The 57,472-nt window shown below is 58.8% G+C and carries 52 protein-coding genes, 1 pseudogene and 1 CRISPR repeat array (1 of these 54 cut by a window edge); of the genes and pseudogenes, 29 read left to right on the top strand and 24 right to left on the bottom strand.

The annotated features are described in order from the left end of the window. Positions 1-460, bottom strand: the beginning of a protein-coding gene (locus E4191_RS16720; protein WP_139615625.1) for a glycosyltransferase family 4 protein. It extends 659 nt beyond the left edge of the window; only the first 460 of its 1,119 coding nucleotides appear in the window; its start codon is at positions 458-460; the stop codon falls past the left edge of the window. Further along, complete coding sequence (locus E4191_RS16715) at positions 457-1,599, bottom strand: glycosyltransferase family 4 protein (RefSeq protein WP_139615641.1); 1,143 nt, start codon at positions 1,597-1,599, stop codon at positions 457-459. The genes E4191_RS16720 and E4191_RS16715 overlap by 4 nt, the downstream gene beginning before the upstream one ends. Positions 1,600-2,335: 736 nt before the next feature. On the opposite strand from E4191_RS16715, the gene E4191_RS16710 reads away from it, so the two are divergent. The 8 genes from E4191_RS16710 to E4191_RS16680 all read left to right on the top strand — a co-directional run bounded on the left by E4191_RS16710 (position 2,336) and on the right by E4191_RS16680 (position 11,064). Then, the gene (locus tag E4191_RS16710) at positions 2,336-3,430 is read left to right on the top strand and encodes an O-antigen ligase family protein (protein WP_228461797.1); all 1,095 of its coding nucleotides are present in this window, start codon (positions 2,336-2,338) and stop codon (positions 3,428-3,430) included. Positions 3,431-3,657: 227 nt separating this feature from the next. Further along, entirely contained in the window at positions 3,658-4,383 is a 726-nt protein-coding gene (locus tag E4191_RS16705; RefSeq protein ID WP_228461796.1) for a WecB/TagA/CpsF family glycosyltransferase, read from the top strand. Positions 4,384-4,397: 14 nt separating this feature from the next. Further along, positions 4,398-5,456 (top strand): NAD-dependent epimerase/dehydratase family protein, encoded by a 1,059-nt coding sequence (locus tag E4191_RS16700; RefSeq protein WP_139615622.1) that lies wholly within the window; start codon positions 4,398-4,400, stop codon positions 5,454-5,456. A gap of 646 nt (positions 5,457-6,102) precedes the next feature. Further along, complete coding sequence (locus E4191_RS24245) at positions 6,103-6,675, top strand: glycosyltransferase (protein ID WP_331459648.1); 573 nt, start codon at positions 6,103-6,105, stop codon at positions 6,673-6,675. After that, positions 6,672-7,010 carry an acyltransferase family protein gene (locus E4191_RS16690; protein ID WP_139615621.1) on the top strand — a complete coding sequence of 113 codons (339 nt, stop codon included), beginning with the start codon at positions 6,672-6,674 and terminating at the stop codon, positions 7,008-7,010. Before E4191_RS24245 ends, E4191_RS16690 begins: the two co-directional genes overlap by 4 nt. 33 nt (positions 7,011-7,043) lie before the next feature. After that, positions 7,044-8,219 (top strand): nucleotide sugar dehydrogenase, encoded by a 1,176-nt coding sequence (locus E4191_RS16685; protein WP_228461795.1) that lies wholly within the window; start codon positions 7,044-7,046, stop codon positions 8,217-8,219. Positions 8,220-8,332: 113 nt separating this feature from the next. Beyond that, positions 8,333-8,977 carry a DUF6946 family protein gene (locus tag E4191_RS24875; protein WP_407947083.1) on the top strand — a complete coding sequence of 215 codons (645 nt, stop codon included), beginning with the start codon at positions 8,333-8,335 and terminating at the stop codon, positions 8,975-8,977. Further along, complete coding sequence (locus E4191_RS16680) at positions 8,950-11,064, top strand: UPF0149 family protein (RefSeq protein ID WP_139615620.1); 2,115 nt, start codon at positions 8,950-8,952, stop codon at positions 11,062-11,064. The genes E4191_RS24875 and E4191_RS16680 overlap by 28 nt, the downstream gene beginning before the upstream one ends. Positions 11,065-11,251: 187 nt before the next feature. On the opposite strand, the gene E4191_RS16675 is transcribed toward E4191_RS16680, so the two are convergent. From E4191_RS16675 to E4191_RS16665, 3 genes are all read right to left on the bottom strand, one after another. Next, positions 11,252-11,569 carry a hypothetical protein gene (locus E4191_RS16675; protein ID WP_139615619.1) on the bottom strand — a complete coding sequence of 106 codons (318 nt, stop codon included), beginning with the start codon at positions 11,567-11,569 and terminating at the stop codon, positions 11,252-11,254. 332 nt (positions 11,570-11,901) lie between these two features. After that, the gene (locus E4191_RS16670; RefSeq protein WP_139615618.1) at positions 11,902-12,108 is read right to left on the bottom strand and encodes a hypothetical protein; all 207 of its coding nucleotides are present in this window, start codon (positions 12,106-12,108) and stop codon (positions 11,902-11,904) included. Between the two features lie 156 nt (positions 12,109-12,264). Continuing rightward, the gene (locus E4191_RS16665; RefSeq protein ID WP_139615617.1) at positions 12,265-12,984 is read right to left on the bottom strand and encodes a gamma-glutamylcyclotransferase; all 720 of its coding nucleotides are present in this window, start codon (positions 12,982-12,984) and stop codon (positions 12,265-12,267) included. Positions 12,985-13,385: 401 nt separating this feature from the next. Here E4191_RS16665 and E4191_RS16660 point away from each other — a divergent pair, with 401 nt between their 5' ends. Beyond that, the gene (locus tag E4191_RS16660) at positions 13,386-13,886 is read left to right on the top strand and encodes a bifunctional DNA primase/polymerase (RefSeq protein WP_176562775.1); all 501 of its coding nucleotides are present in this window, start codon (positions 13,386-13,388) and stop codon (positions 13,884-13,886) included. A 25-nt stretch (positions 13,887-13,911) separates the two neighbouring features. Here E4191_RS16660 and tnpC (E4191_RS16655) read toward each other — a convergent pair whose 3' ends face one another. The 3 genes from tnpC (E4191_RS16655) to tnpA form a co-directional block, all read right to left on the bottom strand. Further along, complete coding sequence (tnpC, locus tag E4191_RS16655; protein ID WP_139615504.1) at positions 13,912-15,564, bottom strand: IS66 family transposase; 1,653 nt, start codon at positions 15,562-15,564, stop codon at positions 13,912-13,914. A 63-nt stretch (positions 15,565-15,627) separates the two neighbouring features. Further along, positions 15,628-15,981, bottom strand: coding sequence for an IS66 family insertion sequence element accessory protein TnpB (tnpB, locus tag E4191_RS16650; RefSeq protein ID WP_139615503.1), 354 nt, complete (start codon positions 15,979-15,981; stop codon positions 15,628-15,630). Then, the gene (gene tnpA / locus E4191_RS16645; protein ID WP_139615515.1) at positions 15,978-16,406 is read right to left on the bottom strand and encodes an IS66-like element accessory protein TnpA; all 429 of its coding nucleotides are present in this window, start codon (positions 16,404-16,406) and stop codon (positions 15,978-15,980) included. Before tnpA ends, tnpB (E4191_RS16650) begins: the two co-directional genes overlap by 4 nt. Before the next feature lie 143 nt (positions 16,407-16,549). Here tnpA and E4191_RS16640 point away from each other — a divergent pair, with 143 nt between their 5' ends. Beyond that, the gene (locus tag E4191_RS16640) at positions 16,550-17,125 is read left to right on the top strand and encodes a primase C-terminal domain-containing protein (RefSeq protein WP_176562774.1); all 576 of its coding nucleotides are present in this window, start codon (positions 16,550-16,552) and stop codon (positions 17,123-17,125) included. Between the two features lie 535 nt (positions 17,126-17,660). Here E4191_RS16640 and E4191_RS16635 read toward each other — a convergent pair. After that, positions 17,661-18,266, bottom strand: coding sequence for an IS630 family transposase (locus E4191_RS16635; protein ID WP_139615614.1), 606 nt, complete (start codon positions 18,264-18,266; stop codon positions 17,661-17,663). Between the two features lie 2,778 nt (positions 18,267-21,044). Here E4191_RS16635 and E4191_RS16630 point away from each other — a divergent pair. After that, positions 21,045-21,308: a hypothetical protein gene (locus tag E4191_RS16630; protein ID WP_176562773.1), complete on the top strand. Its 264-nt coding sequence runs from the start codon at positions 21,045-21,047 to the stop codon at positions 21,306-21,308. After that, positions 21,245-21,838: a plasmid pRiA4b ORF-3 family protein gene (locus tag E4191_RS24595; protein WP_139615612.1), complete on the top strand. Its 594-nt coding sequence runs from the start codon at positions 21,245-21,247 to the stop codon at positions 21,836-21,838. Before E4191_RS16630 ends, E4191_RS24595 begins: the two co-directional genes overlap by 64 nt. A 120-nt stretch (positions 21,839-21,958) precedes the next feature. Here the strand turns inward: E4191_RS24595 and E4191_RS16620 are convergent, their stop codons facing one another. Then, complete coding sequence (locus E4191_RS16620) at positions 21,959-23,311, bottom strand: IS5 family transposase (RefSeq protein ID WP_139615611.1); 1,353 nt, start codon at positions 23,309-23,311, stop codon at positions 21,959-21,961. Positions 23,312-23,726: 415 nt separating this feature from the next. After that, positions 23,727-24,686, bottom strand: a complete 960-nt coding sequence (locus E4191_RS16615) for a WYL domain-containing protein (protein WP_139615610.1) — start codon at positions 24,684-24,686, stop codon at positions 23,727-23,729. An 80-nt stretch (positions 24,687-24,766) separates the two neighbouring features. On the opposite strand from E4191_RS16615, the gene E4191_RS16610 reads away from it, so the two are divergent. The 10 genes and pseudogenes from E4191_RS16610 to tnpC (E4191_RS16565) all read left to right on the top strand — a co-directional run bounded on the left by E4191_RS16610 (position 24,767) and on the right by tnpC (E4191_RS16565) (position 38,384). Beyond that, positions 24,767-25,471 carry a CRISPR-associated endoribonuclease Cas6 gene (locus E4191_RS16610; protein WP_139615609.1) on the top strand — a complete coding sequence of 235 codons (705 nt, stop codon included), beginning with the start codon at positions 24,767-24,769 and terminating at the stop codon, positions 25,469-25,471. 11 nt (positions 25,472-25,482) lie between these two features. Further along, on the top strand, positions 25,483-28,395 hold the full coding sequence (locus E4191_RS16605; RefSeq protein WP_139615608.1) for a hypothetical protein: 2,913 nt from the start codon (positions 25,483-25,485) through the stop codon (positions 28,393-28,395). 8 nt (positions 28,396-28,403) lie between these two features. Next, positions 28,404-29,405 (top strand): type I-D CRISPR-associated protein Cas7/Csc2, encoded by a 1,002-nt coding sequence (gene cas7d / locus E4191_RS16600; RefSeq protein ID WP_139615607.1) that lies wholly within the window; start codon positions 28,404-28,406, stop codon positions 29,403-29,405. Beyond that, the gene (locus E4191_RS16595) at positions 29,405-30,091 is read left to right on the top strand and encodes a hypothetical protein (RefSeq protein ID WP_139615606.1); all 687 of its coding nucleotides are present in this window, start codon (positions 29,405-29,407) and stop codon (positions 30,089-30,091) included. Before cas7d ends, E4191_RS16595 begins: the two co-directional genes overlap by 1 nt. 79 nt (positions 30,092-30,170) lie before the next feature. Next, positions 30,171-32,117 (top strand): DEAD/DEAH box helicase, encoded by a 1,947-nt coding sequence (locus E4191_RS16590; protein ID WP_228461801.1) that lies wholly within the window; start codon positions 30,171-30,173, stop codon positions 32,115-32,117. A gap of 862 nt (positions 32,118-32,979) precedes the next feature. Continuing rightward, positions 32,980-34,117: direct repeats of the CRISPR family, unit length 28 nt; unit sequence GTCCTCGTTCCCCATGAGGGGTTAGGAG. Positions 34,118-34,708: 591 nt separating this feature from the next. Continuing rightward, a complete protein-coding gene (locus tag E4191_RS16585; protein WP_231714332.1) occupies positions 34,709-35,014 on the top strand; it encodes a transposase in 306 nt (101 codons plus the stop codon). Further along, a pseudogene (gene tnpB / locus E4191_RS16580) lies at positions 35,011-35,193 on the top strand (IS66 family insertion sequence element accessory protein TnpB); the annotation flags it as partial. The gene E4191_RS16585 and the pseudogene tnpB (E4191_RS16580), both read left to right, overlap by 4 nt. 68 nt (positions 35,194-35,261) lie before the next feature. Continuing rightward, on the top strand, positions 35,262-36,533 hold the full coding sequence (locus E4191_RS16575; protein WP_135312179.1) for an IS256 family transposase: 1,272 nt from the start codon (positions 35,262-35,264) through the stop codon (positions 36,531-36,533). Between the two features lie 45 nt (positions 36,534-36,578). Continuing rightward, on the top strand, positions 36,579-36,773 hold the full coding sequence (tnpB, locus tag E4191_RS16570) for an IS66 family insertion sequence element accessory protein TnpB (RefSeq protein WP_139615602.1): 195 nt from the start codon (positions 36,579-36,581) through the stop codon (positions 36,771-36,773). A 54-nt stretch (positions 36,774-36,827) separates the two neighbouring features. Then, complete coding sequence (gene tnpC, locus E4191_RS16565; RefSeq protein WP_139615601.1) at positions 36,828-38,384, top strand: IS66 family transposase; 1,557 nt, start codon at positions 36,828-36,830, stop codon at positions 38,382-38,384. A 280-nt stretch (positions 38,385-38,664) separates the two neighbouring features. Here the strand turns inward: tnpC (E4191_RS16565) and E4191_RS16560 are convergent, their stop codons facing one another. The 3 genes from E4191_RS16560 to E4191_RS16550 are packed head-to-tail and all read right to left on the bottom strand — an operon-like array spanning position 38,665 to position 39,753. After that, positions 38,665-39,207, bottom strand: coding sequence for a recombinase family protein (locus E4191_RS16560; protein WP_139615600.1), 543 nt, complete (start codon positions 39,205-39,207; stop codon positions 38,665-38,667). After that, positions 39,204-39,521, bottom strand: coding sequence for a type II toxin-antitoxin system RelE/ParE family toxin (locus E4191_RS16555; RefSeq protein WP_139615599.1), 318 nt, complete (start codon positions 39,519-39,521; stop codon positions 39,204-39,206). The genes E4191_RS16560 and E4191_RS16555 overlap by 4 nt, the downstream gene beginning before the upstream one ends. After that, a complete protein-coding gene (locus tag E4191_RS16550; protein ID WP_139615639.1) occupies positions 39,511-39,753 on the bottom strand; it encodes a type II toxin-antitoxin system ParD family antitoxin in 243 nt (80 codons plus the stop codon). The genes E4191_RS16555 and E4191_RS16550 overlap by 11 nt, the downstream gene beginning before the upstream one ends. Positions 39,754-40,305: 552 nt before the next feature. Between E4191_RS16550 and E4191_RS16545 the strand changes: the two genes are divergently transcribed. From E4191_RS16545 to E4191_RS16530, 4 genes are read left to right on the top strand one after another with little or no spacing between them, the layout of a single operon-like run. Next, the gene (locus tag E4191_RS16545) at positions 40,306-41,964 is read left to right on the top strand and encodes a chemotaxis protein CheB (protein WP_139615598.1); all 1,659 of its coding nucleotides are present in this window, start codon (positions 40,306-40,308) and stop codon (positions 41,962-41,964) included. 44 nt (positions 41,965-42,008) lie between these two features. Beyond that, positions 42,009-43,817: a PAS domain S-box protein gene (locus E4191_RS16540; protein WP_139615597.1), complete on the top strand. Its 1,809-nt coding sequence runs from the start codon at positions 42,009-42,011 to the stop codon at positions 43,815-43,817. Then, the gene (locus E4191_RS16535; RefSeq protein WP_135818698.1) at positions 43,818-44,198 is read left to right on the top strand and encodes a response regulator; all 381 of its coding nucleotides are present in this window, start codon (positions 43,818-43,820) and stop codon (positions 44,196-44,198) included. A gap of 43 nt (positions 44,199-44,241) precedes the next feature. Then, positions 44,242-45,216: a chemotaxis protein CheB gene (locus E4191_RS16530; protein ID WP_139615596.1), complete on the top strand. Its 975-nt coding sequence runs from the start codon at positions 44,242-44,244 to the stop codon at positions 45,214-45,216. 435 nt (positions 45,217-45,651) lie between these two features. Here the strand turns inward: E4191_RS16530 and E4191_RS16525 are convergent, their stop codons facing one another. From E4191_RS16525 to E4191_RS16515, 3 genes are all read right to left on the bottom strand, one after another. After that, the gene (locus E4191_RS16525; RefSeq protein WP_139615595.1) at positions 45,652-46,146 is read right to left on the bottom strand and encodes a hypothetical protein; all 495 of its coding nucleotides are present in this window, start codon (positions 46,144-46,146) and stop codon (positions 45,652-45,654) included. A 575-nt stretch (positions 46,147-46,721) separates the two neighbouring features. Further along, positions 46,722-46,928, bottom strand: coding sequence for a hypothetical protein (locus tag E4191_RS16520; protein WP_139615594.1), 207 nt, complete (start codon positions 46,926-46,928; stop codon positions 46,722-46,724). Between the two features lie 814 nt (positions 46,929-47,742). Then, the gene (locus E4191_RS16515) at positions 47,743-47,964 is read right to left on the bottom strand and encodes a hypothetical protein (RefSeq protein WP_139615593.1); all 222 of its coding nucleotides are present in this window, start codon (positions 47,962-47,964) and stop codon (positions 47,743-47,745) included. Positions 47,965-48,428: 464 nt separating this feature from the next. Between E4191_RS16515 and E4191_RS16510 the strand changes: the two genes are divergently transcribed. Both E4191_RS16510 and E4191_RS16505 read left to right on the top strand, forming a co-directional pair. Further along, entirely contained in the window at positions 48,429-48,710 is a 282-nt protein-coding gene (locus E4191_RS16510) for a hypothetical protein (RefSeq protein WP_139615592.1), read from the top strand. Positions 48,711-49,752: 1,042 nt separating this feature from the next. Next, on the top strand, positions 49,753-50,070 hold the full coding sequence (locus E4191_RS16505) for a hypothetical protein (RefSeq protein ID WP_139615591.1): 318 nt from the start codon (positions 49,753-49,755) through the stop codon (positions 50,068-50,070). Between the two features lie 126 nt (positions 50,071-50,196). Here the strand turns inward: E4191_RS16505 and E4191_RS16500 are convergent, their stop codons facing one another. After that, positions 50,197-50,856, bottom strand: coding sequence for a DUF6946 family protein (locus tag E4191_RS16500; RefSeq protein ID WP_228461800.1), 660 nt, complete (start codon positions 50,854-50,856; stop codon positions 50,197-50,199). Between the two features lie 208 nt (positions 50,857-51,064). Then, on the bottom strand, positions 51,065-51,472 hold the full coding sequence (locus E4191_RS16495; RefSeq protein WP_135819359.1) for a BLUF domain-containing protein: 408 nt from the start codon (positions 51,470-51,472) through the stop codon (positions 51,065-51,067). Between the two features lie 826 nt (positions 51,473-52,298). Between E4191_RS16495 and E4191_RS16490 the strand changes: the two genes are divergently transcribed. After that, complete coding sequence (locus tag E4191_RS16490; protein ID WP_139615589.1) at positions 52,299-52,859, top strand: T4SS efffector SepA family protein; 561 nt, start codon at positions 52,299-52,301, stop codon at positions 52,857-52,859. Positions 52,860-53,271: 412 nt separating this feature from the next. On the opposite strand, the gene E4191_RS16485 is transcribed toward E4191_RS16490, so the two are convergent. The 5 genes from E4191_RS16485 to E4191_RS16465 form a co-directional block, all read right to left on the bottom strand. Further along, positions 53,272-53,757 carry a hypothetical protein gene (locus E4191_RS16485; protein ID WP_139615588.1) on the bottom strand — a complete coding sequence of 162 codons (486 nt, stop codon included), beginning with the start codon at positions 53,755-53,757 and terminating at the stop codon, positions 53,272-53,274. 184 nt (positions 53,758-53,941) lie between these two features. After that, positions 53,942-54,706, bottom strand: a complete 765-nt coding sequence (locus tag E4191_RS16480) for a hypothetical protein (RefSeq protein ID WP_139615587.1) — start codon at positions 54,704-54,706, stop codon at positions 53,942-53,944. Between the two features lie 223 nt (positions 54,707-54,929). Further along, entirely contained in the window at positions 54,930-55,157 is a 228-nt protein-coding gene (locus E4191_RS16475; RefSeq protein ID WP_139615586.1) for a hypothetical protein, read from the bottom strand. 465 nt (positions 55,158-55,622) lie between these two features. Beyond that, the gene (locus E4191_RS16470; RefSeq protein WP_139615585.1) at positions 55,623-56,237 is read right to left on the bottom strand and encodes a ParA family protein; all 615 of its coding nucleotides are present in this window, start codon (positions 56,235-56,237) and stop codon (positions 55,623-55,625) included. Positions 56,238-56,516: 279 nt separating this feature from the next. Then, positions 56,517-57,332: a replication initiation protein gene (locus E4191_RS16465; RefSeq protein ID WP_139615584.1), complete on the bottom strand. Its 816-nt coding sequence runs from the start codon at positions 57,330-57,332 to the stop codon at positions 56,517-56,519. Positions 57,333-57,472: the final 140 nt, after the last annotated feature.

Here is a 57,472-nt window from a genome sequence, read left to right as displayed (position 1 = left end):
GGACCCCCAGCACCTTTGTCATCAGCCGGCAGTCGTGCTGCCCCAAGACGATGACTGCATCGGCTCCTTGGAACATGCGTTTCACGACAACCCGCCCAATGGTTGAACGGCTGGCATAATCATGGGCATAGTCATAATCGTGCAGGTGCAGGACATGCTGGCAGCCCAATACTCGCGCCGCAGCAGCTAGCATTAGCTTGCGGATGGTGCTGCCCCGACCCGCAACGTGGATGTGGTGGATGCAGAATGGGCTAGACAGCCGGTCGCCTGCCATCACCATCATCGCTGCAAGAAGACGCAGCGGGCTGGCTAGGGACAGCCACGGACCTCGAGTGTCCACAACGCTGTGCCGAGCGGAACCCTCTGCCGCTGCGACGTAGCCGATGAACCGGCCGATCCCGCCACCATGCTCTTTGCCGCCGGGTGCATAGTGCCGCACGAGTACCGGTCCAGAGTTCATGATGCCATCCCGCCGTCAATGATGGAGCGATAGAGGCATGCTGATTTCGCTCCGATTGCCCGGGGTGAATTGTCGCCTTGGGCCCATTCCTGCGCCCGTTGGCCTAACTTGCCGCGCAGAGCGGCGTCGCCTGCCAGGCGCCGGATTGCCGACGCGAGCGCCTGCGCGTCCGCGACGGGCACCACCAAGCCCAGATCATGATCGCGAACGGCAGGCCCCACCTCACCGACTTCCGTCGCGACGACTGGACGACTGAAGGTTCCGGCAAGATGCAAAACACCGCTTTGCGAGGCTTCGGAATAGGGCAAAACCACGATATCAGCATCCAGGAACAGCTGTGCGACCTCTCGATCCAGGATGAAGCGGTGCCTGATGTCGTACTTGGTCGGATCCCCCATCCTGTTCCGCATTGTCATGGGGTCATCGCCGCGACCCGCCACGACGATCCGCAGGTCCGGCATGTCCCGCAAGAGGTTTTCGGCGCGCATCAGGAGATCCAACCCCTTGTAGGCAAAGATGCGGCCGAACATCAGGACCCTGAATGTACCGTCCGACCGGCGACGCAGTCCCTCTCTCTCCGCTAGCAGCGCGTATCTGGGCATCGCCGGGTGAGGCAGGACGTGGACGGCGCGCCCGTCCTTGCGGAATACCTCGACAGCGTGGGCCTTGAGCCCGTCTCCGTGTACGACGATGTGTGCCGACTGCCGCGCCATCAGTCGCGGCGCCCAAGCAGGTAGCGTTGCCGTTTCCCGATCGCCGGGATGCAGGGTCACGTCGTGGATGGTCGTGACGACGGGAATGCCGCGCCAGAAAGGGACGACGAGATTGAGCCAAAGCGTATTGTTGCTGAGAATGTGGATCACATCCGGGTGTTCCCGGCGAACAAGCCGCCACAGTGCGGCTATAAGGCCGATATTGGCCGGGCTGCGGTGCCGGGGCCAGTCGAGCAATCGCAGGTCAACACTTGGATCTATCCAGTCGGCCAAAGCCGTATATTGACGCCTAGGCACGGCCAGAATGACATCGACATGGTGGGCAAGTCCGTTGGTGAAAGCAATGGTGTAGTCTTCTAGGTCCGACACGAGGAGCAGAACCTTGAGCCCGGACCGCTCGCGGCCCCGCGCTGTGGCGGGCGACATCACGTGGTCGCCGGTGGCCTGAACTGGATGTGTTGCAAGCCCGCTCATCCTGTCCTGCGCCGTATGTGGGGCAGCGGGGCCGCAACGTTAGTATCATTACACCTGGCCACAGAGTCGCAGAAAAGAAACTCGCCTTCCGTGACTAGGCATTGGTAGTTGTACTGTCCGTCTGTAGGCCATTGATCAGAGCGGTTGACGAAGTTCATAAGTTGCCAGCCGATCCCGTGTGCCGAGGCCGCTGGCCTGATTGTCCAAGATTCCGTATTCACAGGTGGATGTGTCACGGGATGTCCTTGCTCCAAGTGAGTCCCCCAAAGACTAGCCGATCGTGCATCACCGGCTTGCACGCATTCGGATCTGCGGCCATCGCCAGAAGTTTTATTTTGCTAACACACTATCAAAAGGCGGTAAGGCCCGCAGCGCCTTTCGGCTGATGGGGCACCGGTTTGCCCAATTCACAAAGGAGAAGGCATGATTGACACTAGACCCGTCTAGTCAACCCAGTGTCAATCATGCCGCACCACCCCAGTATGTCGCAAAGAGATTACGCCGTTCGCAGGTCAGCTCGATGACAATTGCCGTGGGTTACCGCCCTCATCGGGTGCAGGTCAGTGGGAGGGCCGTAGAATGCTGCGTCGTTAGCGTCCTGCTACTGTTCCACACGGGGGCTGTCACGGTCCTGTCCTTCACAGATGCCTCGGGCAACCTAACGGCAGCCGGACAACGAACGCTGCAGATGCTGCTGCTACCGGTCTATCTTGTTACGATCTCGGTCGCTGCGCGCCATCCGCGGCAACTGTTGTCAACGTTGCGAGGAAACCTGCCTTTTGCTTTGCTCGTGGCGTTACCATTTTTGTCAACGTTGTGGTCGGTGAGTCCGTCAATCACCCTAAGGCGGTCGATCGGGCTCGCACTGTCAATTCTTCTTGCCTATGTCGTCGCCACAAGGTTCACGCCGCGGCAGTTCCTTCTGATCGTGGTAGCGGTACTTGGCACAAGCATGGTCTGCAGTCTTTTGTTTGCCGTTCTTGCTCCCCAGATGGCCTATATGCCTGTCGGCCATGAGTTACGCGGCGTTTTCAACCACAAGAATGTCCTAGGCTGGAATGCTGCGATCTGCATTCTGGCAACGGCCAATCTTCTCGTCGACAGGACGGCCAATTTGCGAGGTTTGGCGACTGTTCTGCTGATCGCCAGCTTTTGCTGTCTTCTCCTGTCGGGATCAAGCACGGCGCTAGTGGTATCGGCCGCGTCTGGATTTTTCACACTGGTTTATACCCTGCTCCGCCGGAGCCGAGGCGCCACCCGGATCGTGCTAATCCTGATTGCGGCGCAGGTGGCTCTTGTGGGGTTGATGTCGATCAAGGTGCTGGTGGAGTTGTTGGCCGAGGGCGTCGGCAAGGACCCGTCGCTGACTGGGCGGGTGCCGCTCTGGGCGCTCGTGGATCAAAATATCCTGCAACGGCCGCTGCTGGGCCATGGCTACCAAGCGTTTTGGACCCAGGGAAATGGAGAAGCTTGGGAGATCTGGACCAAGCTCGCCTGGATCGCGCCGCATGCGCATAACGGCTTCCGCGACTGGATGCTCAGCTGCGGCATCATCGGCACGATCCCACTGCTAACAGTGCTCTGGCGCGTGCTTGCCCGAGGCGCTTGGCTGCACTGGCACAGGCCCCAAGAAGGGTGGCTCTGGCTGAACGTCTTGATATGCGTGTTCATCGTCATGAACCTTACCGAGAGCCTTCTGCTGGTACAGAACAGCTTTCTCTTCATCATCTTTGCGGCAGCCGTGCTGATGGTGTCGGCCGGGCAGGGGCGCCCCCGGGCTTAAGGGCTGGCTAAGCCTTTTGGACAGGTTTTGGCTCTCCGAAAGGTGGCAAGGCGTGCCGACCTGTCCGATCAGGCCTTGGCAGCAGCCCGAATGGGCATCGCGGATATTGCTAGGATCCTTGGCAATCTCGGTTTCGACAACCAGCTAACCTGCCGATGTGAAAGACAACCATGACAACAGCGCAAGCAGCCTCAGCCACGCCCCCGCCGCGCCGGAAGGTTGTCGGGGTGCCCATCTCGGTAGTCGACTATGACCGCGCCGCAGATTGCGTAATCGCCGCGGCACGGCAATCGCAACCATATCTTGTTACGGCCCTAGCGGTTCATGGCGTGGTCGAGGCACGGACTAAGGCAGAAATGGGGCAAGTGATCGAGCGGTTCGACATCGTCACACCGGATGGCCAACCGGTTCGCATGGCACTGAACTTGCTTTATCGTGCAGGTTTAACGGACCGCGTCTATGGCCCCACGCTGATGCTAAGGATCTGCGAGGCTGCGGCTACGCAGGACATCCCGGTCTTCCTCTATGGTTCGACCGGGGAGGTCGTCACTGCGCTTAGCCAAGCATTGGTCGCCAAGATTCCTAAGCTGCGGGTGGCAGGGGCGGAGCCGTCCCTATTTCGCCCGCTCCAAGCTGATGAAAGCGCGACCCTTGCGCAGCGGGTGCGCGACAGTGGCGCAGGTATCGTCTTCATCGGCTTGGGGTGCCCACGGCAGGAACTCTTCGCCTTTGATCACCGCGACATCATCGGCTTGCCCCAGGTTTGCGTGGGTGCGGCCTTCGATTTTCATGCTGGCCATAAGCGGCAGGCACCTCAATGGATGCAGGATCACGCGCTAGAGTGGCTGTTCCGCCTGAGCCAGGAGCCGAGGCGGCTGTTTGGCCGGTACGCCGTGACCAATTCGATCTTTCTCTTTGCACTGGCCCGGCAATGGGCAGCGCGCACTTCTTGAACAGAGGACAAACCATGAAACGCATGATCGTGACCGGCAGCGCGGGCCTGATCGGCTCGGAAGCGGTGCGGCACTACGACCGCCAAGGCTGGAATGTCATCGGCGTCGACAACAACATGCGCCGAGTGTTTTTCGGCAGCGATGGCGACACGGCTTGGCAGCGCGACCGACTGCAGCGGGACTGCTCTGCCTATCGCCACGCGTCTATCGACATCCGCGACCGCCGCGCAGTTCTCGATCTCTTCGCAGAGGTTCGACCCGATACAGTAATCCACTGTGCAGCTCAACCCAGCCATGATCTTGCGGCGACAATTCCCTTCGACGATTTCGAAGTCAATGCGGTGGGCACGCTAAACCTCCTAGAGGCCACGCGACGCTACGCCACTGAAGCGCCCTTCCTCTTCACCAGCACCAATAAGGTCTACGGCGATGGCCCGAATTTTATCTCGCTGGTCGAGCACGACACTAGGTTCGACTTCAACGACCCGCATCATGCCAAAGGAATTGCGGAGACTTTCCCGATTGACCAAACCAAGCACAGCCTCTTCGGAGCCAGCAAGGTGGCAGCCGATGTCATGGTGCAGGAGTATGGGCGCTATTTCGGGATGAACACCGTCTGCTTCCGCGGCGGGTGCTTGACTGGCGCAGGGCACTCCGGCGCCCAGCTGCACGGTTATCTGTCCTACATCTTCAAGGCAGCTGCCGAAGATCGCCCTTACACCATCTTCGGATACAAGGGCAAGCAGGTCCGCGACCAGATTCACAGCCGGGATGTCATCGCCGCCTTTGACGCTTTCATCGCCGCGCCGCGGGCAGGGGCTGTCTACAACCTAGGCGGCGGCAAGGCGAACAGCGTGTCTATTCTAGAGTCGATCGACAGGATTGGTCAGCTTTCCGGACGCACTCTGACCTGGACCCTCAGTGACCAGAACCGGATCGGCGATCATGTCGTTTATTACACCGACCTGACCCGGTTCCGGACGGACTATCCCGATTGGCGTCTAACCATGTCGATCGATGATATCTTTGACGAGTTTGCACGCGTCAGCTTCTCGTCGAGGTCTGCGGCATGACTGTGCAAGGCACGCAGATGCCCGTGCTGATTCCGCCACCTCAGGACCAGCCTCCTGGTCTGCGGCCGCAGCCGGACATGGGTGCGCCACAGCCGTTGGCAGCGCCAATCCGGATTCGCACGGGCCACAGCTATCATGTCTATTTCACCATTGCCTTGGGCCAGAGCAACGCCCGCTTCGTCGAGCGGGCGATGACGCCGCTCAACCGGTATCTGTCTTGGGCGGACTCGATCTCCTTCCTGCCTGAGCCGGGGTTCGAAGCGATCCACGCCTGGAATGCCATCCCCCGGCTAACGCGCAGACCCTACGTCGTCACCTTCGAGGATTACCTGCCGAGGATGCCGGACGACCGCCGGATCGGCTGGCTTGAACGGCGGCTGCGCAACGACCTGCTGTCGGCACGCTGCCGCGGCATCATCGCGATTTCAGAATATGCCCTGCGTCAGTTCAGGCAGCAGCACCGCGATTTCCCGGACCTGCCGCGGCTTCTTGAAAAAACCGAATTGGTTTATCCCGCAGTCGCGCCCCGCACGAACCGGCCGAAATCGCGCAAGGGCCCCCTGAAGCTGCTCTTCGTCGGGCGGGATTTCATGCGAAAGGGGGGCCGGTCCTGCTGCGGGCACATCGCAAGCTGCGCCGGGCGGGCGTGCCAGTGCAGACGACGGTCGTCTCCTCCCTCGCCTGGACACCTCACGACTATGTCGGGCCGCCAGACCACGCCTATGTTGACGCCGCGCTGCATGATCTGGATCAGGAGGGGGTCACGCATTATGTCAGTCTGCCACCGAAAGCAGTGTATGACCTCATGGATGCGGCGGATTACCTCATCTTCCCGACCTTCCACGACACGTTCGGTTTTGTCTCGATCGAGGCGCTTGCATCCGGTACGCCGGTTATCGCCACGAATACCTGCGTCCTGCCCGAAATTATCCAGACGGGCCGAAATGGCCACCTGCTGCCGTTCGACAATGACCGGATTGTCGGCAAATGGTCTTGGCTTTACCGGCAGCAGGATCCGGGATACCTCGAAGCCTATGAGGCTGCGACCGCCTCTCTGTCAGCGGCGCTATTCGAGCGCTTGGCAGGCAGCTGGGACGATCGAGCGCTTTACGAGGAACTGAGTGCTGGCGCAGTCGCCTCGGCGTACGATCAGTTCCACCCGCAGACTGCGCGTCGCCGTCTGGAAGCGCTCTACGAGCGGTTCAGGCCAGCGCCGTGAAAGTGTCTCGGCCGGCACCGGAACGGCTGGAGGTTCTGCAGGCCGGGCGTGCGGCTGCCACTGTTTTGGTTGTCCTTTATCACGCCAACAATTTCATGCTGCCGCTGCGTCTGTACGACGGGGATACTGCGTGGCAAGGCTTCGGATGGGGCTACGGCGCCGTTGAATTCTTCTTTGTCCTGTCTGGGTTCATCATCGCCCGTGCCCACCACAGCGATGTCGGACAACCGGTCCGGATCCTGCGGTTCCTGTACAGGAGATGCATCCGCATTCTGCTGATGTATTGGCTGGTACTGACGGCCCTGCTTTCACAGGGATACTGCAAGGAATCATAAATTCCACAAAATATAATAGTAAGGGAAAAGAAATTGGCATTTTGTAATATTGCCATTGCCGGGATCGGCTATGTGGGCCTGTCGAACGCGGTCCTTCTGGCCGGGCGCAACACGGTCCGGGCGCTGGACGTGGACGCGGACCGCGTCGCCATGCTGAACGACCGCCTCTGCCCGATCATCGACGCGGACATCGCTCATCATCTGGCGACCCGCGATCTGGACCTGACCGCCACGACCGACCCCGCCACCGCCTATGCGGGCGCCGACCATGTCATCGTGGCCACGCCCACCAACTACGATCCTGTCACTAACCGCTTCGACACCTCCAGCGTCGAGGCGGTGATCGCGGATGTCATGCGGCTGGCCCCGCAGGCGGTGATCGTGGTGAAATCGACCGTGCCCGTGGGCTTCACGCTGGACGTGCGGGCGCGGCTCGGCACCGATCAGGTGATCTTCAGCCCCGAATTCCTGCGCGAGGGCCGTGCGCTGCACGACAACCTGCACCCCTCGCGCATCGTGGTGGGCGAGGACAGCCCGCGCGGCCGCGTCTTTGCCGACCTGCTGGCCGAGGCCGCGTTGGACGACGATGTCCCGATCCTGCTGACCGGCCCCACCGAGGCCGAGGCGATCAAGCTGTTCGCCAATACCTATCTTGCCCTGCGCGTCGCCTATTTCAACGAGCTGGACAGCTATGCCCTGACCAGCGGGCTGGACAGCCGCCAGATCATCGAGGGCGTGGGCCTGGATCCCCGTATCGGCGGGCATTACAACAACCCCTCCTTCGGCTATGGCGGCTATTGCCTGCCCAAGGACAGCAAGCAGCTCTTGGCCAACTATGCCGACGTGCCCCAGAACCTGATTGCCGCCGTGGTCGAGGCGAACCGCACCCGCAAGGACGTGATCGCCGACCATATTCTGGCGCGGCGCCCGCAGGTGGTGGGGATCTATCGGCTGGTGATGAAGGCCGGGTCGGACAATTTCCGCCAGTCCGCCGTGCAGGGCATCATGAAGCGGCTGAAGGCCAAGGGCGTCGAGGTCATCGTCTACGAGCCCGCCATGGACGAAACCCAGTTCTACGGCTCCGAGGTGATCACCGACCTAGAGGCCTTCAAGGCGCGTGCCGGGCTGATCGTGGCGAACCGGCTGACCGACGACCTCAAGGGTGTCGAGGACAAGGTCTATACCCGCGACCTCTTCGGCGGCGACTGACAGCTGTTGAACCGTCCTGTACCGGAGCACGGTAATGAGTCGGCTCTGAACAACCGCGTCAGACGGCCAATACTTTTTTATAACGGTAAGCAGGGCAAACTACAGCGTTGCTTATGATCCTGCAGGGGGTCCCTGTGGACCGCCAGCATCAAAGCGGCCTGCGGCTCGACTTGGCTGGAACGGTTGTCTCCGCTGCGTCGCTCTCATCTTGTGCTCTCTCGATGACCCTTGGCGACAGGTTCGAAGTTCTCAACTGGCTTCTGCTGGCCACGACTGCCGCAGGAATGATCCAGTTTTTGCGCGTCGAGGCCCGATCCATTGTACCCCTCGTAGAGCCGCCTCGGAATCTTCGCTACCAACTCTTTCACCGAACTGCAGCTGCGATCATCGAGGCGGATCGGATGAACACGGGCGCTGCTGCCATGATCGTCCAGTCGTTCTCCCAAGAACACAGGTGGTTCGAAGATTTCGCCGCCTTCTGCGCTTTTCTAGGCCTTCGCTCTGAACGTTCGGTGCCTCTGGTGCGCCAATTGCCGGATGGACAAGACCTGATCATTGGTTGGGCCACGAGAAATCCGCAATATTTTGCACGGAGGGTTTGGACTGCCCGACCTGTGTGGGATCTGGTGCATTGGTGGCGTCCCAACTCAAGCGAACTCCCTTTGCTTGCACTGCAGCCTGTGTCGATGCAGGATCGACGTGGGTTACCTTTGGTTTTTCCGGGACCTCCATGCTGCCCAGCTCCGTCACGACCATGATCACCGCTCTTGCGCAGAACACTAATCCGAAGGTGCAGGCGGAGAAGCTGACGGCATTCGGGCGGGCGCTTCTGAGGGTACCTGCGGATGCGGCGGACTTGCTGGGAGCACTGGCCAGCATCTCCACGGTCGAGGATGTAGAGGAGCGTATGAGTCACCTGCTGGGTGCCGCCTTGGACGAAGCCAGAATGGCGCGCGAGAACGGGCGGCAGCAGGGTAAGCTCTTTATTGATAGCCTTGAAACCCATCTGAGCATGCTAGTCGTAACAGGCATTTTGACGTTCAGAGGCCGTCTGGCAGTATCGAGAGCATGGGTGCTCGCCGGCCTGACCCCGCCGGAAAGTCTCGCCTTGCAGGAGGTTGCTTTCAACGAGGTCGTTAGGGAGAGCCAAGATCCAGCTGATTTCGGCTCCCTTCTCGACAGCCTGGTTGGCCCGCTGATCCAAGAGGACGGCGGCAGTTCGGCCCTCTACTCGATGTTTGCCGAGATGTTCCCCACCATGGCACCCGGGGCACGCGAGGCATTGGTCCGGGTCGTCGTGGGGCGTCCGCCGGAAATCTACGCCGAACTTGGTTGTGGCTGGCTGCTCGACGCCAGTGCAGAGATCCGCTCCGGCGCGGTGGAAGGCCTATTCAACCGACTAGCGTCTGGGCAACTTTCTGCAGAGGTGCTGGCGCGGCTCACGATCCTGCGAAGCTGGCTGACAGATGCTGTGGTGCGCGACCGCTTGGATGGGCTTGTTCGTGATGCCATGCGCAAGGGGATAGCAAGCGCCATCAGCAAGCCCAAGCGGAAGTTGCATCGGGTCGTCGCCAGTCTTGTTGATGGTTCCGGGACACAAAGCATGGCGGCGACAGTTCAGACGGGAAGTTCGCGCAGCGTTGCCCTGGTTCTGCTGAAACAAGGGTTCGGGGTAAAGGATGCCTACGTCCTGCCCTGCGCCAGCGCTACTGAGCAGCGCGCTATCATGGCCCGGATTACCGATGAGATCGAGGCCTTTGACGTTTCTCCAAAGTACATGGCGCAGGCAATCGGCCTCGCAGTGGCCGAGGGGCTGGAGGCGGGCTTGGCACCCGTACCGGGGCTAGTGGATGTGGTACAGTCCTGCAGCCTTGTTGGGTTACGCCCTCTCTCCGCTTCGGTTGAGGCGATCCTTGGGTTGGCCGATCCCGATGGTCGTATTGCCGGCCTGCCAGTACAGGCCCGTGGGCGGCTGATCACCGCCAGCCAGTATTGGGTGGACCAGTATCCAATGCTAGCGATCTGGTTCGAGGACAGTGACGAGACGGTGGCCGGACTGGAGAGCGCAAAATCCCACACTGCTCTGACCCGAAGCATGTGGAGTGTGCTGGAAGCCCGCCGCGCGCATTGGGCCGCCGTCATCGCCCGCAACGCGCTGCTGCTCAGTGCAATCGGAGCGGACGACGCAGACACGTTCATCGCCGTTGCTAGTGCGCTGATGCATGGGCGGGATCTGAAGAAGATCCCGGTCATGAAATTCATCTGCGACCAATCCATCATTGTCTGGATCGACCGGGGGAATGGCCAGGGCGGACTGTTTGGCCCGGACCTGGAGGGGCCTTTCGTATCATCGTCCGTGGCGCCAGCCTTCGCGGCCGAGAAGAAAGGCGAGTTGGCAAGACTACTGCGTCCGGCCGGGCTGACCGAGCCCTGGCTTGATGGCTATCTCATGGGGGTCTGTACCGCACCGCTCTCCGTAGCGCCCCCCGACTGGCTCAGCCCTCTCCTCGATCTTGTTGCGGCCAACCTGAAGACTGACAAGAAGCTGTCCCGCTTTGTCGAACTCCTTATGCTGCATTACAACGGCACCGTCTCAAAGATGCAGGCGGGGGGCGATGCGGCTCTGATCCCCACCGAGATCCCGCTCATCCCCATCTGGGCAGACGGCTATCTGACTGCTTGGGAGGCCACGAAACCCAATTGGCCGACCAAGGCACTTGGTTCGCAGGGCAAGTCAATCCGGAAGGTACTCGAAAGGGCGACAGATGGTCGGTTCGACCACCTCGAGTTGTCGGTTTCACTGCCGGCATGGCTGAGGCAGCGCTTCGCCAATAAGCAGATGTGAGGTGGGAACCCGGTCACGACTGTTGGAAGCAATCCTTGCAAGAATGCTTCGTGAACTTTCAGAACCTCAAAAGGGTGCAGGGCGAGACCAAAATTCGGCTTTGTTTTCGGTCCCGCGTGTGGGACATGCTAAAATTATTTCTATTTGATGCGATTGTTAATAAAAAGTTAACGCCACGGCGGATTTTTTATATGGAAAGTCCCGATGATTGGGGTTGGTCTTCAAAAGACCCGGAGAGAGAAATACTAATATCGTTGCGGTTTAGCCATTCAATCGCAAGCCATCCTCTATCCGTGAGGTTCAAGGTGTAGCCGTAAATTTCATGATTATCCTCGAATGCCAGCCCTTGGGAAATCATGGAACCTTTGCTTTTTTGGTCGACCCCAGCTGCCTTCGCAAGCGGCTGGAGAGCTATTGTTGCTTGCAACCAGAAGCGCAGGGTGTCTTGATCTGCGCCTGAGAGGCCCTGCCAATCAGATTGTTCGAACGCATCTGAACTATTCATTCCTGCACCCTTAAAGCACACAACTCTTCACTCTCGAGAAAGAATAATTTGCAATTATTTGTATCCGAAATTGCTCATAGTCACACTTCATCAAGCCAATACGGCCAGCAGATAATAGCAACCCCAAGTTGTCAACCTTGATGAGCGAATCCTTATGCGCACTTGACCAACCAAAGTAATGTTCACTATTTGTTCTATTAGGCCTCGACGGAGCCCGTCTTAGCCAAAGATCAATGAGCAAACCTTCCCAGTACGGATCTTCCTTGCGGTGCCTAAGGAAAGTCTGCGAGGGCCTTCACGCCGCTCATCAATGGCTGAACGAGCATATCGGCTCAGGCAAGCGACTGGCAGCAGCTGTGGCGGGAGGCTTTGCTGCCGCCCTTGGCCTTGTGCGGGGCGCGAACCTTGTCGCGACGGTCCCGGACCGCTTCACTCAGTCCCTGCGCCAAGGGCTCATTGCGTTTCCCCTGCCTATCCAAATCGAATTGATCCAGGTCGCCCTTCTCTGGCACCCGCGCATGGATGCTGATCGCGGTCACCACTGGCTTCGTTCACTGATGCAGGACATCTGCAGCAAGTTAGCAGATGCCAAATACAGAAGGGTCAGGACCTATTAACTGGTGGGACCGAACCCTAGGGCTAAGACCGATCACAGCGGCTGTAAGCCGGGGCGTAGCAACTCTAAGCTTGGAGGATCAGGGTGTTGGAGGCTCCCACCGGCTGATCTCCTCCGCAACCATGCGCCCTATGCGATCGAGGTAAGGATCACGGATCTGATGGTCGATGAGGCCGGTGACGGTGCGGTAAAGATACTCTGCCCCTGAGCCCAGAAAGCCGCAGGCGTGAGCGAGATTGAAAGCAATCTGTTCTTCCGTGTGGTCGAGAGCATCAAGAGGGGCAAAACGCCCAGCCCAGAAGGCAAGTGCGGGCGTCACCCCGTCGCGCGTAGCGACTTGGATCCGGCGGGTCTGAGGCAAGAACTCGCGATAGGGGTATTCCCGGCGCACAAGGGCGGAGAGAGCTGCCCTCCGGTCGTTCTCGGCCACCCTGAGAAGCACGCCCCGGCACCGTCCTCCCGGAGCTAAGGTCAGCATGTATCCTGGCTTCTCACGCGAGCCGCGGGCGCGTTCCACCGAAATGCCAAACACTCGTCGCCAGCCGAGCGCTGTACCGGGTGTCCGCTCCGCCACCTCAAAGCCAGGGTTCCAGATCAGTGATCCATACGCAAAAATCTGGAGAGGTGCCCCCTCCGCGAGACTTAGATGGTGTTCCAAAGCGGCATCAAAGTCTGCTTCAGACGTGAAAGTGAAGCGATCATGAGGATCCTGAGGGATCGCGGAACCGCAACGAGCGACAAGCTCAGGCGTAAGCGTAAGTTGATGACGGGCCTGTCTTGATCGTCTGGCCTCTTGCATGACCGTTTACCTGATGCTGGCATGATCTCACCGGCAGCTTAGCATACAGCGCTTGCTGCTCAACATCGGGCAGCACAGCGAGATCGTCCATTGGTCCTGAGCCTAGACGCTGACCAAAGCACGGTACCGGTACTTGCGATCGGTACCCCTCAAAATTCAATATGCATGGTTGATACCTTACAGGTTGTGCCTTGTGCTTGCGGGTTACCCAAGGGTTGAGATACTGTCGAGCGAGGGCACATGCCCTGAAATGAGCGAAGCCCGCCCCTGCGGTAAACAGGAACGGGCTTCTAATCGAAACGGCCTTGGTGGGGCGCTTCATGAGACAAGACCGAGATTAGAATAACATACCTTTCTCGGCAAGAGGCTTATCCCCCAAGGCACCCATAGGGATCAAGACTTTGGGAATTTTCGCTGAACATCAACCCATCTACGCATCATACAATATTCCTACCTTTCCAGTTCGTATCACCGCCGACCAAAAGAAGCCTGCGACAGTGGGCTACAGAAAGTTAGGCATCCCCAGCTCACAGCAGTTGGCGCTTAAGTTCCCCGATCTCGATGCCTTCGCCTTCATGGCTGGCAAACGCGCAAAAATTACGGTTCTCGATATCGACAGCCCCGACGAGAACCTCTTGCGGGACATGATGAAGCGTCATGGGCAAACCCCGATCATCGTACGATCTGGGTCCGGCAACTTCCATGCGTGGTATCGCTTCAATGGAGAGGCACGGGCGGTGCGTCCAGATCCGTCTATCCCGGTTGATCTGCTAGGTGGCGGCGTTGTCATTGCCCCTCCGTCTAAGGGTATGCGCCGTTCCCGCCCCATCGTGATTTCGCTTGCGGTTCAGGTTCTTGGTGCGCCCGGCTGGCGCTTTGGCCTTCGTGAGTGCTCAGAATGAGCTCACTGGGGACTCCCGGATGAGCTCATTGTGAGGGGCTGGGGGTGGCGGCATAGGCCCACGGCATCAACGCATCGATGTCCTTGTCTAGATGGCCGTTGGCGAGCCTGGTGAAGAGATCACGCAGGTAGGCATAGGGTTCGACGCCGTTCATCTTGCAGGATCCGATCAGGCTGGCGAAGCGCGCCCACGACCGGCCGCCCTCATCGTGGCCGGCAAAAAGCGCGTTGCGGCGGTTCATGGCCGGGCTGCGGATGGCATTCTCGACCAGGTTGGAGTCCATGTCGACATGGCCATCCTCGAGGAAAAGCCGGAAGCCGTCCTGGCGCCTCAGCATGTATGCGAGCGCGACGCCGAGGTCGGATTTGCGCGAGATGCGTGCGGCCTGGGCGGCCAGCCAGGCGAAGAACTGATCCACCAGAGGGCAGGACAATTCCAGGCGAACCGCCCGGCGATGAACGGGGTCCGCCCCGCGGATGACATCCTCGACCTTGTAGAGCGCTGCGATGCGCACCAGCGCCTCGTCGACGATGGGCGAGCCCTTTTTCGGCTTGGCCTTGATCAGCTTGCGCCGTCCATGGGCCCAGCAGAAAGCCAACCGCAAGGGATCGCCGCCCGTGCGCTTTGGTGTGGCCAGGTGGGTATAGGCGCCATAAGCGTCAACCTGGATCGTGCCATTGAAGCCGGTCAGTATCTCATTGGCATAGTCGCCCTTCCGGCCGGGGCGATAGTGGAACACCACCCCCGGCGGTGCGGGGCCGTTCCAGCCCCGGTCATCGCGCAGCACCGCCCAGAGATAACCGGCCTTCGTCTTGCCTCGCCCGGGGTCCAGCACGGGGGCGGTGGTTTCGTCGACATAGAGCCGGGTGCTGCCCTGTTTCAGCAGCACCGCCATGCGGTCCACGACCGGGGCGATCAACGCACCGGTCCGACCCATCCAGTCGGCGAGGACCGATCGGTCGATCGGCACACCGTGCCGCGCCATGACCACGGCCTGGCGGTTGAGGGGCATGTGTTCGGAATGCTTGGACACCGCGATCTGCGCCAGGAGCGCCTCGGTGGGCCAGCTGCCCTCCAGAAGATGCGCTGCAGCTCTCGCCTGAACCACGCCCGTACGCCCTTTGGGACAGGCGTATTTCGGGCGGACGGAGACGATCACCTGATAGCGTGCCGGGATGTAATCCAGGCGCTCGGTTCGGTCCTCCCCGATCCGGACCATGTCGCCACAGCCGCAAGGGCAGACAATGCTGTCTGGCTCGATGACACGCTCGACGCGTGGTAGATGCTGCGGCAAGGAGCGCGCCTTGCGCTTCTTGCCCGGCACCTTCTTCTCGGGATCGGTCTCGCTGGCCGAGATCTTCGCCTCGACCGCGGCAATCTGTTCCTGGGTTTCGGCGATGGCGGCTTCCAGATCCTCCAGCGCCAGCTCGAGCTGTGCAGGGTCCAGCTTTTCCGATTTCGGCCCGAACTTCGCATGCCGGTATTGTCCGACCTGGCCTTCCAGCTTTTCGATCAGGGCCTTCAGTTCGGTGATGAAGGCGTCCTTCTCGGCCCCCACCGCCTGTTCATGCTGACGCGCCGCACGCTCCACCGACAGCTCGAACTGCGCGGCCTCGAACGCCTTCACAACCTCGGGCGGAAGGTCTGGAAACAGGCTGAGATCGAAGGGCTGCGACATGCGGATTCATAGCCTTTCCGGACAGGAAAGACCAATAAAACAACGCTACAACAGCCGAGTAAATCACCCCGCTGCAATGGGTGGAGCAACCCGCTGCGCAACGATCCGGCGCCAGTCCAGACCTTCGAACAATGCCTCGTGCTGGGCTCGCGACAGCCGCATTGTCCCGTCCTGAACCTTCGGCCAGGAAAAGCTGCCCTGCTCCAAAACCTTGTAAACCATCACCAGACCTGTTCCGTCCCAAACCAGAATCTTCAGCCTGTCGCCGCGTTTCGAACGGAACACGATTGTCACCCCGGAATGCGGATCGAGCTTCAGCTCGGTCTGCACGATCAGCGCCAGGGCGCGATGGCCGCAGCGGAAGTCCACCGGCCGCGTCGCGATCAGGATTGGCTGGCGTTGTCCCGCGACAATCATGCCGATCCTCGCAAAGCGCGCGCCACTGCTGCTGCCCGCTCTACCGGAACATCGCCTGGAACCCGCAGCACCAGATCGTTGCCGATCTCGATCGTGATGACCCCGACGGTCCGTTCGGGATCCGCAGACAGACCGACATCCTCAGGCTCCACCGAAACCGGCACAAAGGCTGGCAAAGCGTCAGACGCCACACCGGCCATGGCGTCAGCGGGCAGGACAAGACGGCCCTTGCGCGCCTGACGCCGCCAATCTGAAAGCTGATGCGCTGCCAGATCATGCCTACGCGCCACATCCGCCACCCGCGCCCTCGGCTGAAAGCTCTCGGCCACAATCCGCGCTTTCACATTATCCGGCCAGCGCCGATATCCACGTGTCCGCCGCACAACCTCGATGCAGCCGTCAAACCCGTCGCCGCCATCCGCCATCTTCATCTCCATCTGAATGCTCAGAACGAGACTCGCCGCTCGGCCAGCGTCGGGAAACCGCAGAAATCAATGGGGCGGGGACGGCGCATACGTCTAAGGGTAGCAAGGGCGCCTATCAGTTCATCCATGGCGGGCTGGACGATTTGCACAAGCTGCGGCCTGCTGCAAATATCCCCACCTTTCCCAAGCAGAAGTTGGAACAGAGCAATGCGATACAGCGGGTTGCACCCGGCAGCCGCAATCTGGTTCTGTGGGATTACTTGCGCAGCCAAGCCCGGTTCTGCGACAGCTTGAACGACCTTCTGGACGTGGGCCGTACCTTTGCTGACGAGCGGCTGGACCGGACAAGCCAACCTTTTCTCGACAGTGAGATTGTTGCCACAGCCAAATCAGTTTGGGAGTGGACACAAGACCGGATTGCAGCTGGTGAATACTACGTTGGCACCGGCCAACGGCTTACGCTGCCCTTCAAAGCTATCGACAAGGTGCTGCCTCTGGGGGCAGATGCAATTGCGCTTTACCTGAACCTGCAACGGCGGTCCAATCATCGCGGTGAACTTATCGTGGCAAATGACATGCGCTTGGCGATGCCGGATAGTGAATGGACACTGGTGCGGTTTCGTAAGGCACGGGCTACCCTGATCGCAGCGGGTATCATCACCGAAACCAAAGCTGCTTCGACATGGGCCGGCCCAGCTCGATACTCATGGGGGGGGTGAGCGAAATCGTTCACCTATACTAATCTATCACTTCCCCCCCCCTTCGACAACAACCACTCGGGCCACAGCTAAACCTTTCAATCATGGCCAAGCCTGGGTGGCCGCGCGTCAGCGGCGGCCACCCAGGCTTGGCAGGGAGAAAATAATGGGAATCAACCGTTAACCCCGAACCAGTTCGCATCTTCAGCATTGGTGATCCGAATGCCTGCGACACCTGGGCCAAGCTAAAGAAGCACCCTTCTGGTTTTATTTGATCAACTAACCAGAACATCTCGAAGTCTACTGTGACTAAGAGCGTCTTCAGCTCCTTAAGAGGGAGTTCAACCGTGGTTCAACCGGCAACATCTGGCATTGTCAGCTCTCCAACTTTCCTTGGCTGTGACTCAGCAGGGGTTCAGTTGGCATGAACAGCCTTCGAACATCAGTAAAAGGCTACTGTTCCGTGGTTGAACGAACTCAGAAGGAACAACAGCAAGGTTCTGGATCGTTCAAGAGAGCATGATGAACTTCGGTTTCATTCTAGAGCCGGTTGCACTCAATCGACCTCATATCCTGCGGCTTTGAAGTAGTTGTAGCATTCCTCGTCGGAGAACAGGTTGCAGACTTGGCCGACCGCGGCCCATAGCTGGTCGTAGGTCCGTGCGGCAGCTTTTCTGACAAGAGCCTTGAGCTTGGCAAATGCCATTTCAATCGGATTGAGGTCGGGGCTGTATGGCGGCAGGAACAAGAACCACGCGCCGATATTGTGCAGTGCAGCCGCTGCGGCAGGGCTCTTGTGGCTGGAGAGGTTGTCCAGAATGACGACGTCGCCGGCCCGGAGCGTCGGGACCAGTTGGGTTTTGATATAGAGTTCGAACATCTCAGCGTTCATCGCCCCGTCGATCACCCAAGGCGCGTCCAGCCGGTCATGGCGCAGCGCTGCAATGAAGGTCTGGCTCCGCCAATGTCCAAACGGCGCATGATCCACGAAACGTTGTCCGCAAGGCGACCAGCCGGTGGTCTTGGTCATGTTGGTCTTGAGCCCGGTCTCATCAAGAAAAACGAGCCGCTCCAGATGGTTGGCCATGAAGGGTTGGCGCCTCGCGACCCAGATATGACGCAGGCCGGCAACATCCTGGCGCTTCTGTTCAAGCGCCTGCAGGGCTTTTTTTGTGTGTCAATCCGAGCCCGCGCAACATCCGCCAGACAGTGGCACGGTGGACGGCGATTACCCCCTAGTCTTCAGGTAGCGAGCTTTTGAATGTCCAGTATAGGGCTCGGCAGAGACGCATACTCACAGGTCCTGCTGAACTTGGCTTGGCCTCTGAACATCAAGATAGGGTTCAGGCTTGCTATAGGACACCAAGGGGACATTCAGCCTATAGTGAGACGCCTACAGAGGGGCTGGGTATTCAAATAAAATTTGGTGCCTGAAGTATCCCAGAGTGACCAGACCGCCTTTGCCCTGTTTTTGAAACGGGAACCAAGAGCATCAACACGTGCCTATCAGCATGTGCACCCCCCTCCCTTTGTGAATAGCGGAGCAAAAGTGAACATGCCTCTCAGAGGCGTAGAGAGCGCTTCTGAGAGGTGGTAAGGGTTGAGGGCTACCTAGTGTTATCTAGAAGCACCATACCCACTCAGCGGCGAGCTGAGGGCTTCTCCTGCGGTATGGGGATTGAGAGGGAGGCTCTGCGCTCTATCGTTCTGGTGTTTAAGTGTCTGAAAGAGAGAGCCCTTGGTCCGAGGACCAGGGGATGGGTAGGGGTTACTCGGCAGCGTGAAGGTGGGCAGGCTTGGTAGGTTTCCGGAAGAGGGCATCCACGAAGCCCATTGATGCCCTTGATGGCAGTTTCCCGGCAGGCTGAAGCGCGGAGGAGGGCCTTGGTGATGTCTGAGCTCGAGGTAACGGTATGGATGATCATGCCTGTAGTGGGGACCTTGGAGAAGGTGCGGGTGAGTGTGGAGCCAGGGGACAGGGAGCGGCGAGGGCCTCAAAGTGTCTGAGGGTAAGTCGGGCGGGGGGGGGGGATGTTCCGTGTCTGGGGAAGAGGGCCCACAGGGATGACGTGGGAGGTAACCAAGCTGTTTTCCCTACTGCGCTACCTTCGCCTCTTCTTCGTTTTCTCTCTTGACATTCTATCTAGAGTTGTATGATAAATGGGGGTAGGGGGCTAAACACACTTAATATTAATATATAATATATGCATATTACAGAAGAAGAGGCCCGGGCATGCCCCGGGCCTCTTCTTCTGTATAACAGTATCTAACAGTATATTATAGGGTATATATGATATATATAACTAATAGATGATTAATATACCATATGCCATGTACCCTTTGGGTACATGGCATATGGTATATATATTATAAATAACAAATATATATCATTGAATGATATCTTTAAAAGACCTTCAGGAGTCCTGATGAGCAGAGCTGCCGTAGGCAAGCTCTGCGAAGATAGGACTCCTGAAGGTCTTCTTTTAAGAGAGGAAAATAATTTGATTCTATAATCCAACATATGAAGGAACCTTGTTCCCTCTCTATTTCGGACCATTAGGTAAGCGGTCTGCTCTGGATCAACTGGCTTAGATCTTTTTGGGTGCCCCTGGCTCAGCGCTTCGATCGGTCCTGCAGGAACTGCTGGGGGAGAGTGAGGAGGCAGCCCTTCAGTTGTGGATCCAGACCAGGTCGCCAATCGAGGTCACAGATGACCGGGGGGCAGTGGAAAGGTCACCTCTCTCCTCAAGTACCTCTGAGAGGCCCGGACAGGCTCCCTGAAGGCCATCATGCCATGTTTGTATACCAAGGTAGCCAAAATCTAACATTGCCATCAGCGGTGGCTCTGGAGGCTGCTACGGGCCTGCTCAGTTCTTATCCCTTACTAGGCCACCTGGATGGGACCATCAAGTTCGTCAAAGGCCTCGGGTACGTAGGGGAGGAGAACCAAGACGAGCATCGTCAAGATGAAGGGCAGGCTCGAGTTCATTGAACCAGTTGCAACTCCCACTTTGAAAGTGCCCATCTCAATCCCCCAATCGGCTGTACCTGATCTGGCAGACCTTGATGGGATGGACGAACTCGCACCTCTCCATGCTCAGAGCGGAGGGATTACGGAGAGAATTTCCAATCCAATTTTGGGGGCAATGAACTTCACCCGGGGAGGGTCTTACTGGCTCCAATGGTTCAAGACCAAAACCTATAGTTGAAACTATTTGCATGGGTTCTATAACAGTACGGAGCCAGGTTAGAGATCAAGGGGTCGTCCTCCTGGCTCCCGGGTATATTACTCTTGCCTGATTAATGTCATTCTTCGATGTCATTGAGGATGTCGGCAGACCTTCAAGATATGAAAACTTTCCTACCGCTATGAATACTCCCAACACCGTGATCATGCCCAACTCAATTATTATTCCGGGTGCTGCCCTTGCCCTAACGGGCCGGGCAGCACCCGGAATAAATTCTGAAAGCTTTTCGTCTCTGGCTCAGACCCAACTAGATCTTATCGCCTCGGGGGTGAACACCCAGGTGATTGCTCACTAATCCATCACCGGAACCATGAAGGACATCACCCATAGATAGGTTGATCTGGTTCAGGAGCTGAGTCATCAGCGATCCATGGAACGCCGATTCATGATCCTCGATGAGAACCGTCAGCTCGTCCCTGCCAACCTGGCAGAGTGGGGGTCCTGGTTCATAAGGGCCAACCGTTGTGTGGCAGAAGACGTCATTGGTAATACCAGAGTTTCCACCAGGTTCATGGGCAACAATCACGGGTTTGATAAGACACCTTCCTGGTTCGAGACTATGACCTTCAAGGCTGATGACCCGGCAGAGATAAGTTCCAGGTCCGGCACCTGGGATGAGGCTCTGCGTCAGCACAGTGAAGCCTGCGCCCTGGTTCGGCGAAGCATGTTCAGAGCAGTATCATGAGAGCGGCGTGAAGGATCTGGATCCCACGAGACTGGATGATCCGGTCTATGTGTTCCAAGCCATGCAGCGTGGACAGATCGCCAAGCTGACCAATGCCCACGTCCAGACGCTCTACAAAGAGACCATAGACGAGGCCGTAATCATGAGCCTGAAAAAGCAGTCCAGGCTGCTTCAAGAGACCATTGATCTGTCAATCAAGCGGATGACGTGGCTGAGAAACATAACCATCGTGCTGGCCATTGTGAACGTGGCAGTCGTCATCGGCATGTAGCCGGATTTTCTTGGAGCGGTCCTGCAAGTGCCCAGCACGATCTGCCTCGATCGCCTGCACCTGACCCTGTAAGCCGCCATGGGCTGGACCAACTCGCATCGCTACATGTTCGAGGCTGGTGGAGTGAGCTGGGGGTTCCAGATCCAGATTTCGGTGGTGATGATCTCCCTGCCAACAAGACCTCACTGGCTCAATTGATCCAGGATACCAGCGTCCGCACTGGCCGTTACATCTATGACTTCGGGGACAACTGGGAGCACAAGCTGCAGATCGGCAAGATCACCCCACTGGCTCCAGGTGAGATCTACCCCGGCCTGAGACACATCTCCGGCAGGTGCCCACCCGAAGACGTCGGTGGGCCTCCGGGGTACGAAGAATTCCTTGAAGCAGTTAAGGACCCAAACCATCCTGAACATGAGGAGCTGGCGGAGTGGGCAGACGGAACGTTTGATCCACATACTCTGGACGCTGAGGAGCTCCGTCTCAATGTCCTCAAGCTTGCCAAAAAATGGCAGCCCCGAAAGACTTGAAGGCCATTACCGGCTCAATTGCCCGGCAATCGAAGGGTCGCAACCAAAACTCCCGCTGCACATGGTTCAACTCTTAGGACAGGGCTACCCTCAATTGATTTGAACAAATGGCTAAGGAGTTCAGGCTGAACAACGCTGCCCATGAGCGAGATAGCCGTTTTCTGTCCTGATCACTTGCAAGATAGCGGCGAGAATGAAGGCCAGCAAAGCCCTGAGGTGGGCCAGGATCTTGCGGATGTTATGGCCGCAGCCGCAGAGCACGGCGAAGATGGCGTCCCCGGACGTGCCCTTCAGCGGGCAGCGGGATAAGCGTCCGTCTGTCTTCATATGTCCGATCTCGGGCTCGATGGCGCTGCGTCGCCTCAGCAGCGCTTTCAGCTTTTGCGTCAGGCCGCGGCGGGTGCCGCTGATCAGGACCTTCGTTTCCAACACCCCATGGCCGCGATACCCGCGGTCCACGACCGCCAGATCCGGGATCTGACCGGTCAGGATCGCAACCTGCTCCAGCGCTTCGGGCAGGGTGTGGCCATCGTAAGGATTGCCCGGCAGGGCACGCATGCCCACGACAAAGCCCTCGTCGATGGTGGTGGCCAGACTGACCTTGGTGCCGAACTCATAGCGCTTGCGTGCCTTGCCCTTGGAGATGCAATCGACCTCGGGCTCATGCAGGGCGTAGATCTTGCCGTGGCTTTTTGGGGACTGATGCAGCAGACGACCGACGAGCACGAGAGTGTCCAGAACCCGTTCGCGGAAGGGCCCCTCCGCAATCCCGTCCAACTGCCGGCGAATATCCCGCAGGACACGACCGGTGTATCCCTTCAGCTGTTTCAGAGCCTTGCCCATGCGTTTGAACTGCCTGGCATGGGCGTAGCGCCCAATCCGCACCGCCAGGCGCGGGGCCAGGCGGTTGTAGTTCTGCCGCAACGTGATCCCGCCTTCATTGGCGAGGGCGACAAGCTTTCCACGTGCGGTCTCATACAAGCGCGCATCGGTCGGGTGGGCGATGTTCTTTTCCATAACCGTGGTATCGACGGATATGCGCGACAGGCTGCGGTCATCGACTGTCCTTGACGCCCGCCCGGCCTCGATCGTCTTGGTCAGCAGCCACTCGGCTCCTTCCTCTCCGATCCGCTTGCGCCACCGGGTCAGGGAGGACGGGTCGATCGGCAGGCGGTGCTGGAAGAAGACCTCGCCGGTGAAATGCTGGTAGTAAGGGTTCTCGACCCAACGATCGACGACGGCCTCGTCAGACAGCCGATAGGCATGCTGAAGATACAGCAGACCCGCCACCAGCCGCGGCGATGTGGCCGGCCGTCCTGTCGGGGACGGAAAGAAACCCGCCCATTCGGTCTCGAAGAACTCCCAGTCAATCAGCGCAGCAAGTTTCGCCAGTTCATGGCGCAGATCGATCATGTCGGTCAGGCGGGGACGCAGGAGATCATCCTGCTCTTCAGTGCGCAAACGAGGCTTCATCACAGCTCCGAAAATTCGCAAGGTTTCGAGTATCAGCATACGAAACCTTGCAATTCCCCGCTACCGCTTCGGCACTTTCATCAATAAAATTCAGATGGTTCAGAGTTGTTCAGGTCGAACTAAGGAAAGAGGATCTGGATCCCGTGATAGTGGGATCGATCAAGCTACAATTGAATTTGATTATCAGTGCGTTACGACACAGGAAGTTCACTGGCCGGAGTTCGCTCTTTCTGGTTCATCCGCTGGTTCACAATGAGAGTGATTCAAACGAAGAGAAGGCGAAGTCAGCCCCCTCTCCGACCCGCTGGCGCAGGTCTCCCAGGGGCTGATTTCGCTTCCCTGTCATCTTCAGCCTGAGCGCAGCAGACCGGATCTCCTGGTAATCACTTCCAATCGGCGCCGAGATCATAGTCCATCACTCACCGCCCATCCCAAACACTGTTTTAATGATGCTGTCCCGCTCCTCGCCCTCAACCTCGACAAACATCTCCTGAGGATGGCTGTTGTCGAACACACGCCAGCGCAACGACCTTCGTACATACGGGGTAAGCGCTACACGAACTGAGGGAATGAGCAAATAGGGATAGTAAAAGCCTTCTGCGCCTTCGTAGTCCTGGACCACAGCATCGCGCAGTGGCGGCGTCAGCAAGTCGCTTAGCTTGAACAGCAATGGACTTCTTTGATGCCAATTGCTGTCCCCGCAGCCATCCACATAACTCTGCGGATGCTCACCCTCCACTTCGATAACTCGATAGGGCACAATATCTGACCAGTACTTTCCTTTCATTCCAGGCAAGTACCGGCCCGTGAGCATCGCATTCTCTGACATACCTTCAACGACGTAGCATCTGAAATGGGGTCGCTGGTATCCGTCAATGAGGGCGTGTGGACTGACCGTCATATGTACCGCCTCAGAGGTGCGAGACCTGTAGCGAAGGGTTACGGCTACCCGGCGTGCACATGCGGAGAACAGTGTTCTGAATGGCTCATGTGAAGCATGAAGCTGATTCAGTACCGGCACCCGTTCAAGGGGAACGGCAGGCCCTACCTGGCTGCTCCAGCCCTCTCTGTAAGTGTCGCGGTGGCCTTCCGTCAGAAAGTCCAGCGCCGTCAGGATCTGAAGCGCATCAGCGGGCGCTGTGCCTGTATAAGCTGGCAGGGAACCGTCTCCTGCCAGCGCAGGGAACTGCTTCACTCGCTTATGACGCTCAAGCTTCCCAAGGGTGAGGGGGTGCGTCTCGTAGGGCGTAATCATGTGAGACTGGGAGTGCTGACGCTCCACACACATCATGGCTGCCAGCCTGCCTGCCGTGAGCTGACGCTCCCAATAAGCAAGGTACTCCAGAACTCTTGCATCTAAAAGTTTGCTTTTCATGTCAGATTTTATGACAGGTAGAGTTCTTGCATGATAGTTAGCCTTTCTGTCAGCTTCCATGAAACAGAAGGAGGTTGGCCATGCGCATCTTCATTGATCTTCATAAAAAGCCACAGCGAGTCCGGTACTGCGACAGCATGAATGCTGCGATTGTGGCTGCGCTGGACAAGGCAGGGATCGCTTCCAAAGATATGGTGGGTCCTGAGGCGCAGCCTTGGACCTTCGGGATGAGTGGGGTAGCGCGGGAAGACGGCTTCTCAACCATAACTGGCCTGACGATCTCAACGCCGTCCGAGATAATCGCCCGTGGACTGATGCAGATCAGGCCGGAGTGGATCCAAGTTCACTCCTCCAATGGTGACGTCATCGATTGCTCCGGTGCTCGTCGACACCTCGGGCGTTTGCCTGCTGACGGCGTGTCCGAATTGGCTGTCTTTTTTGCGAGTCCAATCCTGATCAAGCCGTTGGGCAAGGACCCTGAAACTGAATGGATCGAGGAGTTCGGGAGTGTCGACTTCGATGCCGCCTTCCGTCGCGGCCTCGAGCGTCGTGCCGGCAGGGACATGGACATCAGCTTCTCGGCTGATCCTCTGACACTGGCAGTCGGCGTCACACGGCGCCTGGTTCATCTGCGCAAAGCAACCAATGGCCGCAAGGTGATCGTGCCGGCCTTTAGTCTTCCTCTTACGATGCGAGGGCATCCGGAAGATGTCCGCTTTGCCTACATGGCAGGTCTCGGCGCCAAGACCCGTGCCGGCTTCGGCTGCCCAATCCTTCCCCAGTAAGTGAGGCCCAGATGATCCCCGTCTCGACCCGCCTCTTCCGGGACTTCCTTGGCTCCGTCATTGCTGAACATGTTTTCTCGGAAGCGGAACGGGAAGCTCATAACGGTCCCCTCGCCGTAACTCAGCAGAAGGACATCGCCGCTGGCAAGCGGATCGAAGCCCGCACACCGCGTCTCATGATGATGTCCGGGAAGGGCGGCTATGTGGAAGGAGAGAGCTTCAAGGATCGCCTAAAATTCCGAAACGTGACGCTTCTCGATCATCTCACCAGCGTGACCCGAGGTGCGGCCGTTTTCGCCGAGATTGATCTGAGGGCAGCGGGTGTGCATGAGGAAGTCCTGCCGGTCCGCATCGTCCGGATCATGGCTACGGCGTTCCTTCACGATGCGGACAAGATACTCGATCTGCCTCGGAAGGAAAGTGAAGCACTGACAGCAGCTCATATTGCGGAGTTGATGAGTCACTACGGTATTGCAGCTTTTCTCACCCGCTATGGTGCCCAGATGTCGGCAGAGACGCTTCTGGCACGGATCAACGCCGTAGAAATCAGCCGTAGTGACATGATCGCGCCGGGGATGAAGCTTCTTCCGATAGAGGAGGCCAAGGACAGCCTCTACGTTCGGCTTGCTGATCGTCTCGATGGGATCTTCCTCGATACAACTCGTCCCATTGGGGATGTGGTCGGCGAATTGGAGCGCTTCGAAGGCCTTCGCAGTAAGGACCTGAAGCAGGGCTGGACCGCCTTTAGCCTGAGGTCGCCGCATACACCTTTCCTTCTCGATGAACTCCAGCGCGCCTTTTCGGTGGCTGTCTATGACCGGAAAGGATGCCCTCCCCTTGTCGAGGTGCACCACGACGGCGAGTTGCTGCTGGTATGTCAGCAGGATGTTGCAGAGGAGGCGATGGAGGTGGCCTTGAACGAGGCCTCGAAGCGCCTGCGCCTCGATCTCCGTGCTGATATCAACCCAAAGGGTAGCAGGGATATCCTCGATAGCGGCGCTGAAGTTTCTGACCTCGAAGAGGCCTTCAGGTATGACAGCCGCGAGGCGTCAAAGGCTCTCTACGTTCATATCCGCCTGTTGAACGAGGATGCTTGGCGGCAGGCTATGGCAGCGTTCTTTGGAGATCTCGGCTTCGCGCCATCCTTGTCCGGCATCGATACGTTTACGAGTAAGGGAAGCAAGCATTTCCAGCCATGGTTCATTTTAGATGAGAACGATCCCCGGCTGCCAATCCTGAAAGACGCTGCATGTATCGTCATGGCGCTTGGCTGCTCCGAGCCTACCTCTAGGGTCTTGGCTGCCCGGGTCCCGGACGCAGCCACGCGAGAGCAAGAGCTCGTCACCCTCGCCAGCGAACTCGGATTTGACGTTCCGGAATGGGTTGTGGAGACCAAACACCAAGGCAGCCGCCAATCGCTACTCGCGGCCTGGATCGCGGCCCTTGGGGCACGCGATCCCGATCTGCGCCACCATGTCTTCGGCTTTGACGGGCTTCTTTCTCTATGGCTCTGCGGTGATGGCGCAGACCGTGCCGGACTATTTGAGAAGATCGGAGACCCTAGCAGTAGATTCATCGAAGCGGCCAGGAAATGGCTCGACGCCACCCTTCGGCGCCGCTTCCTGGATGCGGAAATTGGAGCACCCTTCGGCTACTGCCACTTCACCAACGCCCCAGTGAGTGCCAAGGCTGTCATCAATAAAAAGTCTGGAATTAAGGGCCTCAATGTTAGTGCGTTCTCCGGCCGCGAAGGACGCCCCGAGTCCCATGAGAGCGCCAAGTCGCTGACTCTTGTGTCGGACTTCGCCTTTGCTGAGCATCGTCTGCGGACGATGCAGGCAGAAAAGACTGGGAATTTTGCCAAAGACCTTCCAGCAAACGTGTCCTCGCCCACGGCCATGGGTCTCTTTGCCACCTTAGGCCTGAGCAGTGATCTCCGCGATGCCTTCCTGGATCTCAATCACTTCGACCTGATGCGCCTCGACCTGAAATCCGGGCGACAGGTCTATGTGGATCGGGATCAGTATGGCGCGCGCAAAGTCTTCGCCCGGCATGTTGGCGTTCCGGCACGGACGGCTGATCTGATCACGCTCATCCGCATGATGATGGAGTCTGCCCTTCGCCTTGGACGCCCTGTCCATGTCTTCCAGGGAATGCCCTCGCCACAGGCGGGCTTCGTCCACTTTGACATCCTCCCGGCTGCCTTGCGTAAAGCGTTTGGGGGCAACAGCTTTCGAATTGAACAGCTTCCGCAGGCGCTTTTTCTTCTCGGGATCGCGGAGCAGCTCTGCGCCAGCGAGATGCAGAACGTCGGCATCGAGGTTGCACTCCGGATCCTTGATCCGGAAACCCGCTTCGGCGCCACCTGTGAGGCAATCCTCATTCTGGACCGTCTCCCCGACGATCGTGCGAAGACCTTGATGGGTCTGCGCATGGCCCTCATGACCATCGCCAAAAAGGAGTACGCAATGCACGCCGAAAAGGACAGTGCGCTCATCAACTTCGCTCGTGCCATGGCGCGGGTCCAGGCTGCACCCAAGCGGGACGCCAGCAACAACGAACGTAGCCTTGGGCTCAGGATCGCGCTTGAGGCCGTGGAGGGTTGTGTTCGGATTGGAGAGACATCCGAAGAAGCAATGATCGCTGCAATTGCTGGTAAGCTTGAGGCCGAGTTTGATCGCTCAGCGCGTCTTGAGCATCGAGGCTCGTTTGGTGACCGCCCCTTTCCACGGAAGTCTGCGCAAGATGCGGCGACCATCTTCATAACCCAAGTCTGGCCTAGAGCCTTCCGGAGCCGTCCGCCGGTCTCGAAGGACCGCCGCATCGCCTTCGCCATCTACCAGGTCTCCTTCACCGAGGAGTCTTACCGGCCCCGTTCCGGCGCTGAAACACCGTCCCTGGAAACAACCGAAAACGGTAAGTGAGGATCACCATGCCGATCACTGACATCAAGCCCTTCCTGGGCACTCTCGACGAGCTCCTGTTCGAGGCTCAAGGCAAGGACAAGACATACGCACAGCCTGCCTTGAAGAACCTAGGCTCCGTGACTCTTTTCGTCCTACGCGAAGTCATCTCGCCGGCATCCTTCCGCAATGCCGACGCCGAGATCACTGACATCGAGGTTGGAGGCGAGCGTCACGTCCGTGCAGTTGCGAACAAGTTCAAGTTCGGTGAGCGCGCCCGGGGCCTCCAGATCCTGCGGTTCCTCAACGCAGGCGGTACTCTAGCCCAGAACAAGACTGTTCTTCGTAAGGGCGAGAAGCCTGGCGACCGCTTCGATCTGAACACCTTCGTATTCGGCGACAGCGCAACACAAGATAACAAGTTTCTGCCGGTAAAGGCTGCGGCTCAGTATTCTGATGCGGTGTCCCTGCAAGACTACGGCAGCTCAGTCGATCGGACCTTCCACAACCGAGCGTCGGAGGATGGCACCCTCTTCAATGCGGAAACGAAACAGCCGTCGGTGAACATCTTCGAACGGCACTTCGTGAAACCTAGCACTTTGCTTCTGCAGACAATCTCGCTGAATGGGCGTACAGCTCCCGCCGAGGCCCTCGAGCACCTCCTGTTGGCGATCAGCCTTGCAGGTGCCTACGGCGGCCAGACCTCGATCTACGGGGTCAATGTGAAGAACCACGTGGTTGCGCTCTGTGGTGGCCGCTTCGAGCGTGAGCTTGCGAGCCCTTATGCCATGATCACGGCCTTGCATGCAGCCGGCGCTGACATCTCGACCGCCGATGCTGCGGCAACGGCGATCCGTGGACTGGTCGAGGACGCTTGGCCAGTTGTGATCCCCGGCAGCGAGATTGCGGACCGCCAGAAGGCAATGATCGCTACACTGGAGGGAGACGATGCCGAGATGCGCACCCGCTACCTCGCGTCGGCCGGCAAGATCTCGTCCTACTTCAACGCCTGGTTTGAAGGGATCAGTTGATGACTGTGCCCGACGTCACCCCGGTACGGGCGACGACCCTGTCGCCGCTCCACTACCACAGCCTTCCTGTGTCTTCGGGCACGGCGACAATTGCGGAGTTCTTGGCAGACCGATCCATGAGCTATGCGATTGCCAATGCGATGGGAGCGCTTTCGTCCTCCGTAGCTCTTCCAAGGGTGAAGGACTACCGGCGGGACCTGGAGGTCCTGCCGTGGATGGCGTCGGTGTTCACGGCGGTCAACCCGTCTCTCCTGCCCCAGCTCGGCAAGAGGCTGAACTTGGACACCGAGGGCGGCTATCAAAAGAAGATCATGGATGCTACCGGCACCGGCAACCTCAAGACGTGGTTCTACATTCAGGAGGTCGCCCCCGGCACAATCTACGAGGGCGCCATCTTTGGGCCAGATCCATTCCGCATGGCCAGCGAGGCAGACGGCCGGGAAATCGATTACCTAATTATCCGGACCGGTCGCCATCTCGGCGGGATCGTTAAGCTGGAGCGTGCGCCCGATGTGAAAGCCGTACGCCTGAACGCCCACACGGCCCATCTCTTTGGCCAGGATCCGGCCACTGACCCGGAGATGGAGGTTGATGTCTTCGCACTCTACGACATGCAGTTCACAGAGCCGAAACCACTTGAGGAGGCGGCTCGCATCGTCGGATCTTGGAGGGTCTTCGATGCCTGAGGAAGACCGGTGTTCATTCGTCATCCCACGGCACGCTGTTCCCGTGGGGGCAGAGGGACTTTCACCTCTTCAGGAACAGATGCTCGACGCGCCGGCACCGGTCCGGATCTTCTCGGCCCCTACGGGTGCCGGCAAGAGCTATGCCTTTCAGGTTGCGATGCGCAAACGAGGTGCACGGATCCTCTTCATTGTCCCAACCCGGCGCCTGGCCCAGAACCTTGCAGAAGGGCTCCGTCAGGACCTGGTCGATGCCGGCATGACGGAAGATCGGGTTCTTGAGCGGGTTGGTCTTTGGACATCTGACGAGGGCCGCCGGATCCGGGCGGAGGATCCCAAAGCCGATGTGAACCGCCACCGCATCCGGGAGATCCGGATGGAGGCGAGTCTTCCGCAAGAGGGACTCATGATCATCGCCACCCCAGAAAGTGTGGCTCATTACCTGTTAAGGCCTGCTTTCACCCAAGGCGGAGCCGATGTGCAGTCCATTGTCGATCTCCTGCGCCTCGACCATGTCGTATTCGACGAGTTTCACACGATCGAGGCCCGGGGCATGGGCCTCTCGATGGCGATCGCGACCTTTCTGGCTCAGGACGCCACGGAAGCGAAGCTCACCTTCCTTTCGGCAACTCCGATAGATCTCGTGACCTCTTTCGTTCACTTCGGCATCCCACGAGAAAGCATCCTTGTGGAAGCGGAAATGGTCGTGACGGGTGGTCCCGAGGAGACGGTTGGCATGCGGGCGATCCATGGTGACGTCACTGTCACGTTCCGCCGGGATGGTTCGATGGTTGAGGCGCTAGAGGCTTGCCGTCAGGACATCCTCGAAACCCTGTCTCGCCCTTCCGACAGCAAGGCGGGGCAGGTGGTCCTGATCTTCGACTCCGTTCGCGATCTCCAGACCTCGAAACAGGAACTTGCAGCCTGGTTCGACGGGATTGGCATTGGCCGGGCGGAGCGGCTTGCAATCAGCTCGGTTGACGACTCGACCAATCTTGATCTGAAGGGGCTCTTCATGGTGGGCCGAGCTGCGGACCCGCTCAAGTTCCGGGTGCTCATCGCAACAGCGAGTGTCGAAATGGGGGTGACCTTCCGTGCCGGAATGATCCTGATGAATCCCGGGCACGACCCCTGCTCCTTCGTCCAAAGGATCGGTCGTGTGGCCCGGGGTGACATGGATGGTCAGGTCGTCGTCACCTCCTTCAGGTCAGAAAAGTCGGAGCTGGGGTGGTTCAGCCATATTCGACGTCAGTTGCTCACAGAGGCCCCGGTGGTTCCCGTTGATCGCTTCATCGACTGCGTTTTGGACGCGACGAGGGCGCGGTTTGACGTGACTGAGCGTGACCTTGATCAGGTCGATGGGACATTCCGCAAGATGCCACAATCGGCGGCCTGGGCCGCCGCCCTCTTCTGGTGCGCGATGGAAGAGGCGCTCGTGAAGCGGGGATACAAGGGTATCCGGAACACGCTCAGGAACTATCGTCCAAAGAAAGCCGGAGCGATGTCAGCTTGGCTCGGTGATTTGGGAAAAATCAGTCTGCATTCCGCCCAGAAATGGCGCCAGGCTTTTCTCCGGGAGGCGTTGAGGCTCCGGATGATTTCTCCGGCTGTCTCCCTTGTCGATCCTGATGGAAACCGCCGAAATGTGCCATGGCACATCTGGGCTTCGGATGAACGGCTGTCCAACATGCCATCAAGGCCACTCGACGACGGTCGGATCGAAGTGGCAATCTCCACATCACTTGAACAGGCTTTGAGCGACCTGAGCTATGACCGGCGGGTACGCCGACGCGAAGAGATCCTGCTTCCCCATGTTGGGGAAACACCCCTTCTAGAGGCCGACCGTCTGGTTGAAAGCTGTCTAACGATCTTGCGCAGAGCGGAAAAAGATCATCTTAGGGCGGAGCACCGAACTGCTCGGGAGATTGGCGAGCGGCTAATCCGGCTTACCCGGATTGTGCCAACGGTCGAAAGGACCATCGATTCAGTCAATAGCAACGATATCCTTCGATCTTGCTGTACGGGCTAGGGGACTACATAGTCTTTATTGAGGCAACGGGTGCCTTCCCCCTGAGCGTGGTACATTGCTTTTTGAAATTGTTGGAAATTAAGGCTCCCAGTTCCCCATGAAGGGTTAGGAGGCCCTCATAATGGGCGAAACCACTCAGTTCAAGGCATGTCCCCGTTCCCCCTGAGGGGTTAGGAGATGCATAGAGCTTCGCTGAGAGGCCCGTCAGAGGCTAGGTCCCCGCTCCCCATGAGGGGTTAGGAGTTCGGCGGCATGTATCTGCCGCACGACGCAGCAGCGGAGTCCCCGTTCCCCATGAGGGGTTAGGAGAAGACCGGACTGGAAGGCGTCAACAAGCAACTGCGCGTCCCCGTTCCCCGTGAGGGGTTAGGAGGCAGTCCCCATGGGCACCGACCTGTTCCGCCGCTATCTGGTCCCAGTTCCCCATGAGGGGTTAGGAGACCACTCACACCGATTGGGAGGGGCTAGAAGACCCCGCCACAGTTCCCCATGAAGGGTTAAGAGCCGGGGCAGGACCTAGTCTATCTGGAGAAAGAGCGCGTTCCAGCTCCCCATGAGGGGTTAGGAGACCAAGACGGAGGGCGCCCGCGAGCATTGGGCCGCCAGTCCCAGTTCCCCATAAGGGCTAGGAGGCCTACAACATGGCGCGCGGGATCTACTATGGCGACGGTCCCCGTTCCCCACGAGGGGTTAGGAGGAAGAAGCCCACAGCCATGTTAACTTCATGGATTTGAGTTCTGGTTCCCCATGAGGGGTTAGGAGTGGAACTTCATCATCTTGCCACCGGTCTGGAAGCTAAGTCCCAGTTCCCATGAGGGGTTAGGAGATGTCCAGCTTCTCTTCCCAGAGATCCGCCAGCTTGAGTCCCCGTTCCCCATGAGGGGTTAGGAGAGAGGCTTGCGGGCCGGAATGTAGCGAGGAATGGATGGTCCCCGTTCCCCATGTGGGGTTAGGAGACGAACTGGAGGCTCATCATGGTCATTCTCGCAACCGGGTCCCCGTTCCCCATGAAGGGTTAGGAGGAGACCGAGGACGGCAACGTCGTGTGCTCGACGGAACGTCCCCGTTCCCCATGAGGGGTTAGGAGTACATCCGTCTGCATGACGGCTCGCAGGTGATCCCTGTCCCCGTTCCCCATGAGGGGTTAGGAGGTGTTCGTGGGTGAGGCGAGATGCCGGTCGGCATAGAGTCCTCGTTCCCCATGAGGGGTTAGGAGAACTGCCGTCTGTCGGATAATGTCACGCATCAGCCCAAGTCCTCGTTCCCCATGAGGGGTTAGGAGGGGGCCTTCTGCGGCTGAAACGCAGCAAAACGGGACGCGTCCTCGTTCCCCATGAGGGGTTAGGAGAGCGGCGAGGCAGGCCTGAAATCCGTCGAGGACGTGGTCCTCGTTCCCCATGAGGGGTTAGGAGCTCGGCAGACCCGACCCCAACCAGGACGACCTGATCGAGTCCTCGTTCCCCATGAGGGGTTAGGAGGTGTTGGGCTGGCCCATGGCGTGCAGGACCGCCATCAGGTCCTCGTTCCCCATGAGGGGTTAGGAGGGCGGGGACATGCACGACCGCGTCAGCGTCCGATGGCGTCCTCGTTCCCCATGAGGGGTTAGGAGGCCGTAGCTATGGAAGGGTCTATATGCGAGACGACCATGTCCTCGTTCCCCATGAGGGGTTAGGAGACCGGGGGCCTTCAGGTCATGCAGGTCTCGAACCTGGTCCTCGTTCCCCATGAGGGGTTAGGAGCTTCTCCAGCCCCGAGATCAGGGCGTCGATGAACGGGGTCCTCGTTCCCCATGAGGGGTTAGGAGCGGGGTGCCATTGGCGCTCGTCCAGTAATGCTGGCAGAGTCCTCGTTCCCCATGAGGGGTTAGGAGCCTTGCCAGCGCCCCGTCGCCCGCCAGGCCTACTTCGTGTCCTCGTTCCCCACGAGGGATTAGGAGTCCATATAATAGACGATTGCGGCAAGCAGATACCAAATCCCCGTTCCCCATGAGGGGTTAGGACGACCAAGCCCGTAAGGGCGTAGACGCTGGCGGCAGCAGTCACCGTTCCCAGAAGGGGTTGGGAGTGAGTCTCGTTGGCCTGCATGGCCGCGTTCGAGTCGGTCCCCGTTCCCTATAAGGGGTTAGGAGATCAAGGCGGTCTATGACGGCTACCTCGATGATCCGGGTTCCCGTTCCCAGGAGAGGTTAGGAGTACGCCCACAACTACGGGTGCTTCGATAAGAAGCCAAATTACTGTTCCCAACGAGGGGTTAAGAGGACGAAGGCGGCGTCGGTGGTGGCGTAGTTGATCCGGTCCCCGGTCCCTATGAGGGGTTAGGAGGCCTACATGGCCGCATCTGTCGCGCTGGCGGCATGGGTCCCCGTTCCCCATGAGGGGTTAGGAGAAGGAACTGGGCAAGGTTGCGCCCGATGCCCTGCAAGGGTAAGCGTTCTCTGCCCCCCACCTTCCGCGCGGCATTCTGATCGGTTCATTGGATCGTGATGATTGTTGGGACGGAGTTTCTCCATGGAGTCTGCATTGGAGCTTCTCCCGGCTGGCGGCCGAGGCCGTCGGAACCGGAAGTGGCCGGATGAGGTAAAGGCGCGGATTGTGGCGGAGACGCTGATGCCGGGCGTGACCGTGAATACCGTTGCGCGGCGGCACGGGGTGCCGGCGAACCATGTCTCTTCTTGGCGGACGCTGGCGCGGAAAGGGCGACTGGTGCTGCCTGCTCCTGAAGATCCGGTGGAGTTTGCGGCGCTGTTGCTCGGCCCCGCTGAAGATGCGCCGCGGGCCGATGTCGGTGCCGTGGCCCGGCCGGAGATCGTCGCGGGCGCGGTGGTGATCCGTCTGGAAGTCGGGGCCTCGGCGGAGCGGATTGCCATGGTCGTGCGCGCCCTGGCGGCTACCCCATGATCTTCCCCTCCAACCGCGTGAGGATCATGGTTGCGACCAAACCCGTCGATTTCCGCAAGGGGCATGATGGCCTGGCTGCACTGGTGTCGTCGGTGCTGCGCAAGGATCCGTTCACCGGCACGGTGTTCGTGTTCCGCTCGCGCCGGGCGGACGAGCTATGGCCGATTTTGGGTGATGGGGTCTGAGAAGGCGGCGTATCGTGGTGGGTGTCAAAGCCTGCCAGAACCTCCCGAAGGAGCGATACGCCTTGGAAGATGATATCACGATCACCCCGCTTCACCAGCCCGGATCTGTCGTTGATCCACTCACCGAGATTGCACGCGACGGCGCCCGGCAGATGCTGGCAGCGGCACTCAGGGCTGAGGCCGCGAGTTTTGTCGCGCAGTTTGCTGAGGAGCGCCTGCCCGATGGCAGGCAGCGCGTTGTCCACCACGGCACCGGCCCTGAGCGGAACATCCAGACCGGGATCGGCCCTATCCCGGTGCAGAGACAGAAGGTGCGCGACCGGGCAGCTGATGCGCCGCCGGAGGACAAGATCCGGTTCAATTCGCGCATTCTTCCGAAGTGGGCGCGCCGTTCGCCTAGCCTTGATGCTCTGCTTCCGGTCCTCTACTTGCGCGGCGTCTCGACTGGAGACTTCCAGGAGGCTCTGAGCGCGCTGGTCGGTCCGGATGCGCCCAACCTGTCGCCAGGAGCGATCTCGCGGCTCACGGGCGAGTGGCAAGCAGAACATGACCGCTGGCAACGCCGAAACCTCTCGGCCCGGCGCTACGTCTATGTCTGGGCCGACGGCGTGTATCTGCAGGCCCGGATGGAGCCGCAGGCCGAGTGCATGCTGGTGATCATCGGGGCGACGCCGGAAGGGAAGAAGGAGCTGCTGGGGTTCCAGGTTGGGGTCCGCGAGAGCGCGCAGAGCTGGCATGAACTGCTGGTCGACCTCAGGGCCCGCGGCCTCTCGGCGCCACCGGACCTCGCGGTCGGAGATGGTGCCCTTGGCTTCTGGAAGGCGCTGGATGAGATCTTCCCCGACACGCGCCACCAACGCTGTTGGACCCACAAGGTGTCCAACGTCCTGAACAAGCTTCCGAAGTCGATGCACCCGGCGGTGAAGACTGACCTGCGGGAGATCTGGCAAGCCGCGACCCGCGCGGCGGCAGAGACCGCCGTCAATACCTTCGTCGAGAAGTATGGCGTGAAATACGAGAAAGCCGTCGCCTGCCTGACCAAGGATCGAGAGGCACTGCTGGCCTTCTACGACTTCCCGGCCGCTCACTGGGACCACCTGCGCACGTCCAACCCGATCGAGAGCGTCTTCGCGACCGTCCGCCATCGCACCGTCCGAACCAAAGGCGCGTTGTCTCAGAAGACAGCGAAGCTGATGGTGTTCAAGCTGGTTCAGGCCGCAGCGAAGAAATGGCGACGACTGAAGGGCGCAAACCAGTTGCCTCTCGTCGTCGAAGGCGTCAAGTTCACTGACGGTGTCGCCGAGCAGGACGCCAACGAAAGCCGCGCCGCTTGATCAGGCCGCGTCACCCAAAATCCCGCATAGCTCCGGGCGGACAGGCTGAAGCTTTTGTATTGGGACGGCACCGGTCTGGTAATGGCTTACAAGCGGCTGGAGGATACAACCTTTACCTGGCCGGCCATCAAGGACGGGATCATGGCGCTAAACCATGCCCAGTTTGAGGCGCTGTTTGCCGGGCTCGACTGGCGCAAGGTCAAAGCTCTGGAAACCCGCCCCCCTGCTGCGGCAGAATGAATCAGTTGCCTGATTTTCCATGTTTTTGCCGGAGATCCTTGATAAAATCAGAGCATGTTCGCAGCCTCTGTTCTCGATCTTTCCGCCATTCCCAACGCGCAGCGCGCGGCGGTTCAGGCGTTGCTGGAAGAGGTGGCGGCTCTCAAGGACATCACCAGACGCCAGGAGCATCTGATCGCCGAGCTGAACCATGCCCTGCATGGCAAGCGGTCGGAAAAGCTGACCGAGGATGAGCGGCAGCTGGCTTTCGAGGACCTGTCCATTGCGTTGGCCGAGGTCGAGGCTTCGAGGGAAACGCAGGCCACCAGGACGGACAAGGGGGCGACCAGGCCCGCGCCGAAGCGCAATATCGGCAACCTACCGGCTGCACTGCCGCGTATCGAAGAGGTCATCGAGCCCGCCAGCCTGATCTGCCCCTGCGGCTGCGGCATCATGCACAAGATCGGTGAAGACCGCAGCGAGCGGCTGGACATCGTGCCTGCCCAGCTGCGCGTCATCGTCACCGTCCGCCCGAAATATGCCTGCCGGTCCTGCACCGACGGCGTCACTCAGGCACCAGCACCTTCCCGCCTGATCACGGGCGGGCTGCCAACCGAGGCGACGCTCGCCCATGTGCTGGTCAGCAAGTATGCGGACCATCTGCCGTTGTATAGACAGAGCCAGATCCTGGCGCGGGCGGGCCTTGATCTGCACCGCGCCGTTCTGGCCGATTGGGTGGGCAAGGCCGCGTTCCATCTGACGCCGGTGGTGGACCGGCTGGCCGAGCATCTCAAACGGTCGGGCAAGCTGTTCATGGACGAAACAACGGCCCCGGTGCTGGACCCGGGGCGTGGGACCACAAAGACCGGATATCTCTGGGCACTGGCGCGCGATGACCGGCCGTGGGGCGGCGAGGACCCGCCCGGCGTGGTCTACTTTTATGCCCCCGGCCGCGCAGGCGAGAATGCCGAGACCTTCCTGACCGGCTTCGATGGCATTCTGCAAATCGATGGTTACACAGGCTATAACCGGCTGACCAAACCGATCCGCAAGGGCGGTGCCCCCATTCGGATCGCGCATTGCTGGGCGCATGCAAGGCGCAAACTGAAGGAAGTCTTCGACCGCGATGGCTCCGAGATCGCTGCTGAGGGGCTGCGCCGCATCGCCGAGCTCTACGCCGTCGAGGCCGACATCCGCGGTGTCTCGCCCGGCCAGCGCCTCTCGGCCCGCCAAGCCCGCACCGCACCGCTGGTGGCCGCCTTCGGCGGCTGGCTGCAGGCGCAACGCCGAAAGATCTCCACCAAATCCCGGTTGGGCGAAAAACTCACCTATATCCATAACCACTGGGAAGGGCTGCAAGCTTTCCTGACCGACGGGCGCATCGAGATCGACTCCAACAGGGTCGAAAATCTGATCCGCCCCATCACCCTCAATCGCAAGAATGCGCTCTTCGCAGGTCACGACGAAGGCGGCGTTGCTTGGGGCCGCATCGCCTCGTTGATCGAGACCTGCAAGATCAACGGCATTGAGCCCTTTGCCTATCTGAAGGCCACCCTCACGGCGATCGCCACCGGCCATCCACAAAGCCGCCTCGATGACCTGCTACCGTGGAACTTCAAGCCGTCAAGCTAAGTCGACAGTGGGGGCCAGCGACCGCTTACCTGCAAGGTCCCCGTTCCCCATGAGGGGTTAGGAGGTGTAATCGCTGCCCTTGGCGATGGGCGTGCCGCGCCGTCCCCGTTCCCGTTCCCGTTCCCCACGAGGGGTTAGGAGACCAACCTTGTCGGCCTGAAAGCGCGCTGGCCTCGGGTCTGTTCCCCATGAAGAGCGAGGGATGGCCGGGCATAGGCTCTATCTCGTTTGGCGCCTTGTTACGAACAACCCTACTGCGCCCCGCTGTGGGCTTGGGTAATCAGATCACCCTCCGGACAGTCTTCGTGCTGACCCGGAAGAGCTGAGCGATCTCAGGCAAGGGGCGATGCTCTTCATCGCGCATGCGCCTCACCTCGGCCCTCTGGGCAGGCGACAGGGCGGGAGGCCGTCCTCCTACCCTGCCTCGCCTACGAGCAGCCTCCAGGCCCTCTCTAGTGCGTTCTGAGATCCGCTCCCGTTCGAACTGGGCGATCGAGGCAAAGACATGGAACACCAACCTGCCTGCCGGCGTGGTCGTGTCGATGTCTTCGGCCAGAGAACGGAACCCTGCGCCTTGGGCCTTGATCTGGTCCACGAGCTCAAGGAGGTCCTTCAGGCTGCGAGCCAGCCTGTCGTACTTGGTGACAACGATCACATCGCCAGCACGAAGTTGCTTCATCAGCTCATCAAGCGCCGGACGGGCTCGGACGGTGCCAGAGATGGTGTCTGCAAAAATTCGCTCGGCACCGGCGGTAGCCAAGGCATCACGTTGGCTGTCGAGGTTCTGATCGACAGTCGACACGCGAGCATACCCAAGGATCATTCCAGCATCTCCAGAAGTCTCTGCCAATCCTGGCGACCACCAAGGATGCGCAGGACATCAAGGTGATCACCTACAGTACGGTAAATGATGAGGTGAATTCCAGACGGGTGGATCCGCACCGGAGGGGTGAACTCCAGCCGCTTCCGGGCAATCCCCGGCATCGCGCAGAGGAGGTCCAGGACAGCCGTAATTCCGTCGACGTATCTGTCTGCCTGTTCTGGGGACCACTCCGCTGCCCCGTGCAGCCAGATGTCCTCCATGTCGGCTTCAGCGCGGAAGGTAAGTCTCAGGGTGCAGCTATGCTCAGTCCCCATGCTTGCTGCGCATCCGTGCTTTGAAGGCTGTCGCATCAAAGGAACGTGGTTCACCGCTTTGCAGCCCCTCCGTGATGGCTGCCTGAAGTTGCCCTATCGCCTGGCTTCGTTCCTGGTCACGCCTGATCAGGTGTCGAACGTAATCGCTGGCGTTGCTGAAGCTGCCCCCACGAGCACGTTCCTCGACCCAGGCCTTCATGGGATCGGGGATCGAGACATTCATCGTCGCCATTTGAGCCTCCGTCGGATCACTTCTTAGGAGAATGACAATCTTTGCCAAGATCGTCTAGTCCTGATGGACAGAACCCGGACAAAACCTCTTCAGTATTGGGACGGGTTTTTGTCCCAGACAACCAGTTGATTTCGTGAGGGCCGGACTGACAGGGACAAAAACGACCGTATTTGGCCAGCATGTTATGGGTAGAAGGTTTTGTCCAAGCCGACCGGCAGCAGTGCGGGACCCTCCGGTCATTCGCTGCTGATGCACGATAGTGCTCAGGGTTGGTGCCAGTGGCACAAATTGGGTGGCAAAGCTGCCGGACGACGGTGCGACATGGCAATCGCAGCATTTGGCCGAAGCAGTCGTTGACCGGAGTGAACTCTTCTAATTCCAAACCAAGTGAAGGTTCGGATGCTGATGTTTTTTGCGCCGCGAATAATACGCAGATGCACACCTACATGCTGATCAACGGAGCCGGTTGGTGCTATTAGCTCGATATGGTTGGAACAGTCCTACCTTAGGCAGGTTAGGGATACGTAGTTTAGGCAAAGGGTTAACGCGGCCATGAGGGATAAAGCGGAAAGGGCTACACCCCCTGGGCTGATTGTCGGTATCGGCGCGTCCGCAGGCGGCCTCGAAGCCTTCACTGCGTTCTTCGCGCATCTGCCCCCTGACAGTGGGATGGCGTTCGTGCTGGTCCAGCACCTGTCTCCTGATCACAAAAGTATGCTCACGGAAATCCTGGACAGGGCATCGCCAATACCTGTGGTGGAAGCTCAGGACGGTATGCGCGTCGAGCCGAACCGGGTCCATGTCATCCCTCCGGACGCGACCCTGACGATTGAAGATGGCCGGCTTCTTGTCGTCAGACCTGCGCCCGCGCGGGCCGACCGTCGACCAATCGACTCCTTCTTCATCTCTCTGGCTCGGGATCAGGGCGACAACGCCGTGTCGATCGTCCTGTCAGGTGTTGGGAGTGACGGGTCCGTTGGGCTCACCGCTGTGAAGGAAAGCGGCGGGCTGACGATCGCGCAGGCCGAATTCGACCATCACGCCATGCCCGGCATGCCGCAAAGCGCGGCGGCGACCGGTCACGTCGACTATATTCTGCAAGTCGAGGAAATGCCTGCCAGCTTGATCGATTACCGCGATCACCTGGCATTGGTTGCCGACCGCAAAGACGGCGACGGCACGCGGATCGACGCGGCGGAGCACCTGGCGACCGTCCTCGCGGTCCTTCGCGCAAAGACGGGGCACGATTTCAGCAAATACAAGATCAAGACGGTTACACGCCGTATCCAACGTCGCATGCAGGTCCTGCAGGCCGACACTGTCCCTGCCTATATCAAGCACCTCCGAGAAGACCCCGCCGAGCCCGAGTTGCTTTTCAGGGACCTGCTCATCGGAGTGACCGAGTTCTTCCGGGACCCGAAGGCCTTTCAAGGGTTGTCGGCGGCAATCGACGCACTTCTCTCACGCAGTGAAGGCACTCGATCCCTGAGGGTCTGGGTACCGGCCTGTTCGACGGGCGAGGAGGTTTACAGCCTCGCGGTCACCATTCGAGAACTGATCGACGCCCGTGGCACGGGTCTGGACGTCCAGATCTTCGGCACTGACATCGACGATCGTGCAATCGAGTTTGCCCGAGCCGGGCGCTACCAGCGCACCGTGGGCATCTCCCCAGAGCGCCTTGAGCGATGGTTCTTCGAGGATAACGGCGCATACTACCCGTCCCGGCAGATCCGGGAGATGTGCGTGTTCTCCGTCCATAACGTGACGAAGGATCCGCCGTTTTCAAAGCTGGACCTGCTCTCTTGTCGCAATCTCATGATCTATCTGGACGGCGAGCTGCAGGACCGCGTGCTGCGCACCTTTCACTATGCCCTGAAACCTGATGGCCTCCTTTTTCTTGGACAATCGGAAGGCGTAAGCGGGCACGCCAAGCTTTTCTCGGTCCAAGACAAGGCCGCCCATATTTTTCAGCGCCAGGACGGGGATGCGGCGTTTCCGACCCTGCCGATGCCCCCGCAGGTCCAGGCCCCGAACCGCCCCGCCAGCGACGTGGGTGGTGGGTCTGGCGACCGTGTCGATCGCGCAGTGCGCCTTGCCCTGGCCAAGCACTCGCCGGCATTTCTCGTTGTTGATCGTCATAGCAATATCCTGCGCTATTCAGGGGGGAAGTTGCCCGGTATTTGGAGCCCTCAGCCGGTCCGGCAAGTCTGAGCCTTCTGTCCAATCTGCGTAAAAACCTGCGAGTGACTGTTCGCATGGCGCTGCAGTCCGTGATGAAGACGGGAGAAGGAGTCATCGCCGACGATGTCCCCATCTCCGTTGACGGGACGCAACGCTTGCTGCGTGTCATCGTCGAACCGGTCCAGGGCACGGGTAGCGAAGGGCTTTACGCTATTGCCTTTCAGGACGTTCATGCGGCGGCAACGGAGGCATCACCGGCCGCGGACGGGAGCCTGCAGAGTACGGAAGCCCTGGCCGCCCAGCAAGAGCTCCGCACAGTCCGAGAGCAGTTGCAGGCGACGATCGTCGATCTTGAAACAGCAAACGAGGAGATGAAATCTTCGGCTGAGGAGTATCAATCGGTCAACGAGGAACTACAGTCGGCCAACGAGGAGTTGCAGACATCAAAAGAGGAGATGCAGTCGATCAACGAGGAGCTGCAGACGGTCAACGCCGAAATGATGGCGAAGAACGACCTCCTGTCCAACCTGAACAGCGATCTGCAGAACCTTCTGGACAGTACCCAGATTGCGACGATCTTCCTGGATGGAAACCTGCGCATCAAGAACTTCACACCGGGTATGGCTGATATCTTCAGCCTGCGGGAGAGCGACCGAGGTCGACCTCTGACGGACATTGTCAGTCTGCTGGCCTATGACGACCTGCGGCGTGACGCAGCCAAGGTGCTGCGTGAGTTGACCGTCATCGAGCGCGAACTCGAACTGCAGGACCGCGGCGCGTCGTTTGTCATGCGCATCCGGCCGTATCGGAGTATCGAACAGGTCATCGATGGGGTTGTGATTACCTTCGTCGACGTGACCGGACGCAAGAAAGCTGAGCGGGCCCGTGGTGTGAGCGAGCGCCGCTTCGCAGCAATCGTCGGTCAGGCAGCTGTGGGTGTTGCCGAAACCGACCTCACTGGCCGTTTCCTGCTGTCAAATACGGCCTTCGAGACAATGACCGGACGGTCCGCGGAGGATCTGCGACGACTACGCCGGCATGAACTTATCGAACCCGATGACGCCCAGGAGATCGGCGAACGCTTCCGCCAAGCGATTAAGGATGGGCAGCCGTTCGAGGCAGAATATCGCCTCAAGCGAGCTGACGGAACAACTGCATGGGTACATGACAGCATTTCCGTCCTCGATGAAGGTGACGCGCACACCAACAGTGTGATCTCGGTGACCTTGGAGATCGGGGAGCGCAAGCGGGCAGAAGAGCAGGCAACATTGCTACTGGGGGAGTTGGATCACCGGGTGAAGAACATCCTGGCGATCGTGTCATCGATTGTCGCCCAGGCTCTCAAGGCTAATCCTTCTCCGGAGATGTTTGCTGAGACGATTGGCGCCCGCATCACTGCGATCACCCGTGCTCACAGCCTCCTTACAAATGGCGGCGGAGGCGGCACAGGAACTCTACGCGACCTCATCGAAACCGAACTGAGGCCTTATGAAGATCGGGACCTTCGGGTCGAAGGCCCCGACATCGTACTGACCCCAAAGGCTGGCTTGTCGGTGGCGATGGCCATTCATGAACTGGCCAGCAACGCGGTAAAGTATGGGTCCCTGTCCGACACCAGAGGGGCACTCACCGTCTCTTGGGAGGTGACGGATGACCCCGATCGTCGATTGCAGTTGAGCTGGATAGAAACTGGCGGGCCTACTCTTTCATCTCCTCCCGTAAAAAGGGGATTTGGCACGACAGTCATAGAACGTTCGCTCAGCTACGAATTCAATGCCAAAGTCGACCGCGCCTTCCCGGCCAGCGGTGTGGTGTGCATCATCGAGCTTCCCCTCACCCCGGGTGTCGGAGAGCTCCGTTCGCCAGATCGGAGAGGTAAGTAAATGGTTGATCGTCAAAGCGCGAAAGACCGCCGCGTGCTCGTCGTGGAAGACGAGTTGCTGATCGTCCTGGTGATCGAAGACACGCTCACGGACCTCGGTGCCGAGGTGGTCGGGCCTGTCGCGCACTTGGACGCGGCATTGCGGCTCGCCGCGGAGGCATCCATCGACGCAGCGATCCTGGACGTGAACATTCGGGAGGGAAATTCCTATGCCGTTGCAGATGTCCTAGCCGAGCGCGGAATACCGTTCGTCTTTTGCAGTGGCTATAGCGATTGGGCGCTTGAAGAACGGCATCGTGATCGGCCGCGCCTAAACAAGCCTTACACCTCGAAGGAGTTGGAGGAGCAGGTTCTGGAATTATTGGGCGGTGCGTCTGGTTGATCAGACCCGCGCCCCTGGGTGTATGTTAAGCGGAGGAAGTTAGATGACCGGGCGCGAAATCATCGTCATAGGCGGTTCGGCAGGGTCGGTCGAGGTGATCCGGCAAATCTGCCGCGCGTTGCCTGCCGACTTGCGTGCCCCTGTCCTGATCGCGGTTCATGTCGGCGCCGGGCATCAAAATCTCCTGGCCAGTATTCTGGATAGTGGCGGACCGCACCCTGCAAGTACCGCCGTCGATGGCGAGCCTCTTCAGCCAGGTCGGATCTATGTAGCACCATCGGACCATCATCTGGTGATCGATGGGCGCATTCTCCGCCTAGGTCGCGGACCTCGCGAAAACATGGCCCGGCCGGCGATCGACCCGTTGTTTCGTTCGGCAGGAATAAGCTTTGGGCCTCGGGCCATTGGTGTCCTGCTCTCCGGCATGCTGAATGACGGAGCGTCCGGCTTGGCAGACCTTAAACGCTGTGGCGGCGTAACAGTTGTTCAAAGTCCGCTTGATGCCGTGGAAAGCGAGATGCCGAGAACTGCACTGCTTGCGAGCGACATCGATTATCGCGCCTCTGCCGCTGAACTGGCCGACGTACTGAGCCGTCTGGTCAACGAAGAGCCGGGCCCTGCCCCGGTTCCCCCCCCAAGCGTCGCTCTTGAAGTGGCAATTGCCATGGGACGACCCTCTGACAGCTCCACCATGGCGAAAATCGCAGATCCCGTTCCGTTGAACTGCCCCGGATGCGGAGGAACGTTGTCTCAGATCAGACGCTCCCCGCTCCGCTTCCGCTGTCAGGTGGGGCACGGCTACACTGCCGAAGCTCTGGCCCACGAACAGGAGGGCTCTGTTGACGAGGCTATTCGCATCGCCCTTCGGGTCATCGGGGAGCGGGCTGACCTCATGGAAAAAATGGCGATCGACGCGCTGCAAGCAGGAAGGACCGCCGCAGCGGCAACGTTCGAGGAACGCGCTGACGAGTACAGACGCTCCGCAGGGGTGCTGACAGACGCGGCGCTCAGGGGATAGCGCACACTGACGTTCCTGCCACGCTACCAGGAAGAAGCCCTATGGGCCTTAGGGTCGAAGACGGCCCAAACAATCACCCCGAGCGGCACACACGCAACAGTTCGAGATCGCTGCGGCAAGTATGAGTGGCCGCTCTTGGGAAGCCACATTGCGGCAATGCTTCGCTCCCGACTGGCCGCTTTGGACAGACCGCTCTTGCTGCAGACGCATTCGCTGCAGCCTGCCCGATTGTCGGCGATGGGCTCGTCGCGTAGGCATTGACGGACAGAACTCGGGCGTTTCTGTCCACGACTAAATCGACCGTTTCTATCTTCGACTAGAACGATCCGATTTAGCTGCCTGAATTTTGCTTGCGCTACAGTGAATGAAAGTGAAACAGGCGTAGTTCACATTGGGCGCCGGAAGCATTACCCCCGGCGAACTCTCTAGTCTCGCTTAGTTGGCAGCTTCACCAAGCATATTAATGACGAGAGACCTCATCCGCGGGGCGATCTCATCGCAAAGGTCGAGATCATCAATTGCTACCTGGTCACGCTCCATCATCGTCCCGGTAAGCTGATAGTTGGTGCTGAAGCGGGCTTCATACATGTCTGAAAAGCGAACGGTTTCGCCAAGTGAGTTCTCCATCTCCCCGTTCAAGTCCTTTGCCGGAAGCCCCCAACCCTCAGCCTGCCGCATCCTGATGAGTATTGTCCCTATCGTCAGGTCGACCGAATCTTGACGATACTGCTCGACAACATTTTCCGCCATGTTCTGACCACCGTAAGCGATAACGCCGTCAAATAGCCCGGCGCACCTGGAAGACATATAAGCCGTGGCATTGAGATCATCCCCTATGTCGGCCACGGTGTTATTGATCGATTTTAGCTCCTGTTGCGCCCAAACAGGAGAGCCGAGAAGTGCCATCAGAACAATGATTCCAGGCTTCATGCGTCACCTTCAAATCAACCCTAGGCTGTGTGGATCATTCCGGTTCTTCCATCTTTACGCAAGACCGCATTGCCGAGGACCGGATGACGGGCGGCTTGGCTGGGAGACAAGCGACCGTTCCTTTCCAAAGTGCGGTCGTCATCCTGCAGTCCCCGCTGCGCCAACTGGCCGCCCGACTTTTACCTGCAGGTTTCCAGGAGCATGACAATGGGGGTGTGGGTTGCGATCGGAACGCCCACCGGCACCGGCAACGATGCGTTCAGGGACAATCTCAGCATGGGCGTGGCCAAGGGTAGAAGTTTTGGGAGCCGATGTCGGGTCAATTCCTGCGCCTGCTCTCTCGTCAGCCCTAGAAATGGCGACACCGGACAGGTCCGAAACAAAGCAGGTCCCGACGTTCAGGGCGTCTACAAAGCTGCTGGCACGCCGGAACAACGAAAATTGAGTACTCGGCAGCCACGCAAGTTGGAGCTGACCTTGCTGTTCAGTTAGCTCCGGCCGCGGGAAATTCACTGAGCCGTGATTTGTTTCGCCTGGTCGGGGCTGCGGTCAGGCAGCTCGGTCGATCCCAGGTTTTATGCGGCCGAACCAGCAGTTGAACGCGCCTGTTGATCTGCATAGGCGCGCAGCGGCTCCGCCATCACCTCCAGGCCCCCCTGCCGTGCCTCGCACATCGCGGCCAGCTTTCGCAGAGTGTCCGGGTTCATCTGGACCAGCAGATCGAGAAAAGGTTCTGTGTCCTGAACAGAAGCAGGGGCAAAGGCGCCGGGGTTGTGCCGCATCGTCTGGTCTCCCTTTGGACAGGTTGTGGAGGCTGGATGATGGCCGATATCACGGTATCAAGCACGGGTGTTTCCAGTTGATAAAAGATATCAAGGTATCAGATGGGTGATGCAAAAGAGGTTCAGGTTCTGGTTCGCATGCCTGCCGCGTTGGCCGACCGTTTGGACGCATACCGACGCAGTGCGGCGGATCTGCCATCTCGGCCTGAGGTCATCAGGAGACTGATCGATCAGACGTTGCCAGACGGGGCATAAAACGACCACCCGCTGCAACGCTTGGGGATGGCCATCGAGGCGGCGATTTCCGGAACCTGGCAGGACTGCCACGGCGATCATGAGCCCTAAAGCAACCCCTGGTCTGCTCTGCGGCCTGCAGCTGGCGTTATGACACGGAAAACCCCGGAGCGATCTCTCGCGCCGGGGTTGTCAGTACCAAGTAACTAAGAACCACATGAACACACCAAAGACGCGAGTGAACGGAATAAAGTTCCCGTATAAAGCAGGCGACATCAACTTTCTGCATTTCCCGCCATCTGCCCTCATGTGCACGAGTTCCGCGCTAAGATTGTCAGGTGGTAAAGTTGTCAGGTTGGCCGGTTGTTCTGAGCCTCGCGGGCGCGGCGCAGAGCTTCCTCCAGCTTGCGGGTCAACTCGATCAGGCGCGGCGGTATGTCCATCATCACCGCGCAACTGGGCCATCGCCATCATGTTCCTGAGTATGACACGAAAAAACCCGGTGCGATTTCTCGCGCCGGGGTTGTCAGGACGTGGCAGCTAAATGTCACATGACCATCCCATCAAAGCAGGAACCAGCTCAAAGTTCCCGTGGAAATGTAGCTTGCTGGTCGCTTTGTTCCTGAAGCCATGCCTCGATCTCAGGTTTGGCCGCCCCGAAGAGGATCACGTTGTCGATCTCCCGAAGGCAGGCTGCCGCGTTCTTGACGGGCTTGGGCTGCTTTCCCGGATCGGCCCGCCAGAGCCACGCTACACAGCTCTTCTCGTCCAGTTCAGCTATCAGCATTGCGCGCTTGTCCATGTCGTTCACTGCACCTGAATAAAAGATCAATTGTGAAGGCATGCGCCCGTCAACGATCCGACGCCACATGACTAAAAGGCGAAGCAAATAAGGCAGCTTTTTTGGGTGCCCAAGGGGTTTGATGAAGCGACAACCCCGGTGCGAGTGATCGCGGCGGGGTTGTCAGCAAAAGGCAACTCTTGAATTGGGAACACACCTTAACGGCGAGTGACTGTCGCGCAGTTCCCGTGTAGACGTACTGCACTTGAAAAAACTGGCGACGTTAACACCCCACATTTCCCGCCGTCTGCCATCTGCACTCGCCATCTGCACTCGTGCGTAAAAGTTGCGCGCGCATGCAAGTTCGGGGCGCTCCGAGGTTTCGGTGCGTCTGAACCGTGCGAGCGGCATATAAGCTGTTGGGTTGAGGTGTATCGTTAGCAAGAAATGCAAACGTAAGGCTTAAAGATGGAAGGGCACTCACCATGAGCCAAGCTGCAACCTTTAACGAAGTTGATTGGGCACGACTTAGTGCTTCCGAAAAAAAGGTACTCACGACGCTAAATCGTTATGGTTTCGGCAACATAAGTTCTGAACCGCTCACTAGTGCTGCAGGAGTTGGCCAGCGAAGCGTCGATATGCTGATTGAGAAAGGACTAGCGGTTGAAGATGAGCCGGGTTTGCATGGCCGACACTTTAAGCTGACGGACAAGGGTATCCTTGCAAGTTACTGGATTGGAGGCTGCCGGATGCGGGTCTATTCCTAGAAGGCCCCGGCATCATTGTGATACCGAGGCCCCCTTGCCCTGACGCGGGCGGCGCACTTGCTGGTGCGATGACTTCCCCCGGATTTCGCCGTGACAGTCTGCGCCGCGCCCTTCGAGTGACAAAGGGCCGCGCCGTAACGGGGTTGTTGGCCATGTCAGCCGGGCACTCACCGTCCAATCCCAGATGCTTCACGGGCAGATCAGCCGCAGGGCGCATCTTGGCCCTATCTCAACCCCGCTGCCCTTCCCTCTGCAAGCGCCTTGAGCATAGCCCCCGGGCCCGCGCCTAGGCGTTGCCTAGCGAAACGCCAGCACCCTGATCTTGGGAAGGGTGTTTCAGTTGCAAGATATGGGCAATGTAAACCGGAATTGCATTCCGTTTTCCGCCCTATGTTCTGACCCGTCGCCAACGCCACTTTTCTTTGCCCCAGAAGCCGATCCGACCAGGAGGGGCAGGCGCCTCGTACAGGCTTAGAGAGCCGCGTATAGCGGCAAGGAAGGTCTTAGCTTAGTTCGGCGGTTTGGATTGCTATAGGTGGCTGCCTACGTACCGTGGAACACGCACTGTCTGCGAGCCTCAGGTCTGGAAAGGCTGCAAGGAAGGCGGATGCTTTGCCAGGCTCGCGGAGATAGAGGGCAACCCGATCCACCATCCCCTCAGCTTCGGCCACCCGGCCCCCGCCATGAAGCGCAAACTCGCCTGTACCGACATGCTCATTCAGCCATTGATGAGCGGCGTGGAGGCCTTCTCGAAGCCCTTCCTCGGGCACCGCAATGAAGATCCGTACTGGGAAGGCTTGATCATCAATCTTTGGCTGTGGCGGGCTGCGTCGGGACATAAAAGAACGAATAGTGAAGGTTACCTTTGTTGGTCAAGTGCGCGGAAGGGTTCGCTCATCAGTGTTGACAACCTAAGGTTGCTAGTAACTGATGGCCTTACCGGCTTGATGAGGTGTAACTGTGACCAATTTCGAATGCGGAATGGCTGAAAATTATTCTCTCTTGAGAGTGAACAGTCATGTGCTTTTTTGGGGGGGCGGGGATGAGTAGTTCAGATGGGTTTGAGCAATCTGATTGGCAGGGCCTCTCAGGCGCAGATCAAGACACCTTGCGCGTCTGGTTGCAGGCAACAATAGATCTCCAGCCGCTTGCAAAGGCAGCGGGGGTCGACCAGGAAAGCAAAGGTTCCATGATCGCCCAAGGGCTGGCAGTTGAGGATAATCATGCGATTTACGGCTACACCTTGAACCTTACCGATAAAGGATGGCTGGCGATTGAATGGCTCAGTCGCAATGATATTAGTATTCCCCTCTACGGGTCTTTTGAATCCCAACCCCAATCATCGGGACTTTCCATATAACGACCCAGCCATGCTGCAGCGCAAGCGGAGGTAGTCGCCTGAGTTGGCGGGCCATCAAAGCGCCAGATCCCACAGGTCAGGCAGTCCAGACCCTCCTGTGCAGTAGAGAAGTTTGCCTAGTTGTACTCAACCGGCAAGGTGTTGTGGATCTCCGGTGGCCCAACCGAGGATCAGGTCTCGTCCATCCGGCAATTGGCGCACCAAAGGCACCGAACGTTCAGAGCGGAGGCCAAGGAAGGCGCAGAAGGCTGCGAAATCCTCGAACCACCTGTGTTCCTGGGAGAACGACTGGACGATCATGGCAGCAGCGCCGGTGTTCATTCGATGGGCTTCGATGATCGCAGCTGCGGTTCGATGGAAAAGTTGGTAGCGCAGATCCGAAGGCGGCTCTGGGCAGCCCAGGAGGTTGCAAATTGCGGCGAGACGCCGGTGTTTGCCCACTGAACCATTGGCAAGCCAGTCCCCGATCGTCCTGTCGAAGGGTTCATTGACCTTTGCCTCCACTGCCAGGGCAACAGTCCGATCCATCGTTCGCACGAGAGCAAAGACGTCACACTGGCTTTCACGTCCTCCACCGGGCAGCGGCACCTTGTGCTCAGGGATGGCAAACAGGAGTTCAGCGTCCAATCCGAGGATCTGGGTAATCTCGGGTGGTAAGCCCTTTGCTGCCTCCCAAGAACGGGCAGTTGCCATGGCAGAAAACCCAGCACGCCAGTGTCTTTCGGGATCAGCGAGCAGACGTTGCCAGTCGGAAACGCCGGAGGTGGGGACAAGGATCTTCGACATCAGCCGACGATCCACCGGAAGCATGCTGTTTGCAACCCCCGGGTGATTTGATTTATGCTACCTGCACGGGTCCTGTCTGAGAATGTGCTCGACATTGTTGCCGCACTGGCGGTGTAACCGGGGTGGCCATCAAGCAGATCGGTCCATGGTCGAGGTTCCAAAGTTGCGGCAAATTTCGGGCGACTGGATACCTGTGAACGAGCCTTGGCTAGAGACGTGCTGACAGAGCCGCGCACAACTCCTCAATCGCAACCTGCGTCATTTGAGTGGGGTCAAAAACGCCGTTGATGAAGTAGCGCGAGACAATGTCCTGTTCTACCTGCGACACAGGGATGCAGTGCATGCTCCACTTGCTAAACGAGCGAGCTGGGGTTTCACCAGCAACCCAGACCCGAATGCATTGATGTCGATCATCCTTCATGATGCGCATGAAGCATTCCTCAATGACGGACCGCTCTCCCTCGAGGAACTGCATGAAGTCTTCGTCACTCGCAATCAGCACGCCGCTGATGCCGTCATGTTCATTATTGGCGCGGGATCGCTGAAGGATGTCATCAAGAGCCCCGTCGTCTAGGCCTCCATGGTTGGAGGTATAGATAAGCTTTGCAAGTGACATGATCCCTCCTGCATGGGCGCGGGGCCGCCAAAACTAAGAAATATATCTTTTTGTGCAGGATGCCAGCAACATTCTAACTGTATAAACATTTTAAATGAAACTATCTTACTCTATTGATTCAGAGAGTGCTCTAGAGGACTGCCGCAGAAGTTGCACGGAGGGAGCCGGTATTTTCGCTCCGATGCCGCATTGCCTTATGATGATGGCCTCTGGTCGGGAGACAGCCGACCTACTAAAGGCCCTGCTTCCTCGACATTCCAGGAGTCACATAGACGATGGCTGAGCCCTCAAAGGTGCCAGAGCCGTTCCCCTTGGACTTCGACATTGACGATGGCCCATGCCTGGTCTGCAATGGCGAACTCGATGAAGGATGGATTTGCACCTCCTGCGGTGCGGATCACTTCCAAGGCGTCATGCTTCTGATAGGGTATGGGAAACCGCGGAGGGACAATGCCTCTCGCACCTGATTACCCCTTCCAGAACGTCTGTTTCACCCAGATAGATCGGGCTTTTCATGCATGTCAGCGCTTCTCTGAAAAGGTCGGCAACATCACCCTGCCAAGGCCCCTTTGCTGCCAGCGTCCCCATGACAGCCCGACAGCTAAAAGGCTCACAGAGCCCTGTAGAGCGGCAGGAAAGCTCTGCAGGCGGCATTCCCTATGCCGAGCCGTAATTTGCCCCTCAGCGGCCCAGAGAAAGGCGCTCTTCTATGTCGCTACAGATGCTCTCCCCCAACCCAAAATCTACAGAGAATATGTAACATATTCCCTTGAGGGTTGATCAATGTATCCCTATGGTTGAGAAATACCTCATAGGGAAGACATCCATGATGCCCGTAATCAGATTGAACGACGCTACCTTTGTTGACCTCAAGTCGGTAGCAACGTGGCTTGAAGCCAAGACACCCTCTGAAGCCATCGACAAACTTGTGCGCGAGAAAATGGCTGCTCTAGACCTCGAGCGAGATGACATGGCCGCAAGCTCAGTGGGCGAAAAGCCTAAGTTTCTTTTCGAAGAAACCCGCCTTTCTTACACTAGGTTGCTAGCTGCATCTGTGAAGGGTCAGGCAGTCCCCAGACAAAACTGGGCGAATGTGCTTTTGGCAGTCATTAGTGTACTGAAATCCAAGGGAAAAGGGCTCTCAAGCGAAAGCCTTTGTTTAGAATTGCAGGTACCGTCTAAGGTAGGCGTCTACAACAAGGACGGCTACAAGTACCACCCGAGCCTAGACATATCGATACAAGGTCAGTCTGCGGCAGATGCTTGGAAGGAAACAAGCAGGATAGCTAACAAGCACCGGATCCCGGTGGAAGTTACCTTCCAGTGGCGCGACAACGAAAAAGCAGTGCATCCGGGACAAAGTGCGCGTCTGAAGGCAGGCAAGTAGCTCACTCATGGGTTTGTTGCTGCAATGGCCGCCGCATGGTGCTGTCGGTAATCGACAGCACCATGTGAAAGTCCGTCCTGCGGATGGTCCAGCTAATCCGGGCATATATGGAAGGCACGCGACCAGCTGACTGGCCGCTTACACGCTGATTACCTGTCGCCCATGACCGAATGATCTCGCAAACGCACCTTTGAACCTGAGCATGAAGACCAGACCATTCTCCGGGATGGTCTGGTCGTGGGTCGCGTCTTCTGAGATGTGACGCGGGGTGGCAGCCGCCGCGAGGTCTGGCGCTGGTCGGTGATCACCATCCCGTCGCGCACGGGATATGCCGAGACGCTGGCGCTGGCCTGGAGTAGGTCAGGGCCCACGCGATCGCCCAATGGGGGCATGAGCCCTATGGCCGGCCGCACTAGGCAGACAGCGCCGGCGGACTGGCCCGCGCCGCGATTTCCCGCATCACTGACAGGTCGGTGTCGGCAAACGCCCCGGCGTAGCGGTTCAGCCAGGACTGCATCGCCACGGCCCCCTCGCGCTGCAGTTCCGCCATATCCGCCGGGTTGTGGGGATCGAAGGGTGTATACCCCCCGCCCGATCGCCGCGTGGACATGGGCGAAATGAAGGCTGGATATTCCCGTGGCGCGATATGCACCACCGTCGTTGTCACCTCCTGGACACTGACGGTGATCCGCAGCCCCCCGGCCATCCGGCGCGCCATGGCGATGCGGTGTTCCCGCGCCGCCGTGACGTCGTCCATGCCATAGAACCAGTCATACGCCTCATGCTCTGGTTCTCCGGCGAGCCAATCCACGAACTCGCCGGGGATGAACATGGGCCTGCCGGTCTGCGCCAGATAGTCGTCGATGATGCGCTGTCGATCGGCACTTGTGAAAGCCATTGTTCGTTCTCCTTTTTCCAAAACCGCCAGCCTGGCCTAGCCACGCCCTGTCATGCCGTGCCTTGCCCCGCCTAGCCTGGACCGCCAAACCTTCGACACCGTGACCGCCGGACCATGCTTTGCCACGCCGAACCTTGCCACGCCCAAACGAGCCATGACCGCCTTACCGTGACCATTGCGGACTTCAGGCTGCCCGCTTCGCCCGTTCGCCGTCCAGCATCGCCATCAGTTCGGCCGTTTCCCCGTCCGCATATTCCGGATCGGTGAGCGCCGCTTCCTGAACAGCCCGGCCTTCTGCGGTGATGTCGTCCCAAAGATCCTGCACACCGTCCTCTCTCATGTTGTCACCGTGAACAGAGAACGTCCCGAAGCTGCCCCGCCCCTTTTCCTGCCGGAAGTCGCCGATGCCGACGATCAGGCCAGCGTTGGACAGCAGCGACACGATGGCATGAGGGTTCAGGGTGGGCATGACATAAGCAATATCCACCTCGGCGCACCAGCGCGGCAGGAACGCTCTCGTGCGAATGTCAGGCGTCCGGTTCATGTCAGCCGATCGCACCACGTCGCAGCGCAGGTAAGGCTTGCCCCAGATCTTGATCTTTTCCTCTGGCAGGAAGATCAACCGCTGGACGCTGCTCTTGGTTACCCCTGGCGTTTCAAGCGCCGCCGTGGCCATGGCGCCCTTCACCCCCGGGGACGGAAATCCCAGCAGCGTTGGACCATCGGGCAGCCGATACACGCTGCTGCGGAATTCCTCTTCGGGGTCATGCTTGAGCTCCTTTTTCTCAGCGGTAGTTTTCTTGCCACCGCCGATCAGCAGCGATCGCTTGGCCTTGGCGCTGTAGGCATTGAAGAAAAATCCTGTAGTGCCAATCAGCTTCAAGGTGATGCGGCTTTGCTTGAGCGCGTGGATTTCAAGTGCGCCGGCTTCTGCTTTTTGGACAATCATTGTCAGTCTCCGTGAAGGAGACGCTGGAACCCGGCTGGCGGCATGATATATGCACAACCAGACCGCGAACCCGCGTTCTCGGGTTTCGGTTCAGCGCCGGTTTGGAAAGGTGCAACTTTCCGATCGGCGCGCCTTGTCGGCAATTTCCAAGGAATCAGACGGACGCAGAACGAACAACATGGCCTTTCGGGCAGAACTGCTTTTCTAATCTCCCCCTATGATTTCAGAGATCCATCAGGTCCAGCTTGCGTTCGATCCGGTCGATGCGTGCCTCGAGATCGGCCAGAGTGGTGTCCTTGCGAATTTCCGTCTGCAGAAACAGCCCCATGTGGCCCTTCACACTGCGCAGGTCTTCGCCAATGGTATCCTGCCGCGTCCTGATCGAGGAAATGTTGGCCTGCATCCTCTGCATTTGTTCAAGCAGCATCTCATTGGTGACGTTGTCCGCCATGGTCTTCTCCGGGCAAAATTTCGGGACTCAACTCAAGAAAGATGTCAAATCACACTCATGTTGGTCGCTAAAAATCATATTTGGATCGGCGCTGAACCAAAAACATAAGCCGATAAATTTACCGCTCGTTTAATTCGGAAATTCTTCGCGTTTGCAACTCAGAGTTTGTCTCCCTTCACTAGGTTGCGGATGTGCCCCTCCAAATAGTCTTGCATCGATACCCCGCGCCGGAGCAGCCAGATCTTAAACAGGGCATGCGTCTCAGGATCGAGGCCAAAGCTCGGGCGTGCCTCTGTTGCCGTGCGAGACTTTGGTGGCCGCCCCCGGCGCGCAGGTGCGGCGTTCTTGACCGGTTGAGGCGCAAGCTTAGGTGTCTCCCCTGCCCCGCGTTGCTTCACGCCCTCAATCGGCGCCGGCTCCTCTGCCCCCGGGTCGACCATGCCATCGAATGAGAACCCACCCTTTTTAGCCATTGAGCAGCCCCTGCACATAAGCCCAGAGGTCGCGCGCTTCCTGCGCCGCCTTGGCGTCCCCTGCCTCAGTAACCCCCTGCCCCGTGGCGGCGGTCTCGGCATAGATCACGCGCATGGCTGAGTTGACCGGCGCGACTTTACCATACTGAGCCAGCACGCGGCCTGCCTCGTCTGTGACCTTGGCTCGTGGCGTCTGAGAGAGGATGAACGCAAAGTCCGACCCTGCGGCTTTAGCGGCCTTTAGGGTGGCCCCCACAGCCCGTAGATCGTGGGGGGATGGCCTCACGGGGATCAGAACCAGGTCAGCGGCGGCCATGACACTCTCAAGCCACTCGGGCGCGGCGGGGGGTGTATCGATTAGCAGCAGGTCGAAGTGCTTTGCCAAGGCGGGCAGCGCAGCCTCCACCTTGTCCGGAGCGGGATCGGTATCTGGCATCGCCGGCCACTCGCCGTCCCTGCCCTCCCACCAACTGCGAAGACTGCGCTGCGGGTCTAGGTCGACCATAGCCACCTTCATGCCCTCCTGCGACGCAGCCACAGCCATGTTGATCGCGGTGGTGGTCTTGCCTGCCCCGCCTTTCTGAGATGCAATTACGACAGTCTTCATTCTCGAATTGACCCATTTTCTACGGTTTCAATTTTAAGCGCGGAAAATTCCGCGCATGGATAATTTTTGGGTTGCCCACGTCCTAAGCAAACTCTCTGCTTAGCAGCGCAGAAAAGTTTGGAAGTGCTCACACTTTGAATTTTCAAATTTGAAAATTCAAAGTGTGGCGAATTTAAACCTCTGTAGAACTTCCATTTGAAGGCGTGTGCGAGTGCCAGCGCGACTAATTTTCCACATTTTGGCGTAAGAAATTTTCCACTCTGTAAATTCATTGAGCGGTCACTCTAGCAAGCCAAGAATTGGAGGTTCTCCATTTTTTGGTGGAAGGGCAGGGGCCCCGTGAAGCTCAGTATATGCTAGCTTCTGAGCTTCCGGGCTTTTGATAGCCCATGCGATCTTGATCGCGCCGACTTTGCGCCCAACCTTCAACGGCTCGAACGCAGCGTGGAATTCCGCCAGACGGTTCACTTCCTCGAACGCTGGCCGGATCGCGAATTTTAACAGGTTGGAGTAGGTGCCGAGCTTCCCGGCTTCGACACCTAGCATCGTGCGAAACTGGTCAATGTCAAAAGTTTCTGATCGGACATAGGACAACCGCGCGCGTTTAGCGACGATCTCATAGAGGGCCAAAGCATACTTGCTGGAAACGGCATGGATCACATCCAGCTGGAGCTTTGCGAAAATCTGACTGTCGCGCAGCAGCTCGACTAGGACGGGGTCGAATTCGTAGGTTAGATAGCCGCGGTCGTTCTTGCGATCCGCGATGGTGGTGCGGCCGAGAAGGGGCACCAGCTCAACCCTGTCAGGGGAGCGGATAGTGACGATTGTCCGCATGAGAGACTTTATCGCCTGCGCCAGGCGCTCGTTGCCTGCGTGGGAAAACTTAAGGGCTGTGAGCGGGATGGTGAACCGCTTGTGTGGAATGGCCATGTCCGGCCCGTGAGCATTGTGCAGTAACAAATTGAAAGCGCGGCGGGCATTCAGCGTTAGCTTTTCCGCGCCATCAACCTCAACCAATTCGGCAGGCTTAAGCATCTCGCCGCCAAAGGGCCGCAAGGCGAGCGTCGAAACCGTAGTTTTCGGGTCGTTTTCCATGCCAAACCGTAGCTGCGCGTCTCACCTTTAACTACGGTTGAGCCGCACGGGTCAAATGAAAGCCGACAACCCGTAGTTATCGGGTCGCGGCAGAGGGCAGAGGGCTTAAAATGACGGCTTTGACGTGAAACGACCCGTTT

The organism is Paracoccus liaowanqingii (assembly GCF_004683865.2).
Taxonomy (GTDB): Bacteria; Pseudomonadota; Alphaproteobacteria; order Rhodobacterales; family Rhodobacteraceae; genus Paracoccus; species Paracoccus liaowanqingii.
Note: the sequence above shows the minus strand (reverse complement) of the source record. Positions and strands in the feature narration are given on the sequence as shown.

Excerpts from the sequence above, each read along its gene's own strand:
- E4191_RS16715 (WP_139615641.1), bottom strand. The coding sequence starts at position 1,599 with ATGTCGCCCGCCACAGCGCGGGGCCGCGAGCGGTCCGGGCTCAAGGTT.
- E4191_RS16710 (WP_228461797.1), top strand. The coding sequence starts at position 2,336 with ATGCTGCTGCTACCGGTCTATCTTGTTACGATCTCGGTCGCTGCGCGC.
- E4191_RS16700 (WP_139615622.1), top strand. The coding sequence starts at position 4,398 with ATGAAACGCATGATCGTGACCGGCAGCGCGGGCCTGATCGGCTCGGAA.
- E4191_RS24875 (WP_407947083.1), top strand. The coding sequence starts at position 8,333 with ATGATCCTGCAGGGGGTCCCTGTGGACCGCCAGCATCAAAGCGGCCTG.
- E4191_RS16680 (WP_139615620.1), top strand. The coding sequence starts at position 8,950 with ATGCTGCCCAGCTCCGTCACGACCATGATCACCGCTCTTGCGCAGAAC.
- E4191_RS16675 (WP_139615619.1), bottom strand. The coding sequence starts at position 11,569 with ATGAATAGTTCAGATGCGTTCGAACAATCTGATTGGCAGGGCCTCTCA.
- E4191_RS16665 (WP_139615617.1), bottom strand. The coding sequence starts at position 12,984 with ATGCAAGAGGCCAGACGATCAAGACAGGCCCGTCATCAACTTACGCTT.
- tnpC (WP_139615504.1), bottom strand. The coding sequence starts at position 15,564 with ATGTCGCAGCCCTTCGATCTCAGCCTGTTTCCAGACCTTCCGCCCGAG.
- tnpB (WP_139615503.1), bottom strand. The coding sequence starts at position 15,981 with ATGATTGTCGCGGGACAACGCCAGCCAATCCTGATCGCGACGCGGCCG.
- tnpA (WP_139615515.1), bottom strand. The coding sequence starts at position 16,406 with ATGGCGGATGGCGGCGACGGGTTTGACGGCTGCATCGAGGTTGTGCGG.
- E4191_RS16620 (WP_139615611.1), bottom strand. The coding sequence starts at position 23,311 with ATGAAGCCTCGTTTGCGCACTGAAGAGCAGGATGATCTCCTGCGTCCC.
- E4191_RS16615 (WP_139615610.1), bottom strand. The coding sequence starts at position 24,686 with ATGAAAAGCAAACTTTTAGATGCAAGAGTTCTGGAGTACCTTGCTTAT.
- E4191_RS16610 (WP_139615609.1), top strand. The coding sequence starts at position 24,767 with ATGCGCATCTTCATTGATCTTCATAAAAAGCCACAGCGAGTCCGGTAC.
- E4191_RS16605 (WP_139615608.1), top strand. The coding sequence starts at position 25,483 with ATGATCCCCGTCTCGACCCGCCTCTTCCGGGACTTCCTTGGCTCCGTC.
- cas7d (WP_139615607.1), top strand. The coding sequence starts at position 28,404 with ATGCCGATCACTGACATCAAGCCCTTCCTGGGCACTCTCGACGAGCTC.
- E4191_RS16595 (WP_139615606.1), top strand. The coding sequence starts at position 29,405 with ATGACTGTGCCCGACGTCACCCCGGTACGGGCGACGACCCTGTCGCCG.
- E4191_RS16590 (WP_228461801.1), top strand. The coding sequence starts at position 30,171 with ATGCTCGACGCGCCGGCACCGGTCCGGATCTTCTCGGCCCCTACGGGT.
- tnpC (WP_139615601.1), top strand. The coding sequence starts at position 36,828 with ATGTTCGCAGCCTCTGTTCTCGATCTTTCCGCCATTCCCAACGCGCAG.
- E4191_RS16560 (WP_139615600.1), bottom strand. The coding sequence starts at position 39,207 with ATGATCCTTGGGTATGCTCGCGTGTCGACTGTCGATCAGAACCTCGAC.
- E4191_RS16555 (WP_139615599.1), bottom strand. The coding sequence starts at position 39,521 with ATGGGGACTGAGCATAGCTGCACCCTGAGACTTACCTTCCGCGCTGAA.
- E4191_RS16550 (WP_139615639.1), bottom strand. The coding sequence starts at position 39,753 with ATGGCGACGATGAATGTCTCGATCCCCGATCCCATGAAGGCCTGGGTC.
- E4191_RS16545 (WP_139615598.1), top strand. The coding sequence starts at position 40,306 with ATGAGGGATAAAGCGGAAAGGGCTACACCCCCTGGGCTGATTGTCGGT.
- E4191_RS16540 (WP_139615597.1), top strand. The coding sequence starts at position 42,009 with ATGGCGCTGCAGTCCGTGATGAAGACGGGAGAAGGAGTCATCGCCGAC.
- E4191_RS16535 (WP_135818698.1), top strand. The coding sequence starts at position 43,818 with ATGGTTGATCGTCAAAGCGCGAAAGACCGCCGCGTGCTCGTCGTGGAA.
- E4191_RS16530 (WP_139615596.1), top strand. The coding sequence starts at position 44,242 with ATGACCGGGCGCGAAATCATCGTCATAGGCGGTTCGGCAGGGTCGGTC.
- E4191_RS16525 (WP_139615595.1), bottom strand. The coding sequence starts at position 46,146 with ATGAAGCCTGGAATCATTGTTCTGATGGCACTTCTCGGCTCTCCTGTT.
- E4191_RS16520 (WP_139615594.1), bottom strand. The coding sequence starts at position 46,928 with ATGCGGCACAACCCCGGCGCCTTTGCCCCTGCTTCTGTTCAGGACACA.
- E4191_RS16515 (WP_139615593.1), bottom strand. The coding sequence starts at position 47,964 with ATGGACAAGCGCGCAATGCTGATAGCTGAACTGGACGAGAAGAGCTGT.
- E4191_RS16510 (WP_139615592.1), top strand. The coding sequence starts at position 48,429 with ATGAGCCAAGCTGCAACCTTTAACGAAGTTGATTGGGCACGACTTAGT.
- E4191_RS16505 (WP_139615591.1), top strand. The coding sequence starts at position 49,753 with ATGAGTAGTTCAGATGGGTTTGAGCAATCTGATTGGCAGGGCCTCTCA.
- E4191_RS16500 (WP_228461800.1), bottom strand. The coding sequence starts at position 50,856 with ATGTCGAAGATCCTTGTCCCCACCTCCGGCGTTTCCGACTGGCAACGT.
- E4191_RS16495 (WP_135819359.1), bottom strand. The coding sequence starts at position 51,472 with ATGTCACTTGCAAAGCTTATCTATACCTCCAACCATGGAGGCCTAGAC.
- E4191_RS16490 (WP_139615589.1), top strand. The coding sequence starts at position 52,299 with ATGATGCCCGTAATCAGATTGAACGACGCTACCTTTGTTGACCTCAAG.
- E4191_RS16485 (WP_139615588.1), bottom strand. The coding sequence starts at position 53,757 with ATGGCTTTCACAAGTGCCGATCGACAGCGCATCATCGACGACTATCTG.
- E4191_RS16480 (WP_139615587.1), bottom strand. The coding sequence starts at position 54,706 with ATGATTGTCCAAAAAGCAGAAGCCGGCGCACTTGAAATCCACGCGCTC.
- E4191_RS16475 (WP_139615586.1), bottom strand. The coding sequence starts at position 55,157 with ATGGCGGACAACGTCACCAATGAGATGCTGCTTGAACAAATGCAGAGG.
- E4191_RS16470 (WP_139615585.1), bottom strand. The coding sequence starts at position 56,237 with ATGAAGACTGTCGTAATTGCATCTCAGAAAGGCGGGGCAGGCAAGACC.
- E4191_RS16465 (WP_139615584.1), bottom strand. The coding sequence starts at position 57,332 with ATGGAAAACGACCCGAAAACTACGGTTTCGACGCTCGCCTTGCGGCCC.